The sequence below is a fragment of the Mycobacterium sp. MS1601 genome (genome assembly GCF_001984215.1).
Taxonomy (GTDB): Bacteria; Actinomycetota; Actinomycetes; order Mycobacteriales; family Mycobacteriaceae; genus Mycobacterium.
The window spans coordinates 4,328,099-4,383,086 of sequence record NZ_CP019420.1; the positions used below are offsets into that span (position 1 = coordinate 4,328,099).

The 54,988-nt window shown below is 66.7% G+C and carries 57 protein-coding genes and 2 pseudogenes (2 of these 59 cut by a window edge); 30 read left to right on the forward strand and 29 right to left on the reverse strand.

From position 1 onward, the window contains the following. Positions 1–39, reverse strand: the 5' end (the start) of a protein-coding gene (locus BVC93_RS20985; RefSeq protein ID WP_083739158.1) for a TetR/AcrR family transcriptional regulator. 618 nt of this gene lie to the left of the window's left edge; 39 of the gene's 657 nt are visible here — the first part of the coding sequence; it begins with the start codon at positions 37–39; its stop codon lies beyond the left edge, outside the window. A gap of 97 nt (positions 40–136) precedes the next feature. Here BVC93_RS20985 and BVC93_RS20990 point away from each other — a divergent pair, with 97 nt between their 5' ends. Beyond that, complete coding sequence (locus BVC93_RS20990; RefSeq protein WP_083739159.1) at positions 137–1,405, forward strand: cytochrome P450; 1,269 nt, start codon at positions 137–139, stop codon at positions 1,403–1,405. Here BVC93_RS20990 and BVC93_RS20995 read toward each other — a convergent pair. From BVC93_RS20995 to BVC93_RS21010, 4 genes are read right to left on the reverse strand one after another with little or no spacing between them, the layout of a single operon-like run. Beyond that, a complete protein-coding gene (locus BVC93_RS20995) occupies positions 1,385–2,269 on the reverse strand; it encodes an NAD-dependent protein deacetylase (RefSeq protein ID WP_083739160.1) in 885 nt (294 codons plus the stop codon). The genes BVC93_RS20990 and BVC93_RS20995 overlap by 21 nt on opposite strands. Further along, a complete protein-coding gene (locus BVC93_RS21000) occupies positions 2,220–2,786 on the reverse strand; it encodes a cysteine hydrolase family protein (protein WP_083739161.1) in 567 nt (188 codons plus the stop codon). Before BVC93_RS21000 ends, BVC93_RS20995 begins: the two co-directional genes overlap by 50 nt. Positions 2,787–2,803: 17 nt before the next feature. Continuing rightward, positions 2,804–4,249 carry a serine/threonine-protein kinase gene (locus BVC93_RS21005; RefSeq protein WP_236950470.1) on the reverse strand — a complete coding sequence of 482 codons (1,446 nt, stop codon included), beginning with the start codon at positions 4,247–4,249 and terminating at the stop codon, positions 2,804–2,806. Then, the gene (locus tag BVC93_RS21010) at positions 4,243–5,376 is read right to left on the reverse strand and encodes a BTAD domain-containing putative transcriptional regulator (protein WP_083739162.1); all 1,134 of its coding nucleotides are present in this window, start codon (positions 5,374–5,376) and stop codon (positions 4,243–4,245) included. Before BVC93_RS21010 ends, BVC93_RS21005 begins: the two co-directional genes overlap by 7 nt. 134 nt (positions 5,377–5,510) lie before the next feature. Here BVC93_RS21010 and BVC93_RS21015 point away from each other — a divergent pair, with 134 nt between their 5' ends. Both BVC93_RS21015 and BVC93_RS21020 read left to right on the forward strand, forming a co-directional pair. After that, positions 5,511–7,553, forward strand: coding sequence for an NAD(+) synthase (locus tag BVC93_RS21015; protein ID WP_083741202.1), 2,043 nt, complete (start codon positions 5,511–5,513; stop codon positions 7,551–7,553). 40 nt (positions 7,554–7,593) lie between these two features. Beyond that, on the forward strand, positions 7,594–8,934 hold the full coding sequence (locus BVC93_RS21020; protein WP_083739163.1) for a TrpB-like pyridoxal phosphate-dependent enzyme: 1,341 nt from the start codon (positions 7,594–7,596) through the stop codon (positions 8,932–8,934). Positions 8,935–8,956: 22 nt separating this feature from the next. Here BVC93_RS21020 and BVC93_RS21025 read toward each other — a convergent pair whose 3' ends face one another. The 3 genes from BVC93_RS21025 to BVC93_RS21035 are packed head-to-tail and all read right to left on the reverse strand — an operon-like array spanning position 8,957 to position 10,652. Next, a complete protein-coding gene (locus BVC93_RS21025) occupies positions 8,957–9,781 on the reverse strand; it encodes a ribokinase (RefSeq protein ID WP_083741203.1) in 825 nt (274 codons plus the stop codon). Positions 9,782–9,813: 32 nt separating this feature from the next. Further along, the gene (locus BVC93_RS21030; RefSeq protein ID WP_083739164.1) at positions 9,814–9,993 is read right to left on the reverse strand and encodes a hypothetical protein; all 180 of its coding nucleotides are present in this window, start codon (positions 9,991–9,993) and stop codon (positions 9,814–9,816) included. Positions 9,994–10,037: 44 nt separating this feature from the next. Next, positions 10,038–10,652 carry a maleylpyruvate isomerase N-terminal domain-containing protein gene (locus BVC93_RS21035; RefSeq protein ID WP_083739165.1) on the reverse strand — a complete coding sequence of 205 codons (615 nt, stop codon included), beginning with the start codon at positions 10,650–10,652 and terminating at the stop codon, positions 10,038–10,040. A 77-nt stretch (positions 10,653–10,729) separates the two neighbouring features. Here BVC93_RS21035 and BVC93_RS21040 point away from each other — a divergent pair, with 77 nt between their 5' ends. From BVC93_RS21040 to BVC93_RS21075, 8 genes are all read left to right on the forward strand, one after another. After that, on the forward strand, positions 10,730–11,977 hold the full coding sequence (locus BVC93_RS21040; RefSeq protein ID WP_083739166.1) for a glutamate-5-semialdehyde dehydrogenase: 1,248 nt from the start codon (positions 10,730–10,732) through the stop codon (positions 11,975–11,977). 18 nt (positions 11,978–11,995) lie between these two features. Beyond that, positions 11,996–12,874 (forward strand): AAA family ATPase, encoded by an 879-nt coding sequence (locus BVC93_RS21045; RefSeq protein WP_083739167.1) that lies wholly within the window; start codon positions 11,996–11,998, stop codon positions 12,872–12,874. Then, positions 12,874–14,319 (forward strand): vWA domain-containing protein, encoded by a 1,446-nt coding sequence (locus BVC93_RS21050; protein WP_083739168.1) that lies wholly within the window; start codon positions 12,874–12,876, stop codon positions 14,317–14,319. The genes BVC93_RS21045 and BVC93_RS21050 overlap by 1 nt, the downstream gene beginning before the upstream one ends. Before the next feature lie 117 nt (positions 14,320–14,436). Then, entirely contained in the window at positions 14,437–15,075 is a 639-nt protein-coding gene (gene nadD, locus BVC93_RS21055; RefSeq protein WP_083739169.1) for a nicotinate-nucleotide adenylyltransferase, read from the forward strand. Further along, a complete protein-coding gene (gene rsfS / locus BVC93_RS21060) occupies positions 15,072–15,455 on the forward strand; it encodes a ribosome silencing factor (RefSeq protein ID WP_083739170.1) in 384 nt (127 codons plus the stop codon). The genes nadD and rsfS overlap by 4 nt, the downstream gene beginning before the upstream one ends. Positions 15,456–15,481: 26 nt before the next feature. Next, entirely contained in the window at positions 15,482–16,132 is a 651-nt protein-coding gene (gene gpgP, locus BVC93_RS21065) for a glucosyl-3-phosphoglycerate phosphatase (protein WP_083739171.1), read from the forward strand. Continuing rightward, positions 16,122–16,844, forward strand: coding sequence for a diglucosylglycerate octanoyltransferase (octT, locus tag BVC93_RS21070; protein ID WP_083739172.1), 723 nt, complete (start codon positions 16,122–16,124; stop codon positions 16,842–16,844). The genes gpgP and octT overlap by 11 nt, the downstream gene beginning before the upstream one ends. A 2-nt stretch (positions 16,845–16,846) precedes the next feature. Further along, positions 16,847–17,671 carry a DegV family protein gene (locus BVC93_RS21075; protein WP_083739173.1) on the forward strand — a complete coding sequence of 275 codons (825 nt, stop codon included), beginning with the start codon at positions 16,847–16,849 and terminating at the stop codon, positions 17,669–17,671. Positions 17,672–17,719: 48 nt separating this feature from the next. On the opposite strand, the gene BVC93_RS21080 is transcribed toward BVC93_RS21075, so the two are convergent. Beyond that, the gene (locus BVC93_RS21080; RefSeq protein WP_083739174.1) at positions 17,720–18,760 is read right to left on the reverse strand and encodes an NAD(P)H-dependent amine dehydrogenase family protein; all 1,041 of its coding nucleotides are present in this window, start codon (positions 18,758–18,760) and stop codon (positions 17,720–17,722) included. A gap of 151 nt (positions 18,761–18,911) precedes the next feature. Between BVC93_RS21080 and BVC93_RS21085 the strand changes: the two genes are divergently transcribed. From BVC93_RS21085 to holA, 3 genes are read left to right on the forward strand one after another with little or no spacing between them, the layout of a single operon-like run. Further along, positions 18,912–19,688, forward strand: coding sequence for a ComEA family DNA-binding protein (locus tag BVC93_RS21085; RefSeq protein WP_083739175.1), 777 nt, complete (start codon positions 18,912–18,914; stop codon positions 19,686–19,688). A gap of 26 nt (positions 19,689–19,714) precedes the next feature. After that, entirely contained in the window at positions 19,715–21,202 is a 1,488-nt protein-coding gene (locus BVC93_RS21090) for a ComEC/Rec2 family competence protein (RefSeq protein WP_083741204.1), read from the forward strand. Between the two features lie 29 nt (positions 21,203–21,231). After that, on the forward strand, positions 21,232–22,203 hold the full coding sequence (gene holA, locus BVC93_RS21095) for a DNA polymerase III subunit delta (protein WP_083739176.1): 972 nt from the start codon (positions 21,232–21,234) through the stop codon (positions 22,201–22,203). A 59-nt stretch (positions 22,204–22,262) separates the two neighbouring features. On the opposite strand, the gene rpsT is transcribed toward holA, so the two are convergent. Beyond that, on the reverse strand, positions 22,263–22,523 hold the full coding sequence (rpsT, locus tag BVC93_RS21100) for a 30S ribosomal protein S20 (protein ID WP_083739177.1): 261 nt from the start codon (positions 22,521–22,523) through the stop codon (positions 22,263–22,265). A gap of 303 nt (positions 22,524–22,826) precedes the next feature. Here rpsT and BVC93_RS21105 point away from each other — a divergent pair, with 303 nt between their 5' ends. The 4 genes from BVC93_RS21105 (at position 22,827) to BVC93_RS21120 (ending at position 26,549) form a co-directional block, all read left to right on the forward strand. After that, positions 22,827–24,416: a circularly permuted type 2 ATP-grasp protein gene (locus BVC93_RS21105; protein WP_236950471.1), complete on the forward strand. Its 1,590-nt coding sequence runs from the start codon at positions 22,827–22,829 to the stop codon at positions 24,414–24,416. After that, positions 24,416–25,393 (forward strand): alpha-E domain-containing protein, encoded by a 978-nt coding sequence (locus tag BVC93_RS21110; protein ID WP_083739178.1) that lies wholly within the window; start codon positions 24,416–24,418, stop codon positions 25,391–25,393. The genes BVC93_RS21105 and BVC93_RS21110 overlap by 1 nt, the downstream gene beginning before the upstream one ends. After that, complete coding sequence (locus BVC93_RS21115) at positions 25,394–26,233, forward strand: transglutaminase family protein (protein WP_083739179.1); 840 nt, start codon at positions 25,394–25,396, stop codon at positions 26,231–26,233. Between the two features lie 112 nt (positions 26,234–26,345). Beyond that, positions 26,346–26,549 (forward strand): cold-shock protein, encoded by a 204-nt coding sequence (locus BVC93_RS21120; protein WP_083739180.1) that lies wholly within the window; start codon positions 26,346–26,348, stop codon positions 26,547–26,549. A 484-nt stretch (positions 26,550–27,033) separates the two neighbouring features. Here the strand turns inward: BVC93_RS21120 and BVC93_RS21125 are convergent, their stop codons facing one another. Together BVC93_RS21125 and BVC93_RS21130 are read right to left on the reverse strand one after the other, a co-directional pair. Next, positions 27,034–27,867, reverse strand: coding sequence for a ribonuclease Z (locus tag BVC93_RS21125; RefSeq protein WP_083741206.1), 834 nt, complete (start codon positions 27,865–27,867; stop codon positions 27,034–27,036). A gap of 57 nt (positions 27,868–27,924) precedes the next feature. Further along, positions 27,925–28,908 carry an aldo/keto reductase gene (locus tag BVC93_RS21130; protein ID WP_236950045.1) on the reverse strand — a complete coding sequence of 328 codons (984 nt, stop codon included), beginning with the start codon at positions 28,906–28,908 and terminating at the stop codon, positions 27,925–27,927. Between the two features lie 141 nt (positions 28,909–29,049). Here BVC93_RS21130 and BVC93_RS21135 point away from each other — a divergent pair, with 141 nt between their 5' ends. Beyond that, positions 29,050–29,478 (forward strand): CBS domain-containing protein, encoded by a 429-nt coding sequence (locus tag BVC93_RS21135; RefSeq protein WP_083739182.1) that lies wholly within the window; start codon positions 29,050–29,052, stop codon positions 29,476–29,478. Positions 29,479–29,486: 8 nt separating this feature from the next. Then, a complete protein-coding gene (locus BVC93_RS21140) occupies positions 29,487–30,089 on the forward strand; it encodes a GNAT family N-acetyltransferase (RefSeq protein WP_236950046.1) in 603 nt (200 codons plus the stop codon). A gap of 60 nt (positions 30,090–30,149) precedes the next feature. On the opposite strand, the gene BVC93_RS21145 is transcribed toward BVC93_RS21140, so the two are convergent. Then, positions 30,150–30,788 (reverse strand): type II toxin-antitoxin system PemK/MazF family toxin, encoded by a 639-nt coding sequence (locus BVC93_RS21145; protein WP_157517015.1) that lies wholly within the window; start codon positions 30,786–30,788, stop codon positions 30,150–30,152. A 116-nt stretch (positions 30,789–30,904) separates the two neighbouring features. Between BVC93_RS21145 and lepA the strand changes: the two genes are divergently transcribed. Together lepA and BVC93_RS21155 are read left to right on the forward strand one after the other, a co-directional pair. Beyond that, on the forward strand, positions 30,905–32,764 hold the full coding sequence (gene lepA / locus BVC93_RS21150) for a translation elongation factor 4 (protein ID WP_083739185.1): 1,860 nt from the start codon (positions 30,905–30,907) through the stop codon (positions 32,762–32,764). Next, positions 32,764–33,438, forward strand: coding sequence for a sensor domain-containing protein (locus BVC93_RS21155; RefSeq protein ID WP_192860052.1), 675 nt, complete (start codon positions 32,764–32,766; stop codon positions 33,436–33,438). Before lepA ends, BVC93_RS21155 begins: the two co-directional genes overlap by 1 nt. 2 nt (positions 33,439–33,440) lie before the next feature. Here the strand turns inward: BVC93_RS21155 and BVC93_RS21160 are convergent, their stop codons facing one another. The 6 genes from BVC93_RS21160 to BVC93_RS21185 all read right to left on the reverse strand — a co-directional run bounded on the left by BVC93_RS21160 (position 33,441) and on the right by BVC93_RS21185 (position 39,177). Next, positions 33,441–34,388 carry a PDR/VanB family oxidoreductase gene (locus BVC93_RS21160; RefSeq protein ID WP_083739187.1) on the reverse strand — a complete coding sequence of 316 codons (948 nt, stop codon included), beginning with the start codon at positions 34,386–34,388 and terminating at the stop codon, positions 33,441–33,443. Positions 34,389–34,412: 24 nt separating this feature from the next. Further along, the gene (locus tag BVC93_RS21165) at positions 34,413–35,402 is read right to left on the reverse strand and encodes an aromatic ring-hydroxylating dioxygenase subunit alpha (RefSeq protein WP_236950047.1); all 990 of its coding nucleotides are present in this window, start codon (positions 35,400–35,402) and stop codon (positions 34,413–34,415) included. Positions 35,403–35,418: 16 nt separating this feature from the next. Then, the gene (locus BVC93_RS21170; protein WP_236950048.1) at positions 35,419–36,183 is read right to left on the reverse strand and encodes an SDR family NAD(P)-dependent oxidoreductase; all 765 of its coding nucleotides are present in this window, start codon (positions 36,181–36,183) and stop codon (positions 35,419–35,421) included. Beyond that, positions 36,180–37,700: a C45 family autoproteolytic acyltransferase/hydolase gene (locus tag BVC93_RS21175; protein WP_083739189.1), complete on the reverse strand. Its 1,521-nt coding sequence runs from the start codon at positions 37,698–37,700 to the stop codon at positions 36,180–36,182. Before BVC93_RS21175 ends, BVC93_RS21170 begins: the two co-directional genes overlap by 4 nt. Next, the gene (locus BVC93_RS21180) at positions 37,697–38,533 is read right to left on the reverse strand and encodes a polysaccharide deacetylase family protein (protein WP_083739190.1); all 837 of its coding nucleotides are present in this window, start codon (positions 38,531–38,533) and stop codon (positions 37,697–37,699) included. The genes BVC93_RS21175 and BVC93_RS21180 overlap by 4 nt, the downstream gene beginning before the upstream one ends. 182 nt (positions 38,534–38,715) lie before the next feature. Further along, a complete protein-coding gene (locus tag BVC93_RS21185; protein ID WP_083739191.1) occupies positions 38,716–39,177 on the reverse strand; it encodes an Lrp/AsnC family transcriptional regulator in 462 nt (153 codons plus the stop codon). 217 nt (positions 39,178–39,394) lie between these two features. On the opposite strand from BVC93_RS21185, the gene BVC93_RS21190 reads away from it, so the two are divergent. Next, positions 39,395–40,882, forward strand: coding sequence for an APC family permease (locus BVC93_RS21190; protein ID WP_083739192.1), 1,488 nt, complete (start codon positions 39,395–39,397; stop codon positions 40,880–40,882). A 170-nt stretch (positions 40,883–41,052) separates the two neighbouring features. Here BVC93_RS21190 and BVC93_RS21195 read toward each other — a convergent pair whose 3' ends face one another. The 4 genes and pseudogenes from BVC93_RS21195 to BVC93_RS21210 form a co-directional block, all read right to left on the reverse strand. Continuing rightward, positions 41,053–41,226, reverse strand: coding sequence for a hypothetical protein (locus tag BVC93_RS21195; RefSeq protein WP_157517016.1), 174 nt, complete (start codon positions 41,224–41,226; stop codon positions 41,053–41,055). Positions 41,227–41,277: 51 nt separating this feature from the next. Further along, positions 41,278–41,775: a GAF domain-containing protein gene (locus tag BVC93_RS21200; RefSeq protein ID WP_083739194.1), complete on the reverse strand. Its 498-nt coding sequence runs from the start codon at positions 41,773–41,775 to the stop codon at positions 41,278–41,280. A gap of 78 nt (positions 41,776–41,853) precedes the next feature. Next, positions 41,854–43,785 (reverse strand): annotated as a pseudogene (locus BVC93_RS21205) (glycoside hydrolase family 15 protein); the annotation flags it as partial. 141 nt (positions 43,786–43,926) lie between these two features. Continuing rightward, positions 43,927–45,174 carry an FAD-dependent oxidoreductase gene (locus BVC93_RS21210; protein ID WP_083739195.1) on the reverse strand — a complete coding sequence of 416 codons (1,248 nt, stop codon included), beginning with the start codon at positions 45,172–45,174 and terminating at the stop codon, positions 43,927–43,929. 43 nt (positions 45,175–45,217) lie between these two features. Here BVC93_RS21210 and BVC93_RS21215 point away from each other — a divergent pair, with 43 nt between their 5' ends. The 6 genes from BVC93_RS21215 to BVC93_RS21235 all read left to right on the forward strand — a co-directional run bounded on the left by BVC93_RS21215 (position 45,218) and on the right by BVC93_RS21235 (position 49,560). Further along, a complete protein-coding gene (locus BVC93_RS21215; protein ID WP_083739196.1) occupies positions 45,218–45,412 on the forward strand; it encodes a hypothetical protein in 195 nt (64 codons plus the stop codon). A 165-nt stretch (positions 45,413–45,577) separates the two neighbouring features. Beyond that, positions 45,578–45,670: an Ms4533A family Cys-rich leader peptide gene (locus tag BVC93_RS34785; RefSeq protein ID WP_442928967.1), complete on the forward strand. Its 93-nt coding sequence runs from the start codon at positions 45,578–45,580 to the stop codon at positions 45,668–45,670. 136 nt (positions 45,671–45,806) lie between these two features. Beyond that, entirely contained in the window at positions 45,807–46,844 is a 1,038-nt protein-coding gene (locus BVC93_RS21220; protein WP_083739197.1) for a sulfate ABC transporter substrate-binding protein, read from the forward strand. Then, complete coding sequence (cysT, locus tag BVC93_RS21225) at positions 46,841–47,692, forward strand: sulfate ABC transporter permease subunit CysT (protein ID WP_083739198.1); 852 nt, start codon at positions 46,841–46,843, stop codon at positions 47,690–47,692. Before BVC93_RS21220 ends, cysT begins: the two co-directional genes overlap by 4 nt. Then, entirely contained in the window at positions 47,689–48,501 is an 813-nt protein-coding gene (gene cysW / locus BVC93_RS21230; RefSeq protein WP_083739199.1) for a sulfate ABC transporter permease subunit CysW, read from the forward strand. Before cysT ends, cysW begins: the two co-directional genes overlap by 4 nt. Before the next feature lie 9 nt (positions 48,502–48,510). Beyond that, a complete protein-coding gene (locus BVC93_RS21235; RefSeq protein WP_083739200.1) occupies positions 48,511–49,560 on the forward strand; it encodes a sulfate/molybdate ABC transporter ATP-binding protein in 1,050 nt (349 codons plus the stop codon). On the opposite strand, the gene BVC93_RS21240 is transcribed toward BVC93_RS21235, so the two are convergent. From BVC93_RS21240 to BVC93_RS34790, 6 genes and pseudogenes are all read right to left on the reverse strand, one after another. Then, positions 49,547–50,464 carry a sterol desaturase family protein gene (locus BVC93_RS21240; protein ID WP_083739201.1) on the reverse strand — a complete coding sequence of 306 codons (918 nt, stop codon included), beginning with the start codon at positions 50,462–50,464 and terminating at the stop codon, positions 49,547–49,549. The genes BVC93_RS21235 and BVC93_RS21240 overlap by 14 nt on opposite strands. After that, positions 50,464–51,102: a TetR/AcrR family transcriptional regulator gene (locus BVC93_RS21245; protein ID WP_083739202.1), complete on the reverse strand. Its 639-nt coding sequence runs from the start codon at positions 51,100–51,102 to the stop codon at positions 50,464–50,466. The genes BVC93_RS21240 and BVC93_RS21245 overlap by 1 nt, the downstream gene beginning before the upstream one ends. Positions 51,103–51,299: 197 nt before the next feature. Next, a complete protein-coding gene (locus BVC93_RS21250; RefSeq protein WP_083739203.1) occupies positions 51,300–52,004 on the reverse strand; it encodes a sirohydrochlorin chelatase in 705 nt (234 codons plus the stop codon). Next, positions 52,001–52,714: a phosphoadenylyl-sulfate reductase gene (locus BVC93_RS21255; protein ID WP_157517017.1), complete on the reverse strand. Its 714-nt coding sequence runs from the start codon at positions 52,712–52,714 to the stop codon at positions 52,001–52,003. Before BVC93_RS21255 ends, BVC93_RS21250 begins: the two co-directional genes overlap by 4 nt. Positions 52,715–52,717: 3 nt before the next feature. Next, positions 52,718–54,393 (reverse strand): annotated as a pseudogene (locus BVC93_RS21260) (nitrite/sulfite reductase). A 117-nt stretch (positions 54,394–54,510) separates the two neighbouring features. After that, positions 54,511–54,621: an Ms4527A family Cys-rich leader peptide gene (locus BVC93_RS34790; RefSeq protein WP_442928968.1), complete on the reverse strand. Its 111-nt coding sequence runs from the start codon at positions 54,619–54,621 to the stop codon at positions 54,511–54,513. A gap of 72 nt (positions 54,622–54,693) precedes the next feature. On the opposite strand from BVC93_RS34790, the gene hemW reads away from it, so the two are divergent. Then, a protein-coding gene (gene hemW, locus BVC93_RS21265; RefSeq protein ID WP_083741209.1) for a radical SAM family heme chaperone HemW crosses the window boundary here: on the forward strand, positions 54,694–54,988 show its 5' portion. Its footprint extends 884 nt past the window's final position; 295 of the gene's 1,179 nt are visible here — the first part of the coding sequence; it begins with the start codon at positions 54,694–54,696; the stop codon falls past the right edge of the window.

Below are 54,988 nucleotides of genomic sequence, written 5' to 3' on the forward strand. Positions count from 1 at the left end.
CTGCCGTTTGGCCTGCGGCTTCCGTGTTACCGACGGCATCACCGAAGAATAGCTCGGTCGCCGAGGCGGGTGAGGGGTGAGCTGAACTCGCCGCACCATATTGACTAGACAATGTGTCTAGACCTATCGTCGGCACATGACTGTGTCCTCGATCACATCAGAGCCCGTGCGTCCGTACGACCCGATCGATCTGTCCTCGCGGGCGTTCTGGTCCACCACTGCGGCCGACCGTGAACAATCCTTTGCGCAGCTGCGGTCTCAGCGCCCGGTCAGCTGGCACCCGCCGGTCGAAGATGCCCTCATGCATGATCCTGCCGACCGCGGCTACTGGGCCGTCACACGGCACGCCGACATCGTGGCCGTCAGCCGCAACAGCGAGGTGTTCCTGTCCGGCAAGGGCGTGCTGTTCGAGAACATCCCCGAGGAACTGCTGGAGGCCTCGCAGTCGTTTCTGGCCATGGATGCGCCGCGGCACACCATGATTCGCAAAGTGGTGCACGCTGCCTTCACGCCCCGGCAGGTCCGGCGCATCGAGGAATCCATCAAGGCCAACGCCGCCGATATCGTCGCCGAACTCGCGCAGGCCGGCAGTGGGGCCGACTTCGTGCAGCACTGCGCCAAGGAACTCCCGATCCGCACGCTGTCGGACATGGTGGGCATCCCGGCGTCCGAGCGCCACCAGGTGGCCCGTGCCGCCGATGCGCTGGTGTCCTGGGCCGACCCGGTGTATCTGGCCGGCCGCAACCCGCTGGAGGTATTGCTGGAGAACCAGATGTATCTGCATCAGGTGGCAGGCGCATTGGCCGCCCAGCGGCGGGCCGAGCCGGGTGACGACCTGATCAGCAGCCTGGTGAACGCCGAGGTGGACGGTGACCGGCTCAGCGACGCCGAGGTGTCGGCGTTCTTCGTGCTGCTGGCGGTGGCGGGCAACGACACCACCCGTCAGACCACCAGCCACGCGCTCAAGGCGTTGACCGAGCACGAGGATCAGCGGGCATGGCTGCTGGAGGATCTCGACGGTCGAATGGGGACCGCGGTCGAAGAGTTCATCCGTTGGGCCTCGCCGGTGATGACCTTCCGGCGCACGGCCGCAACCGATGTCGAGGTCGGCGGGCAGACGGTGCGGGCGGGGGAGAAGGTCGTGATGTTCTACTCGTCTGGCAACTGGGACACCGAGGTGTTCGACACTCCGGGCCGGCTGGACCTCGGTAGGCACCCCAACCCCCATCTCGGATTCGGAGGCGGCGGCAGGCACTTCTGCCTGGGTGCGCACGTGGCTCGGGCCCAGTTGCGGGCGTTGTTCACCGAACTACTGACCACCGTGCCCGGCATCAGCGCAGGCGAACCTGCTTACGTGCCGGGTAACTTCGTCCACGGCATCCGCTCACTTCCCTGCGACTTCTAAGGATGCGGGCGTGCGCAGTTCGTCGGTGAGCAGCGCCAGCATCTCCGAGCAACCGCTGTTGACGATCACGGTTGCCTGCTCGTCGCCGCGGGTGGGGCCGCGGTTGATGATCGCCACCGGTGTGCCGTTCGCGGCGGCGTGGCGGACGAACCGGTAACCGGAGAACACCGTCAGCGAGGAACCTGCCACCAGCAGGGCATCGGCTTGATCGACCATCGAATAAGCCTGCGCCACACGATCTTTGGGCACATTTTCGCCGAAGTAGACGATATCGGGTTTGAGCATGCCCGAACAACGCGGACAGTCCAGGTAACGGAAGCTGGACGTGTCGGTGACCGTCGCATCGGCGTCCGGAGCCACCGCGATGCCGCCGAGCGCCTCGGCGCGCTCGATGAAACCCGGATTCAGCGCCTCCAGCTCATCGGCCAGCTCCGCGCGCGTCATGGTGAACCCGCAGGCCAGACAGATCACCTGGGCGTAGGTCCCGTGCAGGTTGACGACGTTGCGGCTACCGGCCTTGGTGTGCAGCAGGTCGACGTTCTGCGTGATCAGTCCTGTCACCACGCCGGCATCCTCCAGTGCGGCCAGGGCGCGATGGCCGGCATTGGGTGAAGTGTGGGCCATGTGCCGCCAGCCCACGTGATTGCGTGCCCAGTACCGTTGCCGAAACTCCGGATCAGAGGTGAACTGTTTGATGGTCATCGGATTGCTGGGCGGGGAGTCGGGTCCGCGGTAGTCCGGAATCCCGGAATCTGTCGACATACCCGCGCCCGTCAGCACGGCCACCCGCCGGTCGGTCAGCAGGGCGACGAGTTCAGGTGCTTCCACTCCATCGAGAGTAGGCGCTCGGCCAGTCCGCTCCATCCAGGATCTCAGCCCGCATGTTGCGTTCCATCATCGTCAACGCCGCCCGGCCCAGTTCGTCGTCGATGGCGGCCACACAATCTCGGGCCACGACCACGTCGAAGTGGCGGACGTAGGCATCCAGTGCGCTGTAGAGGATGCACTGCTCGGTGACCTGACCGGTGAGGACGATTCGCCGGACACCGAGTTGGTTGAGCAGATAACCCAACGAGGTGGCGTAGAACGCACTGTGCCGCACTTTCACCAGGAAACGACAGCCGTCGTCGGGCACGATCGGTTTCACCAGGTCAGGACGATTGCCGTCGAGTGCCGCCGTGACGAGTCCGCGATGGTCGGCGGTGAAGTCGCCGTAGTTGTCGTTCACGTAGATCAGGTCCACGTCGTCGCGCCGGCGCGCAGCGGCGATCAATGCCGTCAACGGCTCCACGACCGGTTCGACGTTGGGAATCAGCTTGTCGGCGTCGGGATGTTCGTACGCGTTGAGCATGTCGATCACGAGGACGGCGGTATCACTCATGTGGGTCGCGTACCCGCTCAGACGTAGTCCACCCACCACTGGTGCACGGTCTCCAGATCGGTGCCCTGCGCGATGCCCAGCATCAGATCGGAGCTCTTGGTCCACACGACCTCAGGGTTGCCGTCGAAGTCGCCGCACGCCACCGACCCCTCGGTTTGGCCGGGCGTGGAGTCGTAGTCCCAGGTGCCGGGGGACTGCCTGCCGCCGGGACAGTCCACCACGGTGTCCTCGTCGATGGCCGCCCGGAATCCGGAATCGAGTGCCTCGACGGTGGGAAACAGCGAGTACCTGGCGGTCGCGGGGCCCCCGGGCATCGCATTCTGTCCGCAGTCGACGGTGGCCAACGCGTCGGCCACGGGCGGGCGGACCGGTTCACACGACTGATATCCGGACGGCACTGCCGCCAAGACGCGACGCTGCACCGGGGTCACCGCCTCGTGCGCGGGCAGGCTGACCGAGGACTTCGGGGTGGACGTGACTGTGCGGGTGATCGTCAGCGTCGAGGTCACCGCGGTTTCGGGCGAACGCAGCGTCCACGTTGCCGCCACCGCCGCTGCCAGCACCGCCACCGCGGCCAGTACGACAGCCACCGTGCGGCCGCGGTGCCTGACCGGCACGGGTGGTGGTGGCGGCGCTGCGAACGAGAGCGTGGACTCGGCGGCCCGCGCCATGTCACCGGCGGTGGCAAAGCGCTCGGCGGGATTCTTGGCCATGCCCTGGGCCACCACCGCGTCGAGTGTCTGCGGTAGTCCGGGCAGTACGAGGCTGGGTCGCGGCGCGGGTTCCATCAGATGCGCGGTGATCAGCACGCTCACACTGTCGCTGCGGAAAGGCTTTGTGCCGGTGAGGCATTCGTAGAGCACGCAGGCCAGCGAGTAGATGTCGGCGCGCTGGTCCACGTGGTCGTTGGTGAAGCGTTCCGGTGCCATGTAGGCGAAGGTGCCGATGGCGGTGCCCTGCTCGGTGAGAGTGTCGTCGGTGGCCGCATTGGCGATGCCGAAGTCCACCAGATACGCGAAATCCTCGGCGGTCACCAGGATGTTCTCCGGTTTGACGTCGCGGTGGGTGACTCCGGCGCCGTGGGCGGCGTCCAACGCCGAGGCGATCTGGCGCACGATCGACACTGCGCGCGCAGGTGGCATGGGCCCGCCGCGGTTGAGCACCGAGCGCAGATCCACGCCGTCGATCAACCGCATGTCGACGAACAGCTGCCCGTCGATCTCTCCGAAATCGTGGATCGGAACCACGTGCGGCTCTTGTAGTTTGCCCGCTGAGCGAGCTTCACGTTCCAGTCGCTTTCGGAACGTGGAGTTGTGCGACAACTCCGGCGGCAACAGCTTCAGTGCCACCGTGCGGTCTTTCGCGGTGTCGCGGGCCTCGTACACCTCGCCCATGCCGCCGCGGCCCAGCAACCGCGTCAACTCGTACGGGCCGATGCGCGAGCCCACCCGGTTGTTCACGATCCGTCGCCGATGTGAAAGGTGAACGTGTGGTCGCAGATTCGGATCACGTCACCGTCGTTCAGGCCGACGCTGCCGCGCACTCTGCTGTGCTGCACGTCGATTCCGTTCGCGGACCGCAGATCGCTGATCACGTAGCTGGTTCCGGTGTCGATCACCGCGGCATGGTGGCGACTGACGTTGGCGTCCGGCAACACGATGTCGTTGTCGTCGAGGCGGCCGATCCGCGTGGCCACCGCCAACAAGGCATACCGGCGCCCGGCTGGATCCTGTAGGTACGCGCCCGCTGCTGCCCCCGACAGCGCGGTGTGCGCGTCGAGTTGGGTGACGCTGCCGACGGCCGAGGTTCGGGCGCTCACCTGCGCGTCCAAGGGCTCCTGCCGCAGGATCTTCTGGTGCAGTGCGCGCAGGGATGGGCCGGGGTCGATGCCCAGTTCCTCGGCCAGTGTGTTCTTCAACCGGCTGTAGGCGTCCAGGGCGTCATGCTGGCGTTCGTCGAGGTAGTAGGCGGTGATGAGCTGTGCCCACAGGGGTTCACGGAAGGGGTTTTCCGCCGTCAGCGATTCCAGTGCGGTGATCACGTCTGCTGCCCGGCCGCAGGCGATCTCGGCCTCGGCGTGTGCGGTGACGGCCGACAGCCGGTCTTCGTTGAGTGCGGTGGCCAAACCGTCGACGAACTCGAAGCCGGCCAGATCCTCCAGGACCGGGCCACGCCATTCGGCCAGTGCCGCAGACAGGTGCCGTCCGGCCAGGGCGAACTCGCCGGCCGCGGCGGCGCGTACACCGGCGGCTTTCGCGGCGGCGAACCGGCCCAGGTCCAGGTCGGACTCCGGCACCGACAATCGGTAGCCCGGAGGCGCGCTAACCAGGGCGTCCTTGCCGGCGCCTGCGGTGGCCAGCAGCTTGCGCAGGTTGGAGACGTAGGAGTGCAGGCTGGCCCGCGCCCCGGTCGGCGGGTCATCGCCCCAGGCCGCGGTCAACAGTGACTCCACGGCCACCGGGCGGTTGCGGTTGATCAGCAGGACAGCCAGCACGGCTCGTTGTTTCGGGGTGCCCAGCGCGATCGGTGCGCCGTCGACGGTGACCTGCAGCGGCCCGAGCACGCCGAACTGCGCAACCTTCCCCGTCATCGTGTCTGTCCGTGTCCTTCGTCGTCGACTTGCCGCGGCGCACTTTGATTGTGCCGTGTGCGGGGTGACAGTGTGGGCACCGACAAGCGGTAATGATGCTCGAAACAGAGTGCGACGGGAAGAATGACACGGTGATGGACTTCTACTCCGCATACCACCACGGCTTCGTACGGGTGTCGGCCTGCACACTGCACACCACCCTCGCCGATCCCAGCGCCAATGCCGATGCTGTGCTGCAAGCGGCCGGCGAGTGTCACGACGACGGGGTGGGGCTGGCGGTGTTTCCCGAGCTCACGCTCTCGGGATACTCCATCGAGGACATCCTGTTGCAGGACACCCTGCTCGACGCGGTCGACGATGCATTGGGTGTGGTGATCACCGGTTCGGCGGATCTCCTGCCCGTTCTGGTGGTCGGCGCGCCGTTGCGCCACCGGCACCGGATCTACAACTGCGCGGTGGTGATCCACCGGGGTGCGGTGCTCGGGGTGGCGCCGAAGTCCTACCTACCCACCTACCGCGAGTTCTACGAGCGGCGCCAGACCGCCCCCGGTGACGACATCTCCGGGGAGATCACCATCGGCGGCGCGACGGTTCCCTTCGGCCCGGATCTGCTGTTCGACGCCACCGACGTCCCCGGTTTTGTGTTGCACGTCGAGGTGTGCGAGGACATGTGGGTGCCGGTGCCGCCCAGTGCGACGGCAGCGTTGGCGGGAGCCACCGTGTTGGCCAACCTCTCGGGCAGCCCCATCACGATCGGCCGGGCCGACGACCGCAAGCTGCTGGCTCGCTCGGCGTCCGCGCGCTGTCTGGCGGCGTATGTGTATGCCGCGGCAGGCGAGGGGGAGTCGACTACCGACCTGGCGTGGGACGGCCAGACGATGATCTACGAGAACGGGACACTGCTGGCCGAGTCGGAACGCTTCCCGAAAGGAGCGCAGCGCAGTGTCGCCGACGTCGACGTGGACCTGCTGGTGGCCGAGCGACTGCGGATGGGCACCTTCGACGACAACCGGCGCCACCATGCGGCGGCGGTGGACGGGTTCCGGCGCATCGGATTCACCCTGGATCCGCCCGCCGGCGACATCGGTCTCAAGCGCCAGCTCGAGCGGTTCCCGTTTGTGCCGTCCGATCCGGCCCGGCTGCAACAGGATTGTTACGAGGCCTACAACATCCAGGTGTCGGGGCTGGAGCAGCGGCTGCGTGCGCTCAACTACCCCAAGGTCGTGATCGGTGTCTCCGGCGGGCTCGACTCCACCCATGCGCTGATCGTGGCCGCCCGCGCCATGGACCGCGAAGGGCGACCGCGCAGCGACATCCTGGCGTTCACCATGCCGGGTTTCGCCACCGGCGACCACACCAAGGGCAATGCCATTGCACTGAGCAAGGCGCTCGGGGTGACGTTCGAGGAGATCGACATCCGCGACACCGCGACGTTGATGCTCACCGAGATGGGCCATCCGTTCGGGCGCGGCGAGAAGGTCTACGACGTGACCTTCGAGAACGTGCAGGCCGGTCTGCGCACCGACTACCTCTTCCGGATGGCCAATCAGCGTGGCGGCATCGTGCTGGGCACCGGCGATCTGTCCGAGCTGGCGCTGGGCTGGTCCACCTACGGTGTCGGTGACCAGATGTCGCATTACAACGTCAACGGCGGGGTGCCGAAGACGTTGATCCAGCATCTGATTCGCTGGGTGATCTCATCGGGTCAGTTCACCGACGACGTCGACGAAGTGTTGCGTTCGGTGCTCGACACCGAGATCAGCCCCGAGTTGGTGCCTGTCGAAGCAGGTGAGGTGATCCAGAGCAGCGAGAGCAAGGTCGGGCCGTACCCCTTGCAGGACTTCTCACTGTTCCAGGTGCTGCGCTTCGGTTTTCGGCCGTCCAAGGTGGCGTTCCTGGCCTGGCACGCCTGGCGCGACGCCGAAGCGGGTCACTGGCCGCTGGGTTACCCGCTGGACAAGCGGCCCTCCTACGACCTGGCTGAGATCCGCAAGTGGCTGCGGGTCTTCGTGCAGCGGTTCTACTCGTTCAGCCAGTTCAAACGCTCGGCGCTGCCGAACGGGCCGAAAGTCTCTGCCGGCGGTGCACTCTCGCCGCGCGGTGACTGGCGGGCGCCGTCGGACATGTCGGCGCGTATCTGGCTCGACGAGATCGAGCGCGAGGTGCCCACGGAGTAGCCGGGGCTGCGCACATCACGCACCGGTTAGGCTGTCGCCCATGAGTGAGCAGGTCCGTTTCCTATTGGACGAGTCGGAGCTGCCGACGCACTGGTACAACATCGTCGCGGATCTCCCCACCCCACCTCCACCGCCGCTGCACCCCGGGACACATGAACCGGTGGGCCCCGACGATCTCGCGGCACTGTTCCCGCCGGAGCTGATCGCGCAGGAGGTCAGCGCCGAGCGTTACATCGAGATCCCAGAGCCGGTGCGTCAGGTCTACCGCCAGTACCGCCCGTCACCCTTGGTGCGGGCACGTCGCTGGGAGCAGGCACTTGGTACCCAGGCCCGCATCTACTACAAGTACGAAGGCGTCTCACCGGCCGGCTCGCACAAGACCAATACCTCAGTGCCGCAGGTGTATTACAACAGCCTGCACGGCACCACCAGGCTCACCACCGAGACCGGCGCCGGTCAGTGGGGCACCGCGCTGGCTTATGCATGTGCGTTGTTCGGACTGGAGTGTGAGGTGTGGCAGGTCGGCGCGTCGTACGACGGCAAGCCGCAGCGCCGAACGCTGATCGAGGTGTTCGGCGGCACGGTGCACCGTTCGCCCAGCCGGCTCACCGAATTCGGGCGCTCCCTGGCGCAAGACCATCCAGGCTCGCTGGGCATCGCGATCTCCGAGGCCGTCGAGGTCGCCGCCCAGGACCCCGCCACCAAATACGCACTCGGCTCGGTGCTCAACCACGTGCTGCTGCATCAGACTGTCATCGGTGAGGAAGCCATCAAGCAGCTGGCGCTAGCCGGTGAGGATGGCGCTGACCTGGTGATCGGCTGTGCCGGTGGTGGTTCCAACCTGGCGGGGCTGACGTTTCCGTTCCTGCGGGAGAAGTTGGCGGGCACCCGGTCGCCGCGGCTGCTGGCCGTCGAGCCGACGTCGTGCCCGTCGCTGACCCGGGGTGAGTATCGGTACGACTTCGGCGATACCGGCGGCATGACCCCGCTGATGAAGATGTACACCCTCGGCCACGACTTCGTGCCCTCGCCCATCCACGCCGGCGGCCTGCGTTACCACGCCATGGCGCCGCTGGTGTCCCACGCGGTGGCCGAGGGGCTGCTGGAGGCCGTCGCGCTGCCGCAGAATGAATGCTTCGAGACGGCAATGCAATTCGCCCGCACCGAGGGTATTGTCCCGGCACCTGAGTCGGCGCACGCGCTGGCCCAGGCGCGTCGTGAAGCCGTCGCCGGTGGCGAGCAGGTGATCGTGGTGGGACTCTCAGGGCACGGGCTGCTGGAGCTGGGGGCCTACGACGCCTACCTGTCGGGCGGGCTCTCGGATGATCCACTGTCCGAGGGCGCCCTTTCGGCTGCGTTGGCGGGGGTCGTCACCGTCTGAGCGCACCGGTGATCGGCGGCGTTCAGTCGCGCGCCAGGGCATCCTCGATGGTCTCGTCGTACGGGGCGCAATCCCCGGCGCCCGGCACCAGCGTTGCCAGCGCACCGGCCGCGCACGCCCGCCGCAGCGCGTGGTGGCGGTCGGCACTCCAGCCGGCTGCCAGCACCCCGGCGAACACGTCACCGGCACCGGTGGTGTCCAGTGCTTCGACTGCGGGAGCGGGCACCTCGAATTCCTGGTCGTCACCGGTGTACGTCGCACCCCGCGCGCCGCGGGTGATCACCATGTGTGCAACGGGCCAATGCCAGTGCTGCACTTCGGATTCGTTCACGATCACCACATCGGTGAGGGCTGCCAGCTCGGCGAGCAGCTGAGCGTCCCCGCCGGCCGGGGACGCGTTGACCATCACCGTGGCACCCGACGCCCTGGCCTGGCGGGCAGCCACCAGTGCTGTGCTCAGCGGGATCTCGAGTTGCAGCAGCAGCAGGTCGCAGTCGGCGACGATGTCGCGCAGCGGTTGCGAATCCAGCGTCAGGTGTCCGTTGGCGCCCGGTGCGACGACGATCATGTTCTCGCCGTGGGAGTCGACGACGATGGCTGCGGTGCCACTGGGGCCGGGCAGGGTGATCAAGCCGTCAAGTCCGATGCCGTTGTCGGCCAGGTGCTCTCGAAGATGAGCGCCGTTGGCGTCCTGGCCGACAGCGGCGATGATCTGCACCTGGGCACCGGCCCTGGCCGCGGCGATGGCCTGGTTGCCGCCCTTGCCGCCGGGTACCGACCGCACCGACGAGCCCAGCACCGTCTCGCCGGGCTTGGGAAGGGTGCCCACGTCGAACACCACGTCCATGTTGACGCTGCCGACCACGGCGATCGAGTGTTTCACGAGCGCTTGGCGTCGCGCTTGGCTTCGCGTTCGGCGTAGGCCGCCGCGCGGTCGGCGCGCAGCTGCCTGATCCGCTTCTTGTCAGCCTTGCTGCCGTAACGCAACAGGAACTCCTCCTGCTCGCGCTGGTCCTTGCTGATCACCCCGACCCGCTTGCCGGTACCGCTCGAGCCCATGACTTCCTCCCTCGTGAACCACAGAATAGCTGGTCAGGACCAGCTCATACCGTCACCGAGAATCCCGTGGGTAGGCCGGCTCGGCCGGTCAGCGCCCGCAGCACCACCTCTGCGTGACCCGTCGCGACGGCGATGCCTGTGCTCAACGAGGTCGCGAGGAGCAACGCGTCGTCGGGTGGGGAGAAGGGCAGACCGGTGGCGTCGGCGATGTCGAACCCGTGCACCGTCAGCTCGAACACTCGCGTCGGGAGGTAGCCGGACAGCCGCATCCCGGCGCCACCGAGGACGGAGATCAGGTCGTCGCCCCGGCCGGCCAGCTTGGCCAGTGCCTCGGCCGCCAGCGCGTCCACCGCAGTTCCCGGGTCGGCGCCCAATTCGACACCGGCACGTCGGCCCCGCTCGAGTACGCCCGCCGCCCCTTCGTCCGCCGCGAACTCCGCAGCCATCTGGTAGTACGCCACCGGCCCGTCGATGTCGACCCGCTCAGCGGGGGCATCCAGGTAGGTGATCACGGTGGTCAGCGACCTCGAGGTATGCCCGACCAGCGCCCGCAGATCCCAGTCACCCAGGCCGGGACCGGCGAACGCCTCGGCCGGAATGCGTCGTACCAGGTCGGTGAATCCCCGGGCCGCTGACGCGTAGACGGCAACCACATCCATGCCGCGAATTTACCGTCGCTCCTGCTGTGGACGGGGTGCGGTCGGCTCAATCCTGGTATGCCCGATAAGCTGGGCTAATGAGTCTGGAAGCGCCGACGCTCACAGGACTGCGGGAGACCGTGCACGACGCCGCCAAGCGGGCCCGGGTGGCCGGCCGCCTGCTGGCCACACTGTCGACCGTCGTGAAGGACCGTGCTCTGCACGCCGCGGCCGACGCCGTGCTCGCCCACCGCGACGAGATCATCGCCGCCAACGTCAAGGACCTCGAGTCCGCCCGCGCGGCGGGCACGTCGGAGGCCATGCTGGACCGCCTGGCGCTCAACCCACAACGTGTCGACGGCATCGCCGCGGGCCTGCGTCAGGTGGCCGGACTGCCCGACCCGGTAGGTGAGGTGCTGCGCGGACGCACGCTGCCCAACGGGCTGCGGTTGCGCCAGCAGCGGGTTCCGCTCGGCGTGGTCGGCATCGTCTACGAAGGCCGGCCGAACGTCACCGTCGACGCCTTCGGTCTGACCCTCAAGAGCGGCAATGCCGCACTGCTGCGCGGTAGTTCGTCAGCGGCCAACTCGAACGCCGCTTTGGTGTCGGTGTTGCGCGATGCTCTGGTCGCCGAAGGGCTGCCCGCCGATGCGGTGCAGCTGCTGCCCAGCGAGGACCGCGCTTCGGTCACCCATCTGATCCAGGCCAGGGGACTGGTGGACGTGGTGATTCCACGGGGCGGCGCCGGCCTGATCAACGCGGTGATCCGCGACGCGCTGGTGCCCACCATCGAGACCGGGGTGGGCAACTGCCACGTGTTCATCCACGCGGATGCGGATCTGGATATGGCAGAACGCATCCTGCTCAATGCCAAGACTCGGCGCCCCAGCGTGTGCAACGCTGCCGAGACGCTGCTGATGGACTCCGCCATCGCCGAAACAGCGCTGCCGCGAATGGTGGAGGCACTGCAGAAGGCGGGTGTCACCACCCATCTGGACCCCTCGGAGGAAGACCTGCGCGCGGAATTCCTGTCGATGGACATCGCCGTCGCGGTGGTCGACGGCGTCGACGGTGCCATCGCCCACATCAACGAGTACGGCACCGGGCACACCGAAGCCATCGTCACCGCGGATCTGGCTGCGGCGCAACGTTTCACCGACCAGGTTGATGCCGCCGCAGTGATGGTGAACGCGTCGACCTCCTTCACCGACGGTGAGCAGTTCGGCTTCGGCGCCGAGATCGGGATCTCCACCCAGAAATTGCATGCCCGTGGACCCATGGGCCTGCCCGAACTGACCTCGACCAAGTGGATCGTCTGGGGAGACGGCCAGACCCGACCTACCTGACAGCACAGGAGCTTTGAGTTGACCACTGCGACACCTCTGTTCGCCGATATCGACGATGTGGCCCGGCGGCTGGCCGAAACCGGCTACCTGCCCGACACGGCCACCGCCACCGCGGTGTTCCTGGCCGACAGGCTGGGCAAACCGCTGCTGGTCGAGGGGCCCGCGGGGGTCGGCAAGACCGAATTGGCCAGGGCGGTGGCACAATCGACGGGCTCAGAGCTGGTACGCCTGCAGTGCTACGAAGGGGTCGACGAGGCTCGGGCGCTCTACGAGTGGAACCACGCCAAGCAGATCCTGCGCATCCAGACGGGCAACCTGGCGGCCCAGGGTGACTGGGATCAGACTCGCGATGACGTGTTCAGCGAGGAGTTCCTGCTGTCACGGCCGCTGCTGACCGCGATCCGGCGTACCGACCCGACGGTGCTGCTGATCGACGAGACCGACAAGGCCGACATCGAGATCGAGGGCCTGCTGCTGGAGGTGCTCTCGGACTTCGCCGTCACGGTCCCCGAGCTGGGTACCATCCGCGCCGAGCGCAAGCCGTTCGTCGTGCTGACCTCCAATGCCACCCGCGAACTGTCGGAGGCGCTCAAGCGGCGCTGCCTGTTCTTGCACATCGATTTCCCCGACGCCGACCTGGAGCGCCGGATCCTGCTGTCGCGGGTGCCCGAGTTGCCGGATCGGATGGCCGAGGAGCTGGTGCGCATCATCGGTGTGCTGCGCGGGATGCAGCTCAAGAAGTTGCCGTCGGTGGCCGAGACCATCGACTGGGGCCGCACCGTTCTGGCGCTCGGCATGGACACCATCGACGACGCCACCATCGCGGCCACTCTCGGCGTGGTGCTCAAGCACCAGTCCGATCAGCAGAAGGCCGCCGGGGAACTGCGGCTCAACTGATGGCCGTCCGCCGAACCCACCCCGCACAACCCCTGGCTCCCCACGGGTTGCCGGGCCATCTCGTCGGGTTCGTCGAGGCGCTGCGTCGCTCCGGGATCGCCGTCGGACCGTCGGAAACCGTCGACGCCGGCCAGGTGCTGTCCACTCTCGGACTCGGCGACCGAGAGGTGCTGCGGGAGGGCTTGGCGTGCGCACTGCTGCGACGCTCCGATCATCGCGACACCTACGACGCGATGTTCGATCTCTGGTGGCCGGCCGCGCTCGGCGACCGGACGGTTCTGGAGCCACCGCAGGACGGTCGGGACGCCGCGCCGCAGCTGCCGCCGGAGGACGTCGAGGCCATGCGGGGCATGCTGGCCGACCTGTTGTCCGACAACAAGGATCCGGCCGAGCTGGACCAGCGGCTGGCTGCGATGATCGCCCAAATCGTGGAGGCCTACGGCCGGTACAACTCCAGTCGTGGCCCGTCGTATTCGTCGTATCAGACTCTGCGGGCTATCGGGCTCGACGAACTCGAGGGCAAGCTGTTGGCCGGGTTATTGGCCGGCTACGGCGAGCAACCCACCCCGTCGCAGGAGGAGATTGCCAAATCTCTTGCTGCCCAACGTGTCAGTCAGATCCGTCAGTTGGTGGAGTCGGAGACGAAGCGGCGCACCGCCGAACAACTCGGCCGTGACCATGTCCAGATGTACGGCATCCCGCAGCTCAGTGAGAACGTCGAGTTCCTGCGTGCCTCCGGTGACCAGCTGCGTCAGATGCGCAAGACCGTCCAGCCGCTGGCTCGCACCCTTGCCACCCGGCTGGCCGCCAAACGTCGTCGCCACCGGTCCGGGCAGATCGACCTGCGCAAGACGTTGCGCAAATCCATGTCCACCGGCGGCGTGCCGATCGACGTGGTGCTGCGCAAACCCCGGCCCGCCCGCCCGGAGCTGGTGGTGCTGTGCGACGTGTCCGGTTCGGTGGCCGGGTTCAGCCACTTCACCTTGCTGTTGGTCAGCGCGCTGCGTCAGCAGTTCTCCCGGGTGCGGGTGTTCGCCTTCATCGACACCACCGACGAGGTCACCCACATGTTCGGCCCGGAAGCCGACCTGGCGATCGCCGTGCAGCGCGTCACCCGCGAAGCGGGCGTGTACACCCGCGACGGGCACAGCGACTACGGGCACGCGTTCAGCTCGTTCACCACGGGTTTTCCGAATGTGCTTTCACCGCGCAGCTCCCTGCTGATCCTCGGCGACGGCCGCACCAATTACCGCAACCCGCAGACCGAACTGCTGACCCAGATGGTGTCCTCCAGCAGGCATGCGCACTGGCTCAATCCCGAGCCCAAGCACCTGTGGGGCAGCGGCGACTCTGCCGTGCCGCGCTACCAGGAGGTCATCACCATGCACGAGTGCCGCTCGGCCAAGCAGTTGGCGTCGGTGATCGACCAGCTCCTTCCGGTCTGAGCGCCGAAACCGGCGGATGGGCCCGTTTGTGCGAGTGCGCGGTGGCAAAACGTCGATCTCGACGCTTCGGCGGCTGCCGTAAGCTGCCTATTCGTGACTCGACGCAGGCTGGGTGTGATGGGCGGGACGTTCGATCCCATCCACAACGGGCACCTGGTGGCCGCCAGTGAGGTGGCCGATCTCTTCGACCTCGACGAGGTGGTGTTCGTGCCCACCGGCCAGCCCTGGCAGAAGGCCGGCCGCCGCGTCACCGCGGCCGAGGACCGGTATCTGATGACGGTCATCGCCACCGCCTCCAATCCGCGGTTCTCGGTCAGCCGCGTCGACATCGAGCGGGGCGGCAAGACCTACACCAAGGACACCCTGCGCGATCTGCAGGCGTCGAACCCCGACTCCGACCTGTTCTTCATCACCGGCGCCGATGCCCTGGCCTCGATCCTGTCCTGGCAGAACTGGGAGGACCTGTTCTCGATGGCCCGCTTTGTCGGCGTCAGCAGGCCCGGGTTCGAGCTCAACGGCAAGCACATCGAAGCCGCCCAGGCCGAGCTGCCCTCGGATGCGTTGTCGCTCGTCGAGATCCCGGCCTTGGCCATCTCGTCGACGGACTGCCGTCGTCGCGCCGAGGCCTCACGCCCGATCTGGTACCTGGTGCCCGACGGTGTGGTCCAGTACGTGTCCAAACGCGGGCTCTATCAGCCGGACCCCGCCACCCCACTCGGCCGCAGACTGGCCAAGACGAATCAGGAGATCGTGTGACAGCCACCGACGAAGCCATTTCGATGGCAGAAGTCGCCGCCCGGGCCGCCGCGGCCAAGATCGCCGAGGATGTGGTGGTCATCGACGTGTCCGGACAGCTGGTCATCACCGACTGCTTCGTGCTGGCCTCGGGTGCCAACGACCGGCAGGTCAATGCCATCGTCGATGAAGTGGAAGAGAAGATGCGGCTGGCCGGGCACAAGCCGGCCCGCCGCGAGGGCACACGGGAGGGCCGCTGGGTTCTGCTCGATTACGTCGACATCGTGGTGCATGTCCAGCACCGCGACGAACGCGACTTCTACGCGCTGGACCGGTTGTGGAAGGACTGTCCCGTGATCGAGGTGGACCTCGGCGACGTCGACGGGGAGGCCGACAAGTGAGCTCCCGCCGGATCCGTCGACTCGTGATGCTGCGGCACGGCCAGACCGAATGGAATGCGGGCAGCCGCATGCAGGGCCAGATCGACACCGACCTGACCGAGCTGGGCCGCAGCCAGGCGGTGGCCGCCGCCGAGGTGTTGGCCAAGCGGCAGCCGCTGCTCATCGTGTCCTCGGACCTGCGCCGCGCCTACGACACCGCGGTGGCGCTGGGGGAGCGCACCGGGCTGACCGTCGGTGTGGACACCCGCCTGCGGGAGACCCACCTGGGCGACTGGCAGGGCCTCAATCACCTCGAGGTCGACGAGATCGCCCCGGGTGCCCGGCTGGCCTGGCGCGACGACGCCCGCTGGGCGCCCCACGGTGGTGAGAGCCGCGTCGACGTCGCCGCACGCAGTCTGCCACTGGTCGCCGAACTGGTTGCCGGACAACCCGAATGGGGATCAGACAGCGACGGTGACGCTGATCGGCCGGTGGTGCTGGTGGCTCACGGTGGCCTGATCGCGGCGCTGACAGCGGCAGTGCTCGACATCCCGGTGGACAATTGGCCGATCCTGGGTGGGATGGGTAACGCCAGCTGGGTGCAGCTGTCCGGGCATTCGGCGGCCGACGCGGACGATGTCAAGTGGCGACTCGACGTCTGGAATGCTTCGGCGCAGGTCGCCAACGATGTCCTCTGAGCGGACGCTTCTGGTTTTCGCCGACTCGCTGGCCTACTACGGGCCCGCGGGCGGTTTGCCTGCCGACGATCCGAGGATTTGGCCGAATCTTGTTGCCGACCGACTGGGTTGGCAGTTGGAACTGATCGGACGCATCGGGTGGACCTGCCGTGACGTCTGGTGGGCCGCCACCCAGGACCCGCGATCGTGGGCCGCGTTACCGCGCGCGGGGGCGGTGATCTTCGCGACCGGTGGTATGGACTCACTGCCGTCGCCGCTACCCACGGCCCTGCGTGAACTGATCCGGTACGTCCGGCCCCCGCGGTTGCGCCGGTGGGTGCGTGAGGGTTACGGCTGGCTGCAGCCGCGGCTGTCGCCGTATGCACCCGCGGCGTTGCCGCCGGCCCTGTCGGTCGAGTACCTCGAGATGACGCGCGGTGCCATCGATTTCAACCGTCCTGGCATTCCGATGGTGGCCTCGCTGCCGAGCGTGCACATCGCCGAGACGTACGGCAGGGCCCACCATGGCCGTCCGGGCACCGTCGCGGCGTTGACCACATGGGCCGGTGAGCACGACATCCCGTTGGTGGACCTCAAAGAGGCTGTGGCCGAACATATCTACGCCGGCCGCGGCAACCCTGACGGTATCCACTGGAACTTCGAGGGACACCGAGCCGTCGCTGATCTGATGCTCGAAGCGCTGGCCACCGCCGGCGTGCACGCTGGTGGCTGACCGTGGCCGTCATCGTCGTCACCGACTCCTCGGCACGATTGCCCGCGGAACTGGCTGACGCACACGGTATCCGGGTGGTGCCACTGCACATCCTCGTCGACGAGGACGACCTGTCCGACGGTGTCGACGACGTCCCCGAAGACATCCACGAACGCGCCGCCTCGACCGCAGGTGCCACACTGACCGAACTCAGCGCCGCCTACACCAGTGCGCTGGAGGAAAGCGGCGGTGACGGCGTGCTGGCGGTGCATCTGTCCGCGGCGTTGTCCAGCACCTTCGGGGCCGCCCAACAGGCCGCCCAGCAGTTCGGCGGAAGCGTGCGCGTCCTCGATTCCCGATCCACCGCGATGGGAACCGGCTTCGTGGCACTGGCCGCTGCCAAGGCGGCCGCCGACGGGGCGAGCCTGGATGAGGTGGGAGTGGCCGCCGAGGCCGCGGTGCGCGGCTGTCACGGTTTCATCGTGGTGCACCGACTGGACAACCTGCGCCGCAGCGGCCGCATCGGCGGTGCCGCGGCATGGCTCGGGACCGCGCTGTCGCTCAAGCCGTTGCTACGGATCGAGGACGGTAAATTGGTTCTGGCCCAACGTGTCCGAACGGCATCCAAGGCCGTCATGGCCATGCAGGACAAGGTGTGCGAGCTGGTCGGAGACGCACCGGCAGCGCTGGCCGTGCATCATGTGGCCGACCCGGCCGCGGCCGAGGAGCTGGCGTCGGCTCTGAGCTCGCGGTTGCCCAACTGCGACGCCCCGATGGTCACCGACCTCGGCCCGGTGCTGGCGCTGCACGTCGGCGCCGGCGCCCTGGCCGTCGTCGTCTCCCTGTGATTTGGGCGTGAATCCGGTCGCTCACCGACGGTAATCACGCCCAAATCCCTAACGGAAGCGGCCCGTGACCGGGGGCAGGTCCTTGAGCGTGACGATGCCGGGTGCCGCCGCGACGACGGCGGGGACCGCGTTGGTCACCGGCATCGCGGTGTAGATCATCCCCAGGCCCATGAAGCCGGGTTCGGTCCAGTCTCTCGGCGGCAGGCAGTGCACCACGGTACGCATGTTGGGCACGCCGAACACCTGGATGACGTGACCGTGCTCCAGCGGCTTGGGGGGCGTGACGTGATCGCCCATGGTCCAGTTGAATCCGACGCTGACGACATTGCGCTCGCCGACCCAGCCGCGGTGGTAGCCGTACACGGAGCCGACGGTGCCCGCGGGGATCTTCATGAAGCCCAGGTCGGTGTCGGCGGTGGCGGCGGTGAACTGCACGTCGAAGGTCATCCGATCCAGCTGGGCGCCGATGGCGTCGGCCATCATGGCCGCCGATTCGGCGAACACCTCGCTCTCCCGGCGCACGCTCTCGGCCAGGTCCGGGGTGTCGGGATCCTGACCGAATCCCATGGCCGACTGCGTACCCGCCGATTCGTAGGTGGAGCAGTCCACCGACTCGGTGATCCGGATCTCGTCGACGCGTTCGCAGGAACCCGAGAGAACCATGCCGACCATGTTCGTCATGCCCGGGTGGGCCCCGTTGCCGAAGATGGTGGATTTGCCTGTCTCACAAGCGGTCAGGATGCGCTCACGGTCGGCGGGCGTCTGCTTGCCGCCGGTGATCCAGGCGGCGCTGGTGCACACGTTCACGCCGTTCTCCAACAGCGCCACCAACTCGTCGACGCTGGGCCACAGTGGGTTGTAACAGCACGCGTCGGCGTCCAGTGCCAGCAGAGCGTCGATGTCGTTGGTGGCCAGCACCCCGGTGGGCTCGGGCCAGCCCGCCAGCTCGGCGGCGTCTCGCCCCACCTTGTCCTCGCCATGCGCGTACACCCCGACCAGTTCCATGTCGGGGCGGCCGATGATCGCGTGCAGCGACCGTCGGCCGATGTTCCCCGTGGTCCACTGCAGAACCCTGATCGCGGCTGTCATCGGCACTCCCGGTAGTAGACACTTTTGGTGAGTATGTCTGCTCGGATCGGCGAGACGGGCCGAAACCGGGTTCATCCACAGTTGCGCGGTCATCCACAGATCACGATCCGGGGCCGGCGATCTGTCCGGGCCCGCACCTACGGTCGGGCACATGCCGACTGAACTGCCCACCCAGCGACTGCGTCGCCGCCTCGCCGAGGCTTCCGAGGAACCCGAACCGGCCGCCGATGATCCCAAGGACCTGCTGCCCCGGTGGGTGCCCGATGCCGAGCCGCGCAGCTGGTGGGAGTCCGCGCGCGCCGACCCCGGCCGGGCCGGTGCATGGGCGTTGGGGGGCGTGGCCGCCATCGCTGTGCTGATCACCGTGTTCACCCTGATCCGCGACGAACCTCCGCCGGTGGCCGCGGCGAATCTGCCTGCTGTGGAGATGGTGTCGTCGACCAGTCCGCCGCCGCAGGACACGTCGGTGATCGTCAGTGTGGTGGGCCTGGTGCACAAGCCCGGCCTGGTGACGTTGACTGCGGGCGCGCGGGTGGCCGATGCCTTGGCCGCCGCCGGCGGTGTCACCGATGGCGCCGACACCCTCGGGCTCAACATGGCCAGGCGGGTTGCCGACGGTGAACAGGTGGTGGTCGGAATCGCGCCGCTGCCCGGTCAGCAAGCCGCGCTGGGTAGTTCGGTGGCCCCGGACCCGTCCGCGGCCCCGGCGGCCGGCCCGTCGCCCGCCCAGGGTGTGGGCCAGGTGGATCTGAACACCGCCACCGCCGAACAGCTGGACACCCTGCCCGGCGTCGGTCCGGTGACCGCAGCGGCCATCATCGCCTGGCGGGACGCCAACGGCCCGTTCGGCACCGTCGAGCAACTCGGTGAGGTCGACGGCATCGGGCCTGCCCGGCTCGACAAGCTGCGGGACCTCGTCACAGTGTGACGCCCGAGGAGGCCACTCGGTACGACCTGCGGCTGGTGCCGGCGGCGGCGACCTCCTGGGCGGTCACCGCGGCGGGCATCGTGTGGCAGGCCGGGGTGATGGCGACGGTGGTCAGCGCAGGGGTCGCAGGTGTGGCCGCGCTGCTACGGCAGCGCGCGCCCGATACCGGACGACGTGCGGTGTACACGGCGGTGCTGGCCGCGGCCGTCATCGGCACCGGCTTCGGCATCGCAGTGACGTTGCGGGACAACGCGGTTGAGCACCACCCGATCCTGCAGAGCGTCGGCCGGCAGACCGAGGTCACCGTGCTGGTCACCGAGAGTCCACGCGTGTTGGGCAACGGCCGAATGTTGATCAAGGCCGACCTGCGGCTGCACCGCGACAGCGAAATGCGAGGCAGGGTAGTCATTTTCGCCTCGGTCAGCTCCTTCGGCGCGGTCACCGCGGGACAGTCGGTACGGCTGTCGGCCAGGGTGGGCCCACCAACCCGTCGAGATCTCACCGTCGCGGTGCTCACCGTCTCGGGCCGCCCGACCGTCGGCCCGGCGACAGCGGTACAGCGCGGCGCCCAGCACCTCCGCAGCTTGCTGGCCGAGTCCGCACGCGCCGTGCTGCCTGCCGACCAGGCCGCTCTGCTGCCCGCGTTGGTCCTCGGTGACACCTCGGTGCTGCCGCAGAACATCGTGGCCGACTTCAGAACAGCCGGACTGACGCATCTGACCGCCGTCTCCGGCGCCAACGTCACGATTGTCTGCGGAGCGGTTCTGCTGTCGGCGGCGATCGTCGGGCCACGCATCGCGGTGATGCTGGCCGCGCTGATGCTGGTGGCGTTCGTGGTGGTGGTGCAACCCACCGCCAGTGTGTTGCGGGCAGCGGTGATGGGTGCCATCACGTTGGTGGCGGTGGTGTCGGCGCGGCGCAGGCAGGCCATTCCGGCGCTGGCGGCCACGGTGGTGGGATTGCTGGCCGTGGCTCCGCAGTTGGCGGTCGACATCGGATTCGCGCTGTCGGTGTCGGCCACCGCCGCGTTGGTGGTGCTGGCGCCGCTGTGGTCGCGTCGGCTGGTGGCCAGGGGCTGGCCGAAGCCGGTTGCGGACGCGCTGTGCGTGGCGTTGGCAGCGCAGCTGGTCACCGCGCCGCTGATCGCCGGGCTCTCCGGCAGCCTCAGCCTGGTGTCGGTGGCGGCCAATGTGCTCGTCGCTCCGGTGATCGCGCCCATCACCGTGCTGGGCACCGCCGCCGCGGCACTCGCACCGGTCGTACCGTCGGCGGCCGGGTTGCTGATCCGCTTCACCGGTCCGGAGCTGTGGTGGCTGCTGCACGTGGCGCACCTCGGTGCAGATGTCCCGAACGCCTCGGTGTCGGTGCCGTCCGGTCCCGGCGGTGCCCTCGTCATGGGTACTGCGGTGGTGGCAGCGGTGTTGCTGTGGCGCACCCGCGGGTTCCGGCTCGTGGCCGCCGCCGCGACGGTGTGTCTGCTGGCGTGGGCGGCGGCGGGATGCCTGGGCGGCTGAGTGTCAGCCCGACGTGAAACGATCGTGCGGTGAGCCAACAGGTTCGAGGACTACATCTGATCCTGGGTGAGGAAGAGCTGCTGGTCGAGCGGGCCATCACGGCGGTGCTCGCCCAGGCGCGCAAGCTCGCCGGAACCCGTGACGTGCCGGTGGATCGTCTGCGCGCCGGTGAGGTCAGCACCAGTGAGCTGGCCGAGCTGCTGAGCCCGTCGCTGTTCGCCGATGAGCGGGTGGTGGTGCTCGAGGCCGCTGCGGAGGCCGGCAAGGAGGCCGTGGCGCTGATCGCCTCGGTGGCAGGCGAACTGCCGGAGGGCACCATGCTGGTGGTGGTGCACAGCGGCGGCGGCCGGGCCAAAGCGCTGGCCGGGCAGCTCAAGGACCTGGGCGCCGAGGTTCACCCGTGCGCCAAGATCACCAAGCCCGGTGAACGTGTCGACTTCGTGCGCCGCGAGTTCCGTGCGCTGCGGGTCAAGGTGGACGAGGACACGGTGAATGCGTTGATCGATGCCGTGGGCTCCGATGTCCGTGAATTGGCTTCGGCCTGTTCACAACTCGTCGCTGACACCGACGGCCGCGTCGACGCCGCCTCGGTGCGCCGCTACCACAGCGGCAAAGCCGAGGTGAAGGGGTTCGACATCGCCGACAAGGCGGTCCTCGGTGACGTCCAAGGGGCGGCCGAGGCACTGCGCTGGGCGATGCTCAGCGGCGAACCGCGCGTGGTGCTGGCCGATGCGCTGGCCGAAGCCGTGCACACCATTGCGCGGGTGGGGCCGTTGTCGGGAGACCCCTACCGGTTGGCTTCCGAACTGGGGATGCCGCCGTGGCGCATCCAGAAGGCGCAGAAGCAGTCCCGGCGATGGTCACGTGACGGGGTGGCCGACGCCATCCGGTTGGTGGCGGCACTCAATGCGGACGTCAAGGGCGCGGCCGCGGATGCGGACTATGCGCTGGAGGCGGCGGTCCGCAAGGTGGCCGAGATCGCCGCGGCCGGACGGGGCTGACCGGAGAAACACGAAGGCAGCCCGCCAGTGGCGGGCTGCCTTTGAGCAGGTTCAGGTACTCAGATCTTGTTGAGCGCCAGGGACAGTGCCGACTTCTTGTTGGCGGCCTGGTTCTTGTGGATGACGCCCTTGCTGGCTGCCTTGTCGAGCTTGCGGCTGGTGGACGCCAGCAGCTCGCCGGCCTTTTCCTTGTCACCGGCTTCGACGGCTTCCCGGAATCCGCGGACAGCCGTGCGAAGCGCGGACTTCACCGACTGGTTGCGCAGTCGGGCGCGCTCGTTGGTGAGGATGCGCTTCTGCTGCGACTTGATGTTGGCCACGCGTGAGTTCCTTCGTACTTTCTCGTCAAGACTGGTTTCGGGCACCCCAGTGTTCAGGTGCCAGCGCGCCCGGCGGCGGGCAGCGACTGTTCAGGTTACCAGCAGGGTCCCCGATATCCCAAAGTCGAGCGTACTAACCTGCCGAAACGGCGTTCGTAGTGCAGCATGTGACAGGTGAGCCTTCGAACCTTGCCCAGCGAGACCGGACGCCAGTCGCGCAACGCTTCGGCGGCGTCCAAAAAACACGAGCAGATCTTCGACGGCTACAACAAACGTGGGTCCTATGACCAAGCGTTCGACGAGATGTTCGATGCCCAGGGCGCTGTGCGGGGACCGTACAAGGGCATCTACGCCGAGCTGGCGCCGTCGGATGCCTCCGAGCTCGCGGCCCGCTCCGACGCGCTGGGTCGCGCGTTCATCGACCAGGGCATCACGTTCTCGCTGTCCGGCCAGGAACGCCCCTTCCCGCTGGACCTCGTACCGCGCGTGATCTCGGCGGCGGAATGGTCCCGGCTGGAGCGTGGCATCACCCAGCGGGTCAAGGCGCTGGAGATGTACCTCGATGACATCTACGGCGATCAGGAGATCCTGCGCGACGGCGTGATCCCTCGCCGCCTGATCACCTCGTGTGAGCATTTCCACCGCGAGGCCGTCGGCATCGTCCCGCCCAACGGGGTGCGCATCCACGTCGCCGGTATCGACCTGGTGCGCGACGGTCAGGGCACCTTCCGGGTGTTGGAGGACAACCTGCGCTCTCCGTCGGGTGTCTCGTACGTCATGGAGAACCGCCGAACCATGGCGCGGGTGTTCCCGAACCTGTTCGCCTCCCACCGGGTGCGCGCCGTCGGTGACTACTCGTCGCATCTGCTGCGCGCCCTGCGCAAGTCGGCGGCCACCAACGAGGCCGACCCGACGGTGGTGGTTCTCACCCCCGGCGTCTACAACTCGGCGTACTTCGAGCACTCCCTGCTGGCCCGTCAGATGGGGGTCGAGCTGGTCGAGGGGCGCGACCTGTTCTGCCGTGACAACACCGTCTACATGCGCACCACCGAAGGCGAGCGCCAGGTGGACGTCATCTACCGCCGTATTGATGACGAGTTCCTGGACCCCATGCACTTCAAACCGGACTCGGTGCTGGGTGTCGCGGGCGTGCTGAACGCGGCGCGAGCCGGCAACGTGGTGATCTCCAGCGCCGTCGGCAACGGGGTGGGTGACGACAAGCTGGTCTACACCTATGTGCCGACCATGGTCGAGTACTACCTGGGCGAAAAGCCGGCGCTGGCCAATGTCGACACCTTCCGGTGCTGGCTCGACGACGAGCGCGAAGAAGTGCTGGACCGCATCGACGAACTGGTGATCAAACCTGTCGAGGGGTCGGGGGGCTACGGCATCGTGTTCGGTCCGGACGCGTCGGAGAAGGAACTGGCCGCGATCTCGAAGAAGGTGCGCGCAGATCCTCGCGGTTGGATCGCCCAGCCGGTGGTCCAGTTGTCGACGGTGCCCACCCAGATCGACGACAATCTGGCGCCGCGTCACGTGGATCTGCGCCCTTTCGCGGTGAACGACGGCGACAACGTGTGGGTACTGCCCGGAGGACTGACCCGCGTCGCCCTGCCGGAAGGGTCCTTGGTGGTGAACTCCAGCCAGGGCGGCGGATCGAAGGACACCTGGGTGCTGGCCTCGCGCACCTCGGTCGCCGACCGTGAACTCGGTGCCGCCGAAGTGGTTCGGGCACTGCCCAAGGCGCCCAAGGCGGCAGCCGAGCGCAACGGCGACGGCGCCGGTTCTACCCAGCAGCAACAACAGCAGCAGGGCGTCGGCCTGATGAGCCAGCAGCAAGGCCCGCAGAACCAGCAACAGCAACAGCAACAACAACAGGCGGTGGTGGACTGATGCTCGCGCGCAACGCCGAATCGCTCTTCTGGATCGGCCGTTACGTCGAGCGGGCCGACGATACGGCGCGAATCCTCGACGTCACGGTGCACCAGCTGCTGGAAGATTCCAGCGTCGACCCCGACCACGCCTCTCGGGTGTTGTTGCGCGTGCTCGGGATGAAGCCTCCGAAGGAGGCGCTGGACGTATGGTCACTGACCGACCTCGTGGCGTTCAGCCGCGACACCGACGGCGGCTGCTCCATCGTCGAGTCCATCTCGGCGGCACGTGAAAACGCCCGTGGCGCACGTGAAGTCACCTCCACCGAGATGTGGGAATGCCTGAACACCACCTACAACGCGCTGGGGGAGCGGGAACGGGCGGCCAAACGCCTCGGCCCGCATGAGTTCCTCAGTTACGTGGAGAACCGGGCCGCGATGTTCGCCGGGCTGGCCGACTCCACCTTGTCCCGCGACGACGGTTACCGGTTCATGGTGCTGGGCCGGGCCATCGAACGGGTGGACATGACGGTCCGCATGCTCCTGGCCCGCGTCGGAGACAGCGCGTCCTCACCGGCCTGGGTGACGGTGCTGCGGTCCGCAGGCGCCCACGACACGTACCTGCGCACCTACCGCGGTGTGCTCGACGCCGGCCGCGTTGTCGAATTCATGCTGCTGGACCGGCTGTTTCCGCGGTCGGTGTTCTACTCGCTGCGGCTGGCCGAACACAGCCTCGATGAGCTGCTGAACCGCCCGCACAACCGTCTCGGTGCCACTGCCGAGGCCCAGCGGCTGCTGGGTCGGGCGCGCAGCGAGCTGGAGTTCCTGCGGCCGGGCCTGCTGCTGGAATCGCTGGAGGAGCGCTTGGCGGGGCTGCAGAAGATGTGCGCCGACGTCGGAGAAGCACTGGCGTTGCAGTACTTCCACTCTGCGCCGTGGGTCGCGTGGACCGATGCCGGCCGAAATGGGTCGTTGGTGATCGAGGAGGGTGAGATCTAGATGTGGCGGATGCGAGTGGTGCACTCGACGGGCTATGCCTACAAGTCGCCGGTCACTGCGTCGTTCAACGAAGCCCGGTTGACTCCTCGGTCGGATTCGCGACAGAACGTCATCCTGAACCGGGTGGAGACGGTGCCTGCTACGCGGTCCTACCGCTACGTCGACTACTTCGGCACGGCCGTCACCGCGTTCGATCTGCACGCGCCGCACACCGAGCTGGAGGTCACCGCGTCGTCGGTGGTGGAGACGGACAAGCCGGAACCCCCCGACACCAAGGTCACCTGGGATGATCTGGCATCGGATGCGGTGATCGACCGGTTCGACGAGTTCCTGACGCCCACGCACTACACCCCGGCGAGCAAGCGCATCGAGCGGGTGGGGCGGCGCATCGCCAAGTATCACGATCCAGAAGCGGCGGTGATCGAGGCCGCCCGCTGGGTGCAGGCCGAGCTGAAGTACGTGCCGGGCACCACCGGTGTGCATTCCTCGGGTCTCGACGCGCTGCGCGAAGGTAAAGGGGTCTGCCAGGACTTTGCCCACCTGACACTGATTCTGTTGCGCGGCATGGGGATTCCGTGCCGCTACGTGTCGGGCTATCTGCATCCGAAGCCGAAGGCCAAGGTTGGCGACACCATCGACGGGCAGAGCCATGCCTGGTTGCAGGCCTGGACCGGCGCCTGGTGGAATTACGATCCCACCAACGACGCCGAGATCAACGAGCAGTACATCAGCGTCGGCGTCGGTCGCGACTACGCTGACGTCACCCCGCTCAAGGGAATCTACTCCGGTGAGGGGTCCACCGACCTCGATGTCATCGTGGAGATCACCAGGCTGGCATGATCAGTCAAAAGATAAGAGTCGCAATCTATTCGATGAACCGGTGCAGTTCGTGTTAACGTTGGACATCGCCGGTGCGTTTCGTGCGTCGGCTTTTGATGAGAGAAGTAAGTAAATGGCACAGGGAACTGTGAAATGGTTCAACGGCGAAAAGGGCTTCGGCTTCATCGCTCCTGACGGCGGCGCAGCGGATGTTTTCGTCCACTACTCCGAGATCCAGGGCGGCGGGTTCCGCACGCTCGAGGAGAACGCACGCGTCGAATTCCAGGTCGAGCAGGGCGCCAAGGGCCCCCAGGCAGTGGGCGTCACCGCGATCTGACGCTCACGCGGACAACAAGCTGGTGTGGGTTCGCCACACCAGCTTTTTGTATGTCGCAAAACTGTGATCGCGGTTGTTTCAGCAGGCCAGCGCCGGCTTTCCGCCTCTGCAGCCACGCCTGACGAAAGCGCTGGTCTCCAGCAGTGTCAGCTTCTCCGGCCACGGCCGGAGAAGCTGGGCCGCAGGCGCGGCCTGACCGGCCGCGCCGATCACGACGACCGCGGATCTGACGGCTCGCCTTGCCGGTTGGAGAAGACCGGTGCCTGCGTCGGCTCTTGAGAGTGATTGTTCAACGGTGCATCGGTCTGTGAATCGAGATGCGAGAACAGGTCGGACGTATCCATGGGGCGTTATCCTTCGAAGCGGTGGAAGGGTCACTGCTGTCGGTTGCTGACCGACGTTCACAGGGCTCGATATGCCGCTTGTTCGCAGTGCCGCCGCTTCACACACCCTACCCCGGCGCTGTCGGCACCGGCGGCCGGCATCACTCGACCTGCACAGTGTGCAGGTCGTCGCCGAGTTCGACGCGTCCACTGAATTCGGTGGCGGCCAGTGCGCGCCACTGGTCTTCCTGACCCGGAACCAACGCGGGCACATAATGCGTGAGGATCAAGGTGGCGACTCCTGCGCGGGCCGCCGTGGCAGCAGCCTGTTCCACTGACGAGTGGTAGTCCAAGATGTCCTTGATGCGCTGCATCGGCATCAGCGCCACCAGATCCTTGCGAATCACCGTGTGCACCAGCGCATCCGCGCCCGAACTCAAGGCATCGAGGCTGGCGCACGGCACGGTGTCACCGGCCAGCACCACCGAGTTGCCCTCGGCTTCCACGCGGAACCCGATGGTGGGGTCCACCGGGCGGTGGTCGGTGGGCCCTGCGGTGATGTGCACGCCGTCGGCGTCCCACACCACCCCCTCGGTGTACTCGTGCACCTCCAGCGGTGGGGGAGCCGTCAGATCGGCGTGGTGCGCAATGCGGTAGCCGATGTCGAAACCGAACGCCGTGAGGATGGCGTCCACCACTGCCGCGGTTCCGGGCGGCCCGATGATCTGCAGCGGCGGTGGATCCGGGGTGAAGGTGCTGACCCAGCGGGTGATGATCACGTCACCCAGTTCGGCGATGTGGTCGCTGTGCAGGTGGGTCAGCAGAAGCGCGGTCAGGCCATTGGCGCCGACACCCGCAGCCGTCAGCCGCAACAGCACGCCACGCCCGCAGTCCACCAGGAAGGTCTGGCCGCCGGCACGCACCAGGGTGGACGGTCCGGCCCGACGTGCATCGGGCAGCGGCGATCCCGTTCCGAGCAGAGTCACTTCGATCATCCCCATAGCTAACCGGATGCAACCTCGCTCAGCGGTGAATCGCCGCTTGTGTCGGGCTTATTCGCGTCCGGCCGAAATCCAGGACGGGTCCCCGAAACGCTGACCGCGCACCTGTGCGCCCACCGCGTCGAGAGCGCCCAGCTGTTCGGCGTTCAGTTCCACCCGCAGTGAGGCCACGTTCTCGTCGACCCTGGCTGCCCGTCGCGTTCCCGGGATCGGTACCGATGCCACGCCCAGCGCCTGCGCCCGGTAGCGCAGCCACGCCAGCGCCACCTGCGCGGCGGTGGCGCCCACCTCTGCCGCCACTGCCGAGATAACTTCCACCACAGACAGATTCGCCTGCAGTGTGTCTGCGGAGAATCGGGGCAACGCGCCGCGGAAGGCGCCCAGATCGGTCGTCGACCGGACGGTCCCGGTGAGGAAACCCCGGCCCAGCGGTGAGTACGGAACGAACCCGACCCCGAGTTCCACCGCGGTGGGCACCACGTTGGTCTCGACGTCACGGCTCCAGATCGACCACTCGCTCTGTACGGCGGCGATGGGGTGCACGGCCGTCGCGGCCCGCAGCTCGTCGGCGGTGACCTCGGACAGCCCGAGGTGGCGCACCTTGCCTGCGGTCACCAGCTCGGCCATCGCGCCCACCGTCTCCTCGATGGGGACGGTCAGGTCGCGGCGGTGCATGTAGTAGAGGTCGATCACATCGGTGCCCAGGCGGCCCAGGCTTTCGTCGACGGCCTGGTGCACGTACTCGGCGTCGCCCCGTGAGCTGCGGTCGCCGGCAGCAGGGTTGCCGGTGATGCCGAACTTGGTGGCCAGCACCACCTCGTCACGGCGGTCGGCCAGCAAAGTCGCGATCAGCCGTTCGTTGTCGCCGCCGCCGTAGACGTTGGCGGTGTCGATGAAGGTCACCCCGATGTCGAGACAGTGGTTCAGCGTCGCCAACGACTCCGTGTCGTCCACCTGGCCGTACACCGGTGTCAGCGCCATCGCACCGAATCCGAGCTCGCTCACCGTGAGTTGATCGCCAAGTGTCACTGTCATCGAAGGGTTCCCTTTCGTCGTCATCGGCTTCGACCGGGTCCAAGCCTGCGACGGCGGCCTCTATTCCGCTGTACAGCGTCTTCACAGTTGCTCCTGGCGGGCTTAGCCTGGTGTGAGATGGATCACTGAGCGGAGGCATCGATGAGGATCGCTGACGTGTTGCGGGCCAAGGGCGACGCCGTCGCCACCATCACCGCACAAACCTCGGTCGGGGCACTGCTCAACGAGCTGGTCCTGCACAACATCGGAGCCATGGTGGTGGTGTCGCCGGGCGGGGTGATCGGGATGGTCTCCGAGCGTGACGTGGTACGCAAACTGCACGAGTTGGGCACGGACCTGCTCCGCCGTCCGGTGGCCGACATCATGACCACCACCGTGGCCACGTGCGCGCCCGGCGATTCCGTCGACAGTCTCAGTGCGCTGATGACCACCAACCGCGTGCGCCACGTCCCGGTGATGGACGGTGACAGGCTGGCCGGCATCGTCAGCATCGGCGACGTGGTCAAGACCCGGATGGAGGAACTGCAGGCTGAGCAGGAACAGCTGCAGGCGTACATCACCCAGGGTTGAATCGGGAAGTGGCTACTCATGCTGTCCGTCCGGCTCGCAGGTCCGATGTCCGCGCCCTGGCGCGAACTCTCGGTCGAGCGTTCTTTGACGACCCCGTGATGACGTGGATGTTGCCTGATCCGGGTAAACGCACCTCCGGTCTGGAGCGGATGTTCGCGACGATGACGCGTCACCACTTCCTGTCTGGGGCCGGCGCCGAAGTGGCGGGTGACGATGTTGCCGCGGCAGCGCTGTGGGACCCGCCGAACCGCTGGCAACAGTCGCGGCTGGAGGGCCTGCTGATGATGCCGGGATTCATCCGGGCGTTCGGGTCGCGCGTGTCGGTGGGCCAGGAGGTCGCCGACCTGATGAAAGAGCACCACCCCGAGGAGCCGCATTGGTATCTGGCGGTGATCGGCAGCGATCCCGCCCACCGTGGCGCCGGATTCGGACACGCGCTCATGACGTCGCGGCTGGACCGCGTGGATGCCGAGCATGCCCCGGCCTATCTGGAGTCGACCAAACCCGACAATGTGCCGTACTACCAGCGGTTCGGGTTCGAGGTCACCCGGGAGATCGCGCTGCCGCGCGGCGGGCCGCCGCTGTGGGCGATGTGGCGCCAACCCCGCTGACCGAGGGATTTCGGCGTGAATCCAGTCGCTGAGCGGTCGGAATCACGCCGAAATCCCAACTCACGACCAGGAGTACTCGGCGCGCAGGCGTGCCGCCACCAGATCGAACGTGGTGCGCTCGACGATCGCGCCCTCACGGCGGATGCCCTCCTCCGGCACGTCGAGCACCCGGTCCAGGCGCACCCAGCTCGGTCTGCCCTCGTGATCCCACGGCCCGGCACCGATGCCGATCCAGTCCGGGTCCTCGGAATGGTGAGTCTGGCTCGACAGCATCAGACCCAGCAGCGTCTGGCGGTCGCGGCCCACCACCAGCACCGGGCGGTCCTTGCCCCGCGATGGGTCGTCCTCGAACGCCACCCAGGTCCAGACGATCTCACCCGGGTCGGCCCGGCCGTCCAGGTCGGGGGAGTAGACGACTTTGCGAGCTCGCTGGGCCGAGGGCACCACGTTGTTGGTGATCGGCCGTCCGGCCGGAATCGCGGCACGCTTCTGCGCGGCCTGCTGCTCGGCGGCATTGGCTGCCAGGGCGTCCATGCCGATCTTGATGCCCTGCGCCAGACCCCTCTGCAGGCCCTGCTGAATGTTGCGCTGTACCGCCTGCGGGTTCTGCAGGCCCTTGATGATCTTCGGGGCCTCGGTGAAGACCACATGCTCGGCGGCTTTGAGAACCTGCTGGAACGACTTCCACTGCGTCGCCATGATTAGCAGCATAGGGGAGGAACCTGCCCACGATTGGTTCGTGACGGCCGCCTCTCGATACTCTTGAGGCGCCTAACCGGGCGTTTTGAGGGCACGCACCTCCCAGTACTCAGGAGATTCCCATCAGCAGTTTCGCCGACAAGACCTTCACCCCCCCGGCGCAGATCCGCAACTTCAGCATCATCGCCCATATCGACCATGGGAAATCGACACTGGCGGACAGGATGCTGGGGATCACCGGCGTGGTCGCCGACCGTGACATGCGGGCGCAGTACCTCGATCGCATGGACATCGAGCGCGAGCGTGGCATCACCATCAAGGCGCAGAACGTCCGGTTGCCCTGGTCGGTCGAGGGTGAGGACTACGTACTGCACCTGATCGACACGCCCGGCCACGTCGACTTCACCTACGAGGTGTCCCGCGCGCTGGAGGCCTGTGAGGGTGCGGTGTTGCTGGTGGACGCCGCCCAGGGCATCGAGGCGCAGACGCTGGCCAATCTCTACCTGGCGCTGGACCGTGACCTGACGATCATCCCGGTGCTCAACAAGATCGATCTGCCCGCGGCGGATCCGGAACGCTACGCCGGCGAGATCGCGCACATCATCGGATGTGAACCCGACGACGTGCTGCGGGTGTCCGGGAAGACCGGTGCCGGGGTGCCCGAACTCCTGGATGCGGTGGTGCGCCAGATCCCCGCTCCTCAGGGCAACGCCGACGCACCCGCGCGCGCCATGATCTTCGACTCGGTCTACGACATCTACCGGGGCGTGGTCACCTACGTCCGCGTGGTCGACGGCAAGCTCAACCCGCGCGAGAAGATCAAGATGATGTCCACCGGCGCCACACACGAGCTGCTGGAGGTCGGCATCGTCTCACCCGAGCCGAAGGCCACCACCGGTCTCGGCGTCGGCGAAGTCGGCTACCTCATCACCGGTGTCAAGGATGTCCGCCAGTCCAAGGTCGGCGACACCGTGACCTCGGCTCGCAACGGGGCCACCGAAGCGCTCACCGGGTACCGCGAACCCAAGCCCATGGTGTATTCGGGGCTGTATCCGGTGGACGGGTCCGACTACCCGAACCTGCGTGAGGCGCTGGACAAGCTGCAGCTCAACGACGCCGCGCTGACCTACGAGCCCGAGACGTCGGTGGCACTCGGGTTCGGTTTCCGCTGTGGCTTCCTGGGGCTGCTGCACATGGAGATCACCCGTGAGCGTCTCGAGCGCGAGTTCGACCTCGACCTGATCTCCACCTCACCCAACGTTGTCTACCGGGTGATCACGGAGGGCAAGAACACTCCGGACCAGGCGCTGGTGGTGACCAATCCGTCCGACTGGCCCGAGGGCAAGATCCGCGCCGTCTACGAACCCGTGGTGAAGGTGACCATCATCGCGCCCAGCGAGTTCATCGGCACCATCATGGAGCTGTGCCAGTCCCGCCGAGGCGAGCTCGGCGGAATGGACTACCTGTCGCCGGAGCGGGTCGAGCTGCGCTACACCATGCCGCTGGGCGAGATCATCTTCGACTTCTTCGACTCATTGAAGTCCCGCACCCGCGGTTATGCCAGCCTGGACTACGAAGAGTCCGGTGAGCAGGAAGCCGATCTGGTGAAGGTCGACATCCTGTTGCAGGGGGAGGCCGTCGACGCGTTCAGTGCGATCGTGCACAAGGATTCGGCCGCCGAGTACGGCAACAAGATGACCACCAAACTCAAGGAGTTGATCCCGCGCCAGCAGTTCGAGGTGCCCATCCAGGCGGCGATCGGCGCGAAAATCATTGCCCGCGAGAATATTCGGGCCATCCGCAAGGACGTGCTGTCCAAGTGCTACGGCGGTGACATCACCCGTAAGCGCAAGCTGCTGGAGAAGCAGAAGGAAGGCAAGAAGCGCATGAAGACCATCGGACGGGTCGACGTGCCGCAGGAGGCGTTCGTCGCGGCATTGTCCACCGACTCGTCGGCGGACAAGGGCAAAAAATAGTGCTGCGACACGGTCTGCTGGCCGCGGTGGCCGCGGTGGCGTTGACCGGTTGTACCAATGTGGTTGTGGGAACAGCGAAGCCGGCTGACGCGGGTGGTTCGGACGGTCCGCGTTCGGGTGACCTGGCCTCCACACTGCTCAGCGTCGAGGAGATCAACTCGATCATGGGTGCCGACGACATCGAGTTGGTGGAGTCCATCGACGAGATGGTCGATCACAGCGGCGACGTGTCGGACCCCGCGTGTCTGGGGGCGCTCTACAACGCCGAGGACATCATCTACTCCGGCAGTGGGTGGACCGAAGTCGCCGACGAGGTGCTGACGCAGCCCACTGATGACCCCGCGCACTGGGTGGAGCAGACGGCCGTGCGGTTCCCGTCCGAGCAGGACGCCTCGGCGTTCTACGAGTCGTCGAAGACCCAGTGGCAGGAGTGCGTGGACCAGGAGCTGTCGATGTTCGACGGCGATTACGTGTTCACCTGGGTGTTCGAGGCGATGACGGTGTCCGACACCATGATCAGTCAGAACGCTCTGCAGCTCGACGCCGACGGCTGGACCTGTCAGCACGCCATGTCGGCGGTGTCGGACGTCGTGGTCGAGGCATCGGCGTGCAGCATGTCACCCGACGAGCAGGCGGTCACCATCGTCGAGGCGTTGGCCAAGAACGTCGGCTGAATTCAGATGTCCAAGGCCAGGCGTTCGCCGGCGGCCCGGGACACGCAGATCAACATGGTGGTGCCGCGGGCCTTCTCCTCCTCGGTGAGCAACTCGTCGCGGTGATCGACGGCGCCGGACAGCACCCGTGCCTCGCACGTGCCGCAGAAGCCCATCTCGCACGACGAGGGATGATCGACTCCCGCGCCGCGAACCGCCTCGAGCACGGACTGCCCCGCGGGCACGGTCACCACGACGCCGCTGCGCGCCAGTTCGAGGTCGAAACCATCCTGCGCGACATCGCCGGACGGCACCGCCGTAGCGCCGAAGTGCTCGATGTGCAGGTCAGCGGTGCGATGCTCGCGCAGCATCCGCGCGGACAACGCATCCATCAGCGGACGGGGCCCGCAGCAGTACAGCGCCGCACCAACGGATTCGGCCACCACCTGCTCGAGGTCGATCAGCCCGTCGGTGTCCTGCGCCACCAGGTGTACCGAGTCGTTGCCGAGCCGGCCGAGGAAGGCGAAATGTTCCCGGGATCGGGCGCCGTAGAACAATTCCCACTTGATGCCGCGCTCGGCGACGTGCTGGATCATCGGCAGCAGCGGTGTGATGCCGATACCGCCGGCGACGAACACGTACCGGTCGGCGTCCACCAGGGCGAAGTTGGAGCGAGGCGCCCCGATGGTGAGGACGGTGCCCGCGCGCAGTTCGCGGTGCACCTCGAGTGAGCCGCCCCGACCCTGCGGCAGCTCCAGTACCGCAATGCGATAGGCCTGCCGGTTGGCGAGGTCGCCGCAGAGCGAGTACTGCCGCACCGTGCCCGACGGTAGGCGCACGTCGATGTGGGCACCGGGTGACCACGGTGGCAGGTTCTGGCCGTCGACCGGTGCCAGCTCGAACGACGTGACGCGGTGAGCCTCCCACCGCGTCGCGGTGACCCGCACCTGCAGCGAGTCAGCCGACGGCATCAGGGAGATCCTGCACCCGGCTCATCAGGTCGTGGAAGCAACGACGGTAGTTGAGGGTGAAGAGGTCAGCTGGCACCGAGAGTTCGAGGACTTCACCGTCCCAGGGGATCTCGCGGGGCTCGACGTGCTCCACCACGGGGATGTCCTCGAGGTACACCATTTCTTCGATGCGCAGACACTCCTGCAGGTCGGCACCTCGGTAGCCGACTTCGTTGGCCACCCCCAGAAGATCTTGACTTCCTCGTAGGAGACCGGTGACGGGAAGCCGGCGACGACCCGCCGACCGAGCTGCTCGTAGTGATAGGTGATGGATGCGAAACCCGGTGCCGCGCAGCGATATCGCATCATGCAGTTGCCGTCTTCAGCCCAGTCCCCGGTGCCGGCATTCAGCGGCCGGTCCATCCACACGTCGAGCCCGTCGCGGCTGACCTGGAGTGGCTCCACCACCTCCGGAGTGGGACCCATGGAGACCTTGTGTACAAACGGAAAGTGGGCGACATCGCGGAAGTTCTCTATCGAGATGCCCACTCCGACACCGGAATCGATCGGATCGGCAGCCAGCCATTCCAGGTCGACGCCGTCCCACTCCTGTATCTCGTAGAGGTCGCGGATCGGGTCTTCCAGCACCGTCCACACGTGGCCGTAGCGCTCCACAGCGGGGTAGCTGGTGATTGCAGCGCGAGGCGGGATCTTGGACTGGTCCGCCAGTGACGGAATCCGGCTGCAGGTGCCGTCGGTGCTGGCGAACTCCCACCCGTGGTAGGGGCAGCTGATGGACCCGGCGTGTATCTCACCGCGGGACAGGTCGCCGCCGCGGTGCGGGCAGCGTCGCGACTGCACGGCCACCCGACCGGTGCCGTCGCGGTAGACCACCAGCTTCTCGCCCAGCAGGGTGGCGCGCTGGGGGGTGTCGAGATCGCCGATGCGCGCGACGGGAAACCAGGACCGGCGCATCGCGGCTTCGGCGAGTTCGCGTCTGCTGGACGAGGTCCTCGCAGGTGTTGTCAGAGTCATGGTGGGTCCTCCTGTGTCAGGCGGCAGGGATGAGTGCGCCGCCGTTGACGGCCAGGATCTGTCCGGTGATGAAGGCGGCGCCATCCCCGGCCAGGAATGCCACGGCAGCGGAGATCTCGGCGGGATCGGCCAGGCGTCCGAGGGGGACGGCGGCCAGTTCGGTGTCGTAGACCTCGTCGGGAACCATCCGGGTGTGCACCGCTCCGGGCGCGATGGCGTTGACCAGAATGCGCTGTGGCAGTAGCTCTTTGGCAAGGGCTTTCATCAACCCCAGCTGAGCCGCCTTGGACACCATGTAGCCGTACGAGTGCCCGTCGGGTAGTTGACCCCACTGTGAGGAGATGAAGATGACTCGCGCCGCCTGACTGCGTCCCAGTAGTGGCGCCAGGACACGGGTGATGTCGTACGGTCCCAGGACGTTGACGTCCAGGTAGGGCTGTAGTGCCGAGACGGGTGTGTCTGCCAGGGTGCGCCAGTCGTGCATGATGCCCGCGTTGTGCACCACGATGTCCAGCTGTGTGAAGTGTTCCTCGACCTGGGCGGCCACCGCTGCCCCGGCGTCAGTGGTGGTGACGTCGAGGGCCATGGTGTGTACTCGGCGCCCGGTGTCCGAACGAACCTGCTCGGCGACGCCTTCCAGCTCTGCGGTGTCGATGTCGGCAAGCAGCAGGTCGGCGCCGCGGTGGGCGAGCGTGGCGGCATGTGTGGCGCCCATCCCGCGGGCTGCGCCGGTGACGAACGCGACCCGGCCGGACAAGCCGGTTTCCGGCAGCGCCGTCACGACACCGTCTCGGCGATGTGGGGTTCGGTGATGTAGAGCATGTTGCCGTCGGGGTCGAAGAACGGGCGGTACCGGTACCACGTGCCGTTGGGGTGCTTCCATTCGATGCGCTCGTCCACCCACTCGACGTGGCCGTCGAGTTCGGCCTCGGCGGCATCGAGATCATCGACCTCGAAGGCGATCGAGTCGTATCCGGGTGGATTGTCGGGGTTGACCGCGGTACGGCGCGGGGCGTGTTCGCCCACTTCCGATTTGAAGATGTAGAGGGTGACGTTACCCAGGTTGATGGCCGCCCACTCCTCGTCCTTCTCATAGGGCAGGTGGAACGGCAGACCCAGGACACCGTGGTAGAACTGCACCAGCGTGTCGACGTCGCGGGTCAGGATGTCCATGTTGTCGATGCGTTTGAGGGTGGGCACTGTTCCTTCTCTCATCGTGGGGGCCACGAGCGTGGCGGGGGCGGTGCAGGGTCCGCCGGCATGCACGGCGAGCGTGCCGGCGCGAATGTCGAGGGCGACGGTGGCCAGGGTCTGGAAGTGGGCCGACGGCGCCAAGGTTGTGTCGACGTGGCAGCAGGTGCCGCCACCGCCGAGCAGATGTGACGACAGCGCGCCCACTACGTCGGCGGCGTCGAGCTCGCCCCGGCCTGCGAGAGCTCGCCGCAGCATGTCGTAGCGCAGCACGGAATCCGGTCCGTCGCGCAACTCGGTGTCGGCGAGACTGCCTGGGGCGCTCAGGAAGTGGTTGGTGTGGATCAGCAACCCTTCGGAATCGGGTAGGGCGTAGCCCACCCCGGCCGGGCTGACCTCGACGCTGACGGCTGCTGACTCGGTGCCGCTGGCGGCGACCAGTGTCAGTGAACTCGACGCCGACACCGGAGCCTGGGCCAGCGTGACCAACGCTTGGTTGAGGTCACGCGCGCTGTCGAGCACCGATCGGGCCAGCACGTGCACCGGCACGCCGATCCCGGCGCCGTCGTCGCGGTGGTGCAGGATGTTGAAGTGGACGCCGAGGCCGCGGTCGTTCACCCCGATCTTGCCGACGATGCCGTATTCGGTCAGTGTGGTGGTCCGATGGCCGTCGGCGTGCGGAATGTCCCACACCAGCCACAGCTGCGCCAGATCCGCGTACCAGTCCCAGGCCTGGATCGCCAGCGGCGGCTCACTGCGGCGCAGCGCCACCACGGTCGAGCATTCATTTGCTGGTCGGTTGGCCGTGGCTACCCGGGCGGCGGCCAGGATTTCCGTCCGCGCGTTGATTGCGGCGATATGTGTCACCGGTACCGCTGCGCCAGTGGCGATTCCGGTCATCTCCGTGGCGAGTGCCGGTGCGAATGTGGCCGTGCGCTCCAGCGCAGCCGCACCCCAATCATCGAGGTCGACCCGTTGCTGGGCGGCGGCGTCGAACAGGCCCTGGTACGCGGTGATGACGGCCGCGATCTGGCCGGCGTGTGCGGCGCCGAATTCCTCACCCCGGCGCATGGGGTCGGTGTGGGTGGAGCGGAATCGACGAGTCACGGTGTCGGCACCGCCGATTCCCGCAGGCTCGGGGCGGCGTGCTCGGCAACGGTATCCATCCTGGCGAACCAGACATCACCGGTGTTCGCCATGTGCTCGATGACGCGTTCGAGTTGCGCCAGCCGGTAGGGCCGGCCGATGACCTCGGGATGCATGGTGAAACTGGTGTGGCGTTGTTCGGCGCGGGCAGAGTCGAATTCGGCGATCCAGGTGCGGCGCAGTTCCTCAGGGTCGGCGACGTTGCCTCCGCCGTCGATGTTCCATCCGAAGCGTGGCCAGTCATCAAGGGACCAGTGCACGGGTATCTCGAGGATTTCCAGGTCCTCCCAGCGTTCGAGGTAGGGACGGTCGTCGCCCATGCAACTGGAGTCGTAGGCGAACCCGTGTTGCACCAGCAGCTCGAAGGTCTCGGGCGTCAGCTCCCACGATGTCGAGCGGTATCCGCGGGGCGCCGGTACGCCCAGACGCTCGAACACCTCGAGGCCGCGCTCGATCTCCTCGGCCTGGGCGACCGGGCTCACTTTGTCGCTACGCAGGTGCAGATAGCCATGGTGGGCGATCTCGTGCCCGGCCTCCAACAGCGCTTCCACCATGGCGGGATGCTGCTCGGCGGTGTGGCCCGGGACGAAGAAGGTCGCTGGAATAGCATGTCTGGCAAGCAGTTCCAGAATTCTCGGGATACCGCGGGTGACCCCGTAGCGGCCTTCGGACAGGATGGTCAGCCGGCGGGCGTACTCGGGTCCTTCGCCCAGCCAGCCCGCTTCGGCGTCGACGTCGAAGGTCAGTGAGACGGCGCTGGTGTTGCCGTCGGGAAAGGAGTGCGGTCCGGGCATATCGGCTCCTAGGGCTGCATCACGCAAGGGGAAATACACTTCGCATTGCGTCAAAAATTTGGGATGAAGTAACGCAATGCGTTGCAAAGAAACCTAACAGTACGCAGTGCGAGACGCAAGCGTAGTTCTTCGCCGCACATTGGCCACATCGGCCGGTTTTCTCGCGCAATGCGCATAGATGCTCAGGCGGTGGGGGGTGAACCGTAGCGCAGTTTGTGCACGTGCACGATGGACAACGTTTCCACTGCTCGGACGCCTTCGATGGTGTTGACCTGCGTCTCGAGGAACTCCCACAACTCGACGTTGCTGGAGCTGGCGATCTCGGCGCAGATGTCGAAACGGCCCAGGAGAGTGGAGACGTAGGAAATCTCGGGAAGCTTGCTCAGCTGGGCCACCACGTCCCCGTGGCGGTGGGGTTCCACGGACAACATCGCCAGGGCCAGTTGATGATTGCCCAAGCGCTCGGGGTCGGCGAACGCCACGATGCGCAGGATCTCGAGGTCCTGCATCCGCTTGACGCGGGCGCGGACGGTGGCCTCCGAGGTACCCAGAGTGCGGGCGATCTCACGGAACGCGCGCCGACCGTCTTCCTCGAGTTGACGCAGGATCCCACGATCGAGGTCATCGAGACTGTCCGCGGCCATGGCTACGACTCTAGTCAGCAGTGCGAGTGGGACGATGTTGCGACACGTTACGGCGCAATGGGCAATGCACTGCCGTACATGGCCGCGCTTCGCGCAGATAATTTCGCGTTGTGCCACGCAATGCGTGCTGATACTGTCCCGTCTCACCCGGAGTCGGTCAGGCCCGGGTTCGCGTCGGCCGCTCCAGGCCTACTTCAGCCGCAACCCCGGAGAACTGATGACCGCACACGACACTTTCGCCGACGACCACACCTACGAGAAAAACCTCAGGTGGTGGGACGGCTTCACGATAAGCCTGTCGATACCCGCAGCCCTGTTCGTCAGCATGGGATACGCCATCGGATTCATCGGCGCATGGACCGCCATCGTGCTGCTGGGCGTCGTCGCCGTGATCGCGTGTCTGCAGAACTTCATCTACTCCGAGATGGCCAGCATGTTCTCGGACAAGGTGGGTGGAATCTCGATGTACGCCCACCAGGGTTGGCGCCGCCACTCCACCCTCGTGGGGCCGCTGGCAACCTACGGTTATTGGTTCGCCTGGTCGAGCTCACTGGCCATCTATGGCCTGCAGATCGGCAATCTGGTGCAGACCGAGTGGTTCCCGGACCAGACGTGGACTTTCTCGACGGGGCTCACCGAGATCGGGCTTCCCCATGTGATCGCACTCGGCGTCCTCTTCCTCGGGTGGGCGCTCAACGTTCTGGGTATGCGGCCGGCGATGTGGATCATGTACGCCACCGGCGTCCTGGTCCTGATCCCCATCGTGGTGTTCGCCGTGGCACCCCTGGTTTCCGGGCAGTGGTCGGTGGACAACCTGAACTGGGATCTGGGAGCCAGCGGAGAGTCGGGTTGGCGCACCGCGATCGCCTGGATGTTCGTTTTGGCTTGGTCGGTCTACGGAATCGAAGCGGTTGCCTCCTTCGTGCCGGAGTTCCGGGACACTGTGCGCGACAGCCGAATTGCGCTGCGCCTGGCCGGCTTCTTCGTGATCGCGGTCTATATCCTGGTGCCCTTCGGCGTAGGCGGGCTGGTCGATCAAGCCGAGGTTGCCGAGAATCCGGTGACTTTCTACCTGGACCTGTTCGGCCGTATGTTCACCGGCGGCGACGTGGTGATGACCATCTGTCTGATCGCCGGCCTGATGCTGCTGATGGTGATGACCACCGCCGACGGCGGCCGGGTACTGCACGGCAGCGCCCGGGAGGGGCTGACCATCAAGCAGCTGGGGGAGTTGAACCGCTTCAAGGTGCCGGGCCGGGCAATGTCGCTGGACCTTGTGGTCAACGTCGTGCTCATTTTGTTCGTCGGAGAGGCACTGGCGGTGATTGTCGCGGGCATCCTCGGATACCTGGTGTGCCATGTTCTCTCACTCACCGGCTTCCTGCACCTTCGCCGCGACGAACCGGATGCGCCGAGACCCATCAAGCTGGGTCGGCAATGGGTTTATGTCGCCGCGGTTCTGGTGGTGGTCGATTCCATCCTGGTGGTGGTGGGTGCGCTGAGCGCCTCCATCACCGGCTACGGAGGCACCAGGGAACTCGTCATCGGCGTGGTGGTGTTGTCGCTGTCGGTGGTGTTGTATGCCTACCGCCGCCTGGTGCAGGATCGCCAGCCCTGGGTCTGGCGTGATCCGCCCTCGGCCGTCGAGGCCGGCTTCGCCGGTGGAGCTGCGGACTCGGCGTCGACCCCGACGGGGCCGGCGTAACACCCACGCTGATTTTTAACCGGTTACCGCTGTTATCGGTTGCAGCACAACGGTTCTCCCGGTCATCTGGTCAGCGCACCGGCTTGGTCGCGCCTGCTCCCCGCGCCGGCCTCCTACCCTCACAGAGGTGTCGGCCGGAGGAGATGCGGTGATGAGCCAGCGTGGTGGCCCTATCTGTCCGCGGTGATCGGCGCGGCGCTGATCACCCTCGGGGCGGTGCTGTTCAGCCCCGGAGACGCGCCCGCCCCGTGCGCCGCAGTGAGCGCACCGAGTTCGCTTCCGTGCCGGTAGAGCACGCCCGTCGCGAGGTCGATCACCCGCCGGGATGTGTCCCTGTTCTCCATCTCCACCGATGTCCGTGGGCACAGACATCGGCGCACCGTGATGCTGAGAAATCAGCCGCCCAGTGCCGAATCATCCTCGCGCAGCGCACGTTCGACGTCGTCGCGCAGGGCCTCCAGCGCCGCCACCTCGTCATCGCGGTACTCACGTGCCGCGTCGTCGAGCACACAGACCGTACCGACCACTCCGCCGCTCGGGTCGTGTACGGCAAGTCCGAGGTAGTTGTGCAGACCGAACTCCACCTCGTCCTCGTTCCCGGCGAACGTCGCGTCGTCGCGGGAGTCCTTCACGAACAACGGCGCATCGGTGTTCACCACGCGCTCGCAGTAGAGCGGCACCCGCTCGGTGTCGCCGGCCTTCTGGCCTGCCGCACCGACGGTGTAGTGCTTCGACGCCTCACCTGCGGTGGCGGCCACCACCATCGAATCGGGTTGCGAACGCATCACCAGAACGGACTTCACCCCGAGTTTCGCGACAATGGCGTCCAGCTCCGCGGACAGGCCGCGCAGTCCGGGAGTGGTGTCGGTGGCTGGTGTCGGTTCGTCGCCCATGCGTCGATCGTGCTGCCTGCCAACCATCCTTGCAAGAGATGAATTCACGACGAGCGCAGCCGCGCGCTCGACGTGAATTCACATGGGAGCGTTGGCCGGCTGGAACACCCCGGAGCTGTCGGCCTCTTCCTCGGCGCGGATCACGTGCACCACGGCGTTGATCAGCGCCAGGTGGGTGAACGCCTGCGGGAAGTTGCCCAGATGCCTGCCGGTGCGCGGCTCGATCTCCTCGGCGTACAGGTGCAACGGGCTGGCGAAGCTCAGCAGACGCTCGCACAGATGCCGGGCGCGGTGGATCTCGCCGATCTCGACCAGCGCGGACACCAGCCAGAACGAGCAGATGGTGAAGGTGCCCTCCTCGCCGGAGAGACCGTCGTCGGTCTCCTCGACCCGGTAACGCAACACCAGCCCGTCCTCGGTCAGCTCGTCGGCGATGGCCAGCACGGTCGCCCGGATCCGTGGGTCGTCCGGCGGCAGGAACCGGGTCAGCACCGCCAGCAGCAGGGAGGCGTCCAGCGCGTCGTCGCCGTAACGCTGGGTCAGCACCCCGCGCGAGTCGACACCATGTTCGAGAATGTCAGCTTTGATCTCCTCGGCGACGACCCGCCACTGCTGGGCGTAGGACTTCTCACCTTCCAGATCGGCGAGCTTGGAGCCACGGTCCAGCGCCACCCAGCACATGATCTTGCTGGAGGTGAAGTGCTGGGGTTCGCCGCGCACCTCCCAGATGCCGCGATCGGGTTCCTTCCAATGCTTGATGGCCTCTTCGACCTGCTCCTTGAGCACCGGCCACAAGGTCTCGGGGATTTGCTCACGGGACTTGGTGTGCAGGTACACCGAATCGAGCATGGTGCCCCAGATGTCGTGCTGCATCTGGCTGTAGGCGCCGTTGCCGATGCGCACCGGGCGGGAATTGTCGTAGCCGGACAAGTGATTCAGTTCGGCTTCTTCGAGGCTGCGTTCACCGCCCACGCCGTACATCACCTGCAGCGGATGACGCTCCCCGTTGTTGGCTCCGGAGACGTCGGCGATGAAGGCGAAGAAGTCGTCGGCCTCGCGGTCCAGCCCCAGGGTGTACAGCCCCCACAACGCGAACGTGGAGTCACGCACCCACGCGTAGCGGTAATCCCAGTTGCGCTCACCCTGGGGGGTCTCCGGCAGCGAGGTGGTGCTGGCCGCCAGCAACGCACCCGTCGGCGAGTATGTCAGCCCCTTCAATGTCAGCGCGCTGCGCTGCAGATAGGACCGCCACGGGTGATCGGGGAAATCGCCGATGTTGATCCATTGACGCCAGCACTCGCTGGTCTTCCACATCTTGTCGGCGGCCTCTTCGTAGGTCTGCGGCGCCGGATGGCCGGACCAACTGAGTGCGACGAAGACGTTGTCGCCTTCGGTCAGGCGGGTCCTGGCCCGGGCCTCGTGTCCCTCCAACCCGAGACGCAGGTTGGTGGTGAGCCGCAGCGTGGGGTGGGCGTCAGGGTTGCGGCTGGCCCTGGCAATGGCCTCACCGTAGGCCGGGCCGGAGTACTCCCACTTGGCTGGGATGCGGTGGTAGTCGAACGACGGTTCGCAGTTCATCACCAGTTCGACGGTGCCGCTGACACAACGCACCGTCCGCAGCAGGATGTGCTCGGCATCCCAGTCCATCGGGGTGCGGCGATGGGTGCGTGAGCGCCGCTCCAGATCGTGCCACGGGCCCATCACCAGTGCTTCACGCACGATCACCCACCCGGTGTGGGTTTGCCAGGTGGTCTCCAGAATCAGGCTGCCCGGCAGGTAACGCCGCGCCGCGGGCACCGACACCCCGTACGGGCCCAGCCGGAAATGCCCTGCCCCGCGGTCGAGGATGGCGCCGAAAACGCTGGGGGAGTCCGGCCGCGGGACACACAGCCATTCGATCGACCCGGCCGACGACACCAGGCAGGTGGTCTCACAGTCGGACAGGAACCCGTAGTCGGCGATCGGCGGGAACGGGTTGCGCAACAGCCCCGCCGGCGCATAGGGCACCGGGGCGGTCACGGTGAACGGAGCAGGGTCGACCTGTGGTCGCTCGCTGCCCGCTGCGCTGTCGCCGGTCTCGATGTCGAGGGTCATGCCGCCCATCATCGGTTGCCGACGCCGTGCACGTCTACTTGGGGACACGGCGATTCCTCAGCGGCGCGCGAAGTCGGGTGCGTGCTCGGGCAGCGGGCCGATGGCCACCCCGTAGGCGGCGATCCGCGGCAGCACCGGAAAGCGGTTGGCCAGACGCAGGACCAGTGGTGGGTCGCCGACGGCCGCGGCGGTGGTGGGGGGCCCGCTGAACGCGACGGCGATCACGTTGTCGTGGACAAAACGCTGCACCCGTTGGATCAGCGCCGCGGGCAGCCAGCGCCGTGCCTGCACCATCGCCAGATCCCGGTTGGACAGCAGCCCGGAACGCAGAGGTCGCGCCAGGATGCGGGCGGCCGCCACCGCGTCGGCGACGGCCAGGTTGATGCCGACACCGCCGACGGGAGACATGGCGTGTGCGGCGTCGCCCAGGAACAAGATGCCGTCGGCATACCACTTGTGCAGCCGATTCAGTTGAACGTCAAGCAGTTTCACGTCATCGAAGGATTGCAGCTGATCCACTCGGTCAGCCAGCCACGGCACCAGCGCGCTGATCCTCTCGCGCAGCGACTCGATACCCTCGGCGCGCAGTTGCGCGTCCGAACCCTTCCTGATCAGGTAGGCCACCTGGAAATAGTCGCCACGGTCGATCAACGCCACCGCCTGGCCGCTTTCGAACCGCCCGTTGAGACCGTGCGGGTCCGCCTCGAACCGCGGTAACCGGAACCACCACACGTCCATCGGGGCCCCGAAACTGCGGGGCCGCAGACCGCAGGCGGTGCGCAAGGTGGAGGCCCTGCCATCACAGGCCACCGTCAACGCGGCACGCATCTGGTGCTCGTGGCCGTCGGCGTCGCGGAAGCGCACCCCCGCCACACGGCCGTTCTCGTAGCGGGGACCCAGCACTTCGGTGCTGCGCAGCAACCGGAAGCTCGGTTCCTGCTCTGCGGCTCCTGCCAGCATCTCCAGGAAATCCCACTGCGGCACCAGCGCGATGTGCTTGTGGTTGCCGGGCAGGTGCCGCAGGTCCATCCTCAGGATGTTGCCGCGCACATTGAGGGCGATCTCGTCGATCATGCGGTGCGGCACGGCGGCAAACGTCGATGCCAGTCCGAGTTCGTCGAGCAGGCGCAAAGTGCTGGCATGCACCGTGTCGCCGCGGAAGTCGCGCAGGAAATCGGCGTGCTTTTCCATCACCGTGACCTCGATGCCGGCGCGGGCCAGCAGCAGGCCCAGCATCACCCCGGCCGGACCCCCGCCGGCGACCAGGCAGGTGGTGTATTCCAGAGCGCTTTCGGCCGCGGCCATCTTCAGATCGTAGGGTGGTGGTCGTGGACGGACGGTCGCTTTGATGCACGGACTGCTGAGCTGGTGGGACGGTGTCGAACTGTGGCTGTCCGGGCTGGGCTTCGTACTGCAGACCGTGGTGGTGATGCCGGTGGTGCTGCTGCTGGCCTACGCCATCGCGGTCCTGCTGGACGCTCTGCTGGGCAATGGAGTTCGATTGCTGCATCGGCTACGCAGCGGACAGGACGGTGACCGGTGAACGGCATGCCGCGCTCACGGGTGACGTTGATCCTGGTGCTTCTGGTGGTTCTTGTCGTCGTCATGTGGCTGGTCACCCGCTAGCGCGGGCCGGGTTGGCAGTTCAATCAGCCGGAACCGTTGCCCACGCTGGTGGTCACGACACACTCTGCTACTCTTCCGGACCATGCGTACGGCGTCCGGCAACAGGGGTGGCCATGTCCTGGCCCTCATTGCCGTGGGTTTCTGTGCCGTCGCAGATGTCTGTTGTTGTCGCTGACTCCACGCCCGTGCGCGGTTCGGTGTCGGTGGCGGCTATGGCTCTGGGTGGTCTAGCCGGATTCTGAACAAAACGCCTTCCGTTGCGACGGGTTTTCCACATCCCGGCACTCGTCCACCCACGAAAGGCACACCACATGTCCTGGAGCAATACCCGACGAACCTGGCAGACCGCCGCGGCGCTGGCCCTGACCGCCTCCGTGGTGGCGGCCTGTGGTGGCGGCGCGAGTGACGTCGTGGGTGAGGAAGGCGGCGCCTCGGACGCGGAGACCACCCTGACGCTGGTGGCCTACGCCGTTCCGGAACCAGGCTGGAGCAAGATCATCCCGGCCTTCGCCGCGACCGAAGAGGGCAAGGGCATCGCGGTCACCACCTCCTACGGCGCCTCCGGCGACCAGTCCCGCGCCGTGGTCGACGGCAAGCCGGCCGACATCGTGAACTTCTCGGTGGAACCCGACGTCACCCGCCTGGTCAAGGCGGACAAGGTGTCGGCGGACTGGAACACCGACGCCACCAAGGGCCTGCCGTTCGGCTCGGTGGTGTCGCTGGTGGTCCGGGAAGGCAATCCCAAGAACATCCGCGACTGGGATGACCTGCTGCAACCCGGACTCGAGGTCGTCACCCCCAGCCCGCTGAGCTCCGGCTCGGCCAAGTGGAACCTGCTGGCGCCGTACGCCGCCAAGAGCAACGGCGGCCAGAACCCCGAGGCGGGTATCGACTTCGTGAACAAGCTGGTGACCGAGCACGTCAAGACCCGCCCAGGTTCGGGACGTGAGGCCACCGATGTGTTCCTGCAGGGCACCGGTGACGTGTTGCTCAGTTACGAGAACGAGGCCATCTACGTCGAGCGCCAAGGCAAGCCCGTCGAGCATGTGAACCCTCCGCAGACCTTCAAGATCGAGAATCCGGTGGCGGTGGTCTCGACCAGTGCCCATCTGCAGCAGGCCAACGCACTGAAGAACTTCCTCTACACCCCCGACGGGCAGAAGATCTGGGCCGAAGCTGGATTCCGTCCCGTCGATCCGGCCGTCGCCGAGCAGTTCGCGGCCGACTTCCCGGAGCCGGAGAAGCTGTGGACCATCGCCGATCTCGGCGGCTGGGGTGAGGTGGATCCCGCGCTGTTCGACAAGGACAACGGCACCATCACCAAGATCTACAAGCAGGCCACTGGATGACGCAGAGTGCCGCCACCGACGCCCGGCCCGAACCCAGTTCGGGCCGGGCGTTCGGCCGCCAGGGCAGTACGTCACTGCGGGTCGGAGCGGCCACGCTGTGGCTGTCGGTGATCGTGTTGCTGCCGCTGGCTGCCATCCTCTGGCAGTCCGCCAAGGGTGGGTGGACGGCGTTCTGGGACGCGATCACCTCGCCATCGGCGATGCGGTCCTTCGAGGTGACGTTGACAGTCTCTATCGGGGTGACGTTGATCAACGGGGTGTTCGGACTGCTGGTGGCGTGGGTGCTGACGCGTGACGATTTCCCGGGAAAGCGCCTTGTCGACGCGGTGATCGACCTGCCGTTCGCGCTGCCTACCATCGTGGCCAGCCTGGTGATGCTGGCTCTGTACGGGCCCAACAGTCCGGTGGATCTGCATCTGCAGCACACCAAATGGGGTATCGGCATTGCACTGCTGTTTGTCACGCTGCCGTTCGTGGTGCGCTCGGTGCAACCGGTGTTGCTCGAACTCGACCGGGAGGTCGAAGAGGCCGCGGCGTCGTTGGGCGCCAACAATTTCACGATTCTGACCAAGGTCATCTTGCCGGCATTGCTGCCGTCGCTGTTGTCGGGTGCCGGGCTGGCGTTTTCGCGGGCCATCGGCGAATTCGGCTCCGTTGTGTTGATCGGCGGCGCCGTTCCCGGTGAGACCGAGGTGTCATCGCAGTGGATCCGCACCCTGATCGAGAACGACGACCGCACCGGTGCGGCCGCCATCTCCATCGTGCTGCTTGCCATTTCGTTCGTGGTGCTGTTTGTGCTGCGTGCTGTCGGCTCGCGGGCCGCGCGCCGGGAGGAGCAGGCGCGATGACACTGTCGCCCACGGTGCGCTATCTACTGCGTTTCATCGCCATCGCCTACGTCGGGATCCTGGTGATCGTGCCGGTGGGCCTGATCCTGTGGCGCACGCTGGAGCCGGGGATCGGTGAGTTCGTCGGCTCCATCAGCACTCCGGCGGCGGTGTCCGCGCTGCAGCTGTCGCTGCTGGTGGTGGCCATCGTGGTCCCGCTGAACGTACTTTTCGGCGTGCCCACCGCACTGGTGCTCGCACGCAACAAGTTCCGGGGCAAGAGTGCGCTGCAGGCCGTCATCGACCTGCCGTTCGCGGTGTCACCGGTGGTGGTGGGCGTCGCCTTGATCCTGCTGTGGGGTTCGGCTGGTTTGTTCGGGTTCGTGGAGAACGACTTCGGCCTCAAGATCATCTTCAGTTTCCCCGGCATCGTGCTCGCCAGCATTTTCGTCACGGTCCCGTTCGTCATCCGCGAGGTCGAACCGGTGCTGCACGAGCTGGGCACCGACCAGGAGGAGGCCTCGGCGACGCTCGGCGCGCAGTGGTGGCAGACGTTCTGGCGCATCACCCTGCCGTCCATCCGTTGGGGCCTGACCTACGGCATCGTGCTGACCATCGCCCGCACACTGGGCGAGTTCGGTGCGGTCATCATGGTGTCGTCCAACCTGCCGGGTCAGTCGCAGACCTTGACGCTGCTGGTGGCCGATCGTTACAACCGTGCCAACGAATATGGGGCCTACGCCATCTCCACAGTGCTGATGGCCGTCGCGGTTCTGGTGCTCATAGTGCAGGTGGTCCTCGACTCCCGGCGCTCCCGGGCCGAGAAATAGGAGACTTTGATGACCAACGCGATCACCGTCAGCGGTGCCAACAAGCACTACGGCGCCTTCGCCGCGCTCGACAACGTCGACTTTGTGGTCCCGTCCGGCTCGCTGACCGCACTGCTGGGTCCCAGCGGCTCTGGCAAGTCGACGCTGTTGCGGGCCATCGCCGGACTGGACCAGCCGGACACCGGCACCATCACCATCAACGGCCGCGATGTCACGCGGGTACCGCCGCAGAAGCGCGGCATCGGATTCGTCTTCCAGCACTACGCCGCATTCAAACACCTGAGCGTGCGAGACAACGTCGCGTTCGGCCTGAAGATCCGCAAGCGTCCCAAGGCCGAGATCAAGGACAAGGTCGACAATCTGCTCGAGGTGGTCGGTCTGGCCGGATTCCAGACCCGTTATCCCAACCAGCTTTCCGGTGGCCAGCGCCAACGCATGGCACTGGCCCGCGCGTTGGCTGTCGATCCCGAGGTGCTGTTGCTCGACGAACCGTTCGGAGCGCTGGATGCGAAGGTGCGTGAGGACCTTCGGACCTGGCTGCGCCGCCTGCACGACGAGGTGCACGTCACCACGGTGCTGGTCACCCACGATCAGGCCGAGGCGCTGGACGTTGCCGATCGGGTCGCCGTACTCAACAAGGGCCGCATCGAACAGGTGGGCAGCCCCACCGAGGTGTACGACGAGCCCGCCAACGGGTTCGTGATGTCGTTCCTGGGCACGGTGTCTTCGCTCAACGGAATCCTGGTGCGCCCCCACGACATTCGTGTCGGCCGCAATCCCGAGATGGCCATTGCCGCCGGCGACGGCACCGCCGAGTCCACCGGCGTCATCAAGGCTGTCATCGACCGCGTCGTCGTGCTGGGCTTCGAGGTCAGAGTGGAGTTGACCAGCTCCACCACCGGCGGTGCCTTCACTGCGCAGATCACCCGCGGCGACGCGGAGGCACTGGGCCTCAGGGCCGGGGACACGGTGTATGTCCGCGCCACCCGGGTGCCGTCGATTGCGGGGAGCCTGCAGGTTCCTGCCGCCGACGATGCGGACCAGCTCAGCGTGCAGTGAGCTCCGCCGCGGGCGTCTCGGCGAATGGCACGGTTTCGCGCCAGCCCGGCGGCCGCAGCAGGTAGCCGATGCGGCCGCGCCAGGTCTTGGCGTGGTAGACATCGCGCACCATCGCGACGAACTCGGCGAAGTTGACCTTCACCGGGTTGTGGGTGTCGATGTTGTGGGTCAGGCCGTAGCGCACCCGCTCGGTCTCCTCGGCGTAACTGCCGAACAGCCGGTCCCACAGGATGAGGATGCCACCGTAGTTCTTGTCCAGGTACGGGTTGTTGGCTCCGTGGTGCACGCGGTGATGCGACGGGGTGTTGAAGACGTATTCGACTGCGCGGGGCAGTTTCCCGATGCGTTCGGTGTGCAGCGGGTACTGGAACAGCAGAACGATGGACTGCGACAGGAAGATCACCCACGCCGGGATGCCGGCCAGCGCCAGCGGGATGTAGACCACCGCGGTCAGGAACTCTCCCGGGATGAGCCACGGCAGCCGTACCGCGGTGGACATGTTGAAGTGCTGGCTGGAGTGGTGCACGCTGTGTCCCGCCCAGAACAGTCGCACCCGGTGCTGCATCCGGTGTTTGGCGTAGTACGCCAGGTCGGCGCCGACGATCGCGACCACCCAGACCCACCACTGCGACGCCGAGAGCGCCCAGGGTGCCAGCGCCGCGGCCAGTAGCACGATTGGCAGCTCGATGAAGTTCTCGACCAGGTTGGCCACCCGGCCCAGTCCGTACACCGACAGGCTGGTGGCGGTGTCCTTGCCGGAGAAGCCGACTTTGTTGCGCGGCAGTCCTTCCCGGCCGTCGCGCCGGTCGCGCCTGCGCTCGAGGTGATCACCGAAGAACTCGACGCCCAACAGCAGCAGGAAGGCCGGGATGGCGTAGAGGCCGATGTTTCCGATCCACTCCATCAGGATGTTGCTTCCTTCTTGGGCATGCCGGCCAGCTGCCAGCGCAGGGCTCGGCCGAACATCTCGCCGTGAACTCGATCGGGGTCGATCCGCCGCTGTCGGATGAGGCCACTGAACAGCGCGATGGTGGTGATTGCGAACTCGTCTACGGAGACGGACTCGTCAACGTTGTTGCGCGCGAGCATCTCTGCGAGGATGCCGCGCACCGCTTCGACGGTCTTCGCCGAGGAGGCGGCCTCGATCTGCATCAGCTCGGGGTTGCGTACCGCGTGCAGCCAGAACTCGGTCCGCAGGACTGCGGCGTCGGTGTCCTTGTCGGCGATGGCGATCAGCATCTCGCCCAGGGCCTGCAGTGGGTCGGCCGATTGTTCGCGCGAGGAGTCGACGATGTGGGCCACCTCGCCGATCTGATTGACGGCACGGTCGCTCATCAACGCATAGAAGAGCTCGTCCTTGTTGGCGAAGTTGGAGTACACCGCACCGACGGAGAATCCGGCCGCCTCGGCGACCTCATCCACCGACGCGGCGGCATAGCCCTTGCGGGCGAACACCTGCGCGGCGGCATCGAGGAGTTTGCGACGGGTGAGTTCCTTGCTCTCGGCGCGCGTGAGGCGCCGAGGCTGTTGATCACGATCCATATTTGGATAGTAGCGGCTATTCGAATAACAAGCACTATTTGAACTCGGGTGGTCCAGACTTTGTGCCTCGACGCCTCTACTCCGACCAGCCCCGGGCCGGGCAGTTCTTCAACGACATGGGCGGCTTGGTGACCGGCTGTCAACCCACGACCGATTGCAGCCCGAGGCCTTCGGCCTCGAGTCAGCCTCCGTACCGTCTAGGCGGCGGCGCGGGCGGCCGTCACAGCGTCGTAGCGATCCAGTACGGTCGCGGCCACCAGATTGTGCGAGCCCAATGGCTCGGACATCAAGATCCCCTGTTGCGCAGCAAAAGTGGCCACTCGGTCGGTGATCTTGCCAGGCGCCAGGAACCAGGGGGCGATCACCACGCGGCGGGCGCCCTTGTCGCGCACGGACGCCACCGCCCCGGAAAGGTTCGCATACGGGCCGGTGGCGAAGGCGGTTTCGGTTCCGGCCCAGCGGGTTCCGACGGCCAGCGTCGTCGCCACCGTCGCGGTGCTCGCGTTGGCGTTCGGATCCGACGAGCCGACGGCGACCACCACCACACCCAGGTCACGGTCGTCGGGAGATACTCCCGCCTCCGACAGCCGGTGCCGCAGCACCGCCAGCAGGGCGGGATCCTCGCCGAGCGTGTCCGCCCGTCGCACGCACTTGCCTGACTCGTTGATCACCGAAGGGATGTCGACGCGGGCGTGGTACGCCGAAGCCAGCAGGAACGGCGTCACCACCGCATCGCCGGTCACTGTCAGAACCTCACCCAGGGACGGTGACGTCTGCTCCAGGAACGCCGCCCGCACCTCGAGCCATGGCCGTAGCCGCCGGATCCGGCCGGCCACGGCGTGCGTCACCGCGGCCGACCGCGGATCTGCACTACCGTGCGCGGTCAGGACGAGCGTGCTCACGACGCGTGCAGGCCGCACTCGGTCTTGGACTGTCCGGCCCACCGGCCGCTGCGCGGATCGGCACCCGGCTCGGGCTTGGCGGTGCAGGGGAAGCAGCCGATGGACGGATAGCCCTCGTCGACCAACGGGTTCACCAGGATTCCGTTGGTGTCGATGTAGCGCTGCATGTCGTCGTCGGACCACGCGGCGATCGGGTTGATCTTCACCAGCCCGAACGCCTCGTCGAAACTGATCAGCGGGGCGTTGGCGCGCGTGGGGGCCTCGACGCGGCGGATGCCGGTGACCCAGGCGGCGTACCCCTTCAACGCCTTCGACAACGGCTCGACCTTGCGCATCCGGCAGCAGGCAGCGGCATCGCGCGCGAACAGATCTTTGCCGAACAGCGAATCTTGTTCGGGCACCGTGTTTTCCGGGGTCACGTTCACGATGTGCACGTCATAGACCGATTCCACGGCGTCGCGGGTGCCGACGGTCTCGGCGAAGTGGTAGCCGGTGTCCAGGAACAGGATGTCGACGCCGGGACGCACCTTGGCGGCCATTTCCACCAAGACCGCGTCCTGCATGTTGGAGGCCACGACGTACGAGCCGCCGAAGTGCTCATCGGTCCAGCGCAGCAACTCCTCGGCAGAGGCTCCGTCGAGTTCGGCAGCGCCGCGGGCGGCGATCTCCCGCAGGTCCGTCTCCGTCAAACCACTCACCTCAACAGTCATCAGTCACCTCAAGTCAGCGTCGTCGGCCCGTATGGCCCATTGGGCGAAACGCTCCCCGGCCTCTCGTTGTTTCACGAAATTGCGAACAACTCGGTCGATGTAGTCGCCGAGCTCGTCGCTGGTGACCTTGTGCTGACGCAGTTTGCGGCCGAATCCGCTGTCCAGACCGAGGCTGCCGCCCAGGTGCACCTGGAAGCCCTCGACCTGGCCGCCGTCACCGTCGTCGACCATCTGGCCCTTGAAGCCGATGTCGGCGATCTGGATGCGCGCGCACGAGTTGGGGCAGCCGTTGATGTTCACGGTCACCGGCACGTCCAGCTGGGCGTTGATGTCCTCGAGCCGCTTCTCCAACTCCGGCACCAGCGTCTGGGACCGCTTGCGAGTCTCGGCGAAGCTCAACTTGCAGAACTCGATGCCGGTGCAGGCCATCAAATTACGTCGCCAGTTCGACGGATCCGACGGTAGGCCCAGCTCATCGAGACCGGCGCGCAACTCATCGATCTTGTCGTCGGGGACATCGAGCACGATCAGCTTCTGGTAGGGCGTGAACCGGACCCGGTTCGACCCCGCCGCTTCGGCCAGGTCGGCGACCTTGGTCAAGATGGTGCCGGACACGCGGCCCGCGATGGGGGCGACACCGACGGCGTTGAGCCCGTTCTTGAGCTTGGTGATGCCCACGTGGTCCATGGGTCGGGTCAACGGATCCGGAGCGGGGCCGTCGATCAGGGGCCGCTTCAGGTACTCGGTCTCGAGAACTTCACGGAACTTCTCAATACCCCAGTCCTTGATGAGGAACTTCAGCCGTGCCTTGGCCCGCAGTCGACGGTATCCGTAGTCACGGAAGACGCTGACCACGCCCTCCCACACGTCGGGCACCTCGTCCAGCGGCACCCACGCGCCCACGCGCTGACCGAGCATCGGGTTGGTGGACAGGCCGCCGCCGACCCACAGGTCGAAGCCCGGGCCGTGTTCGGGTGATGGACACCCACAAACGCGATGTCGTTGACCTCGTGCACCACATCCTGCAGGCCCGAGATGGCGCTCTTGAACTTGCGCGGCAGGTTGGAGTACTCGGGCTTGCCGATGTAGCGCTTGACGATCTCGTCGATGGCCGGCGTGCCGTCGAGCACCTCATCGGGGTGTTCGCCGGCCAGGGGCGAGCCCAGCACGATGCGGGGGCAGTCGCCGCAGGCTTCGGTGGTCTGCAGGCCGACCTCGTCGAGGCGGCGCCAGATCTCCGGCATGTTCTCGACCTGGATCCAGTGGTACTGGACGTTCTCGCGGTCGGATAGGTCGGCGGTGTCGCGACCGAAGTCGGTGGAGATGCCGCCGAGGGTGCGCAGTGCCTTGGTGGTCAGGGCGCCGCCGTCGCAGCGCACCCGCAGCATGAAGTACTTGGCTTCCAGCAGGTCGATGTTCTCGTCGCCGGTCCAGGTGCCGTCATAACCTTGCTCACGCTGGGTGTAGAGGCCCCACCAGCGGAACCGGCCGCGCAGGTCACCCTTGTCGATGCTGTCGAAGCCGCCCTTGGCGTAGATGTTCTCGATGCGGGCCCGCACGTTGAGCGGGTTGTCGTCCTTCTTGGACTGCTCGTTGGCGTTGAGTGGCTCGCGGTAGCCGAGCTTCCACTGGCCTTCGCCGCGGGGTCGCTTGGCAGGTCGTGCTTTGGGGGTGGTCATGTGATGTGCTCCTCGAGGGGAGCCGGCGTTCGGAGCGCGCTTCCACCGGGGGCTGATCCGGCGGCGCAGATCCGGCGGCCAGCTGATTAGGGGGCGGGCTGGGGCGAGATCAAGCGGTCAAGGAAGACAGCAACAGCTACAGACGCGCTTGAAATCGACATGCCGCCGCGACACGAGAGCTGGCGTACGTACGGCGATCACCCGGCCATTCTGCCACGCCGCCCCCATACCACCCAATCAGGCCAGATTTCGGCTCACCATGAGTGAAACGGGAGTCTGGGACACTGGACGGCAATGACCATGCTCTCCCCGCCGGCGACAGGCCCCGCCGCTGTACCGCCCCTGGTGATGTCGCCGGGTGGTGCGTTCGGCATCTACGTGCACGTGCCGTTCTGCGCGACGCGCTGTGGCTACTGCGATTTCAACACCTACACCCCTGGTGAGCTGGGTGGAGCTAACCCCGACGGCTGGTTGGCAGCAGTGCGACGCGAACTGGCGCTGGGGGCGGCGCTGCTGCCGTCGCCGGTGGTGAACACGGTGTTTGTCGGTGGTGGTACCCCGTCACTGCTGGGTGCCGCCGGTCTGGCCGGTGTGC

What these genes read in the sequence shown, in the direction of transcription:
- gpgP (WP_083739171.1), top strand. Translation starts at nt 15,482, where the DNA reads ATGCTGCGGCACGGCCAGACCGAATGGAATGCGGGCAGCCGCATGCAG.
- BVC93_RS21200 (WP_083739194.1), bottom strand. Translation starts at nt 41,775, where the DNA reads ATGGGCGACGAACCGACACCAGCCACCGACACCACTCCCGGACTGCGC.
- BVC93_RS21180 (WP_083739190.1), bottom strand. Translation starts at nt 38,533, where the DNA reads ATGCCCGGACCGCACTCCTTTCCCGACGGCAACACCAGCGCCGTCTCA.
- BVC93_RS21125 (WP_083741206.1), bottom strand. Translation starts at nt 27,867, where the DNA reads ATGATCGAAGTGACTCTGCTCGGAACGGGATCGCCGCTGCCCGATGCA.
- BVC93_RS21145 (WP_157517015.1), bottom strand. Translation starts at nt 30,788, where the DNA reads ATGGCGACGCAGTGGAAGTCGTTCCAGCAGGTTCTCAAAGCCGCCGAG.
- BVC93_RS21190 (WP_083739192.1), top strand. Translation starts at nt 39,395, where the DNA reads ATGACCGCACACGACACTTTCGCCGACGACCACACCTACGAGAAAAAC.
- BVC93_RS21025 (WP_083741203.1), bottom strand. Translation starts at nt 9,781, where the DNA reads ATGGACGTGGTGTTCGACGTGGGCACCCTTCCCAAGCCCGGCGAGACG.
- BVC93_RS21105 (WP_236950471.1), top strand. Translation starts at nt 22,827, where the DNA reads ATGTTCGATGCCCAGGGCGCTGTGCGGGGACCGTACAAGGGCATCTAC.
- BVC93_RS20995 (WP_083739160.1), bottom strand. Translation starts at nt 2,269, where the DNA reads ATGGAGCGGACTGGCCGAGCGCCTACTCTCGATGGAGTGGAAGCACCT.
- BVC93_RS21080 (WP_083739174.1), bottom strand. Translation starts at nt 18,760, where the DNA reads ATGACAGCCGCGATCAGGGTTCTGCAGTGGACCACGGGGAACATCGGC.
- octT (WP_083739172.1), top strand. Translation starts at nt 16,122, where the DNA reads ATGTCCTCTGAGCGGACGCTTCTGGTTTTCGCCGACTCGCTGGCCTAC.
- BVC93_RS21240 (WP_083739201.1), bottom strand. Translation starts at nt 50,464, where the DNA reads ATGGAGTGGATCGGAAACATCGGCCTCTACGCCATCCCGGCCTTCCTG.
- BVC93_RS21215 (WP_083739196.1), top strand. Translation starts at nt 45,218, where the DNA reads ATGCACGGACTGCTGAGCTGGTGGGACGGTGTCGAACTGTGGCTGTCC.
- BVC93_RS21035 (WP_083739165.1), bottom strand. Translation starts at nt 10,652, where the DNA reads ATGGATGTGGTTGCCGTCTACGCGTCAGCGGCCCGGGGATTCACCGAC.
- BVC93_RS21030 (WP_083739164.1), bottom strand. Translation starts at nt 9,993, where the DNA reads ATGGGCTCGAGCGGTACCGGCAAGCGGGTCGGGGTGATCAGCAAGGAC.
- BVC93_RS21255 (WP_157517017.1), bottom strand. Translation starts at nt 52,714, where the DNA reads ATGACTGTTGAGGTGAGTGGTTTGACGGAGACGGACCTGCGGGAGATC.
- nadD (WP_083739169.1), top strand. Translation starts at nt 14,437, where the DNA reads ATGGGCGGGACGTTCGATCCCATCCACAACGGGCACCTGGTGGCCGCC.
- BVC93_RS21220 (WP_083739197.1), top strand. Translation starts at nt 45,807, where the DNA reads ATGTCCTGGAGCAATACCCGACGAACCTGGCAGACCGCCGCGGCGCTG.
- BVC93_RS21115 (WP_083739179.1), top strand. Translation starts at nt 25,394, where the DNA reads ATGTGGCGGATGCGAGTGGTGCACTCGACGGGCTATGCCTACAAGTCG.
- BVC93_RS21120 (WP_083739180.1), top strand. Translation starts at nt 26,346, where the DNA reads ATGGCACAGGGAACTGTGAAATGGTTCAACGGCGAAAAGGGCTTCGGC.
- BVC93_RS21000 (WP_083739161.1), bottom strand. Translation starts at nt 2,786, where the DNA reads ATGAGTGATACCGCCGTCCTCGTGATCGACATGCTCAACGCGTACGAA.
- BVC93_RS21015 (WP_083741202.1), top strand. Translation starts at nt 5,511, where the DNA reads ATGGACTTCTACTCCGCATACCACCACGGCTTCGTACGGGTGTCGGCC.
- cysW (WP_083739199.1), top strand. Translation starts at nt 47,689, where the DNA reads ATGACACTGTCGCCCACGGTGCGCTATCTACTGCGTTTCATCGCCATC.
- BVC93_RS21085 (WP_083739175.1), top strand. Translation starts at nt 18,912, where the DNA reads ATGCCGACTGAACTGCCCACCCAGCGACTGCGTCGCCGCCTCGCCGAG.
- BVC93_RS21195 (WP_157517016.1), bottom strand. Translation starts at nt 41,226, where the DNA reads ATGGAGAACAGGGACACATCCCGGCGGGTGATCGACCTCGCGACGGGC.
- BVC93_RS34785 (WP_442928967.1), top strand. Translation starts at nt 45,578, where the DNA reads ATGCGTACGGCGTCCGGCAACAGGGGTGGCCATGTCCTGGCCCTCATT.
- BVC93_RS21235 (WP_083739200.1), top strand. Translation starts at nt 48,511, where the DNA reads ATGACCAACGCGATCACCGTCAGCGGTGCCAACAAGCACTACGGCGCC.
- BVC93_RS21110 (WP_083739178.1), top strand. Translation starts at nt 24,416, where the DNA reads ATGCTCGCGCGCAACGCCGAATCGCTCTTCTGGATCGGCCGTTACGTC.
- BVC93_RS21160 (WP_083739187.1), bottom strand. Translation starts at nt 34,388, where the DNA reads ATGCCGTCGGCTGACTCGCTGCAGGTGCGGGTCACCGCGACGCGGTGG.
- BVC93_RS21130 (WP_236950045.1), bottom strand. Translation starts at nt 28,908, where the DNA reads ATGACAGTGACACTTGGCGATCAACTCACGGTGAGCGAGCTCGGATTC.
- BVC93_RS21165 (WP_236950047.1), bottom strand. Translation starts at nt 35,402, where the DNA reads ATGACTCTGACAACACCTGCGAGGACCTCGTCCAGCAGACGCGAACTC.
- BVC93_RS21050 (WP_083739168.1), top strand. Translation starts at nt 12,874, where the DNA reads ATGGCCGTCCGCCGAACCCACCCCGCACAACCCCTGGCTCCCCACGGG.
- BVC93_RS21020 (WP_083739163.1), top strand. Translation starts at nt 7,594, where the DNA reads ATGAGTGAGCAGGTCCGTTTCCTATTGGACGAGTCGGAGCTGCCGACG.
- BVC93_RS21185 (WP_083739191.1), bottom strand. Translation starts at nt 39,177, where the DNA reads ATGGCCGCGGACAGTCTCGATGACCTCGATCGTGGGATCCTGCGTCAA.
- BVC93_RS34790 (WP_442928968.1), bottom strand. Translation starts at nt 54,621, where the DNA reads ATGGGGGCGGCGTGGCAGAATGGCCGGGTGATCGCCGTACGTACGCCA.
- BVC93_RS21210 (WP_083739195.1), bottom strand. Translation starts at nt 45,174, where the DNA reads ATGGCCGCGGCCGAAAGCGCTCTGGAATACACCACCTGCCTGGTCGCC.
- BVC93_RS21135 (WP_083739182.1), top strand. Translation starts at nt 29,050, where the DNA reads ATGAGGATCGCTGACGTGTTGCGGGCCAAGGGCGACGCCGTCGCCACC.
- BVC93_RS21245 (WP_083739202.1), bottom strand. Translation starts at nt 51,102, where the DNA reads ATGGATCGTGATCAACAGCCTCGGCGCCTCACGCGCGCCGAGAGCAAG.
- BVC93_RS21040 (WP_083739166.1), top strand. Translation starts at nt 10,730, where the DNA reads ATGAGTCTGGAAGCGCCGACGCTCACAGGACTGCGGGAGACCGTGCAC.
- BVC93_RS20990 (WP_083739159.1), top strand. Translation starts at nt 137, where the DNA reads ATGACTGTGTCCTCGATCACATCAGAGCCCGTGCGTCCGTACGACCCG.
- cysT (WP_083739198.1), top strand. Translation starts at nt 46,841, where the DNA reads ATGACGCAGAGTGCCGCCACCGACGCCCGGCCCGAACCCAGTTCGGGC.
- BVC93_RS21010 (WP_083739162.1), bottom strand. Translation starts at nt 5,376, where the DNA reads ATGACGGGGAAGGTTGCGCAGTTCGGCGTGCTCGGGCCGCTGCAGGTC.